This window comes from Bacillus sp. FSL L8-0358 (assembly GCF_038593095.1).
Classification (GTDB): Bacteria; Bacillota; Bacilli; order Bacillales; family Bacillaceae; genus Bacillus; species Bacillus subtilis.
Window position 1 is genome coordinate 3,447,796 of sequence record NZ_CP151962.1, and the last position, 57,671, is coordinate 3,505,466.

The window sequence follows — 57,671 nt, forward strand, 5'->3', positions numbered from 1 at the left end:
GAATGCTTTGCTCCTCCTGCCTTTGTAAATCGGAATAAAACATATAGATGACACCTGTAGCTGTTAATATGACCGCTGTAATGACAGAGGTTAAAAACAGCATGCGTGCATGATCCTTCAGCCTGAATATCATGTTGGAACGCACAATGATATTTGTGCCTTTGTAGAAGCTGTGTTTCTTTCGGTACAGCATGCGGAAAAACGCCACACTGCTTTGGGTAAAAAAGAAATACGTGCCAATTAACACTAAAATCAAAATTGGAAAAACCCGAAACATCATGTCAATTGCATTGGCTGTTGCAGATAGGTAATAACCGCTGCCAAGACATAGCAAAGACAATACAGTGAGCCATTTCGAATAAACCGGCAAACTTTTCGGCTTTTTGGCCGATTTAATCAGTTCAATGATTTCCAGCTTCCGAATCCGTCCCAGTGATAAAATGAGCAGCGTCTGAAACAGGATGAGAAAGCCGGCAATTGTCATCACAAACGCTTTCGGCACAATGGCAAACGAAATCGGCACCTTCACGCTGAGCATCCATGTCATGATCATAAAAAACAGTTTTGAAAATAACAGGCCTGCTCCAATGCCGGCCGCAATCGCCGCAAGAGAAATAAGTGACTGCTCATAATAAATCATCTTGCGAAGCTGCTGCTTTGATGTGCCAAACAGTGTCAGCAGCCCAAACTCTTTCTTTCTTGCCTGCAAAAACGCTGAATTGGAATATGTGATGAAAAATATACAAAACACAATGATGACGACAAGAGCTGCGCTCAAGCATGTTTTGACAAGGCTTCCGCCATATATATTGTCTTCATTGACATCAGGATGAAAAATAAATGATGTGAAGACAAAAAACACCGAAACGGCAAACACACAGCTTAAAAAGTAGGCCACATACCGTTGCAGATTCCCAAGAATGTTTTTACGGGCGATAGTTCTCAAATTCATGAAAATCGCCTCCCAACACACTCAAGGTATCCAATATACTTTGATAAAACACCTGCCTGTTTGTTCCTCTGTGAATCTCTGAAAAGAAACGTCCGTCTTTAATAAAAACAATTCGTTTACAGAAACTTGCTGCTGTGGCATCATGCGTAACCAACAGAATCGTCGCTTCCTTTTCCTCATTCAGCTGAGCCAGTGTGTTCATCACTTGCTTTGCCGATTTTGAGTCGAGGTTTCCTGTCGGTTCATCGGCAAGAATGAGCGCCGGATTGTGAATAATCGCTCTGGCACAAGCTGCCCGCTGCTGCTGTCCGCCCGACACCTCATATGTGCGGTGATCGAGAATATGCTTGATTTGCAGCGTATCTGCCAGTTCATCCAATCGGGCTTCCATTTCTCTCAGCTTAACCTTATCCAATGCAAGCGGCAAGAGAATATTTTCACGAATCGTCAGCGTATCAAGCAGATTAAAATCCTGAAAGACGAAGCCGAGTTCTCTTCTGCGAAACAAAGCCAGCTCTTGGTCCTTTAACGTTTTCGGCTGAATGCCGTTGATCATCATCTCGCCCTGGGTCGGCTTATCAATGGTAGCCAGCAAATTCAAAAGCGTGGTTTTTCCGCTTCCCGACGGCCCCATAATCCCGACAAATTCTCCTTTTGACACACTGAGATCAAAGGCGCTGAGCGCTTGGTATGATATTGTTCCTTTATTTGAATAGTACGTTTTCGATAGGTTCGTTGTTTGCAACACGTTCATGTTCTGCTCCTCCTTTTTCTTTATTATAAAAAGGAAGTCAGCATCCTCCCATCGAACTTTCTTGCAATTCCGCTCCCCAACCTTACAATGCTGTCACATTCACGAGGGTGTCACTTGAAAACACGATGGTCATCACAGTGCCAGCCCCTTCTTTTGATTCCGCATACAGCTTATGGCCGAGACGGATGCACACCTGTTTTGCTAAATAAAGGCCCATTCCAGTTGCCTCTTTCATGGTTCGTCCGTTTTCTCCGGTAAAAAACGCGTCAAAAATCCGCGGCAGATCCTGCGGCGGTATGCCGATTCCTTCGTCGGCAACCGACAATCGCGTCTCATGTCCCTGTGTTTCAATTCGGATTGTAATAGGGTCTCCGACACCTTGCTTTGAATATTTTAAGGCGTTGAAAAGGATTTGCTCGACAACAAAGGAAAGCCACTTTTGATCACTGGAAATCTGAATGGCATTTGGCGGCACATGTAATGTTGGAAAAAGGCGCCGTTTAATAAACTGACGTTTTTCCTGATTGATCAGTGAACGAACCATTTCTGCCAAATCAAAGGTTTGCGGCTTTACATCAAATGCAAATTCCTCCAGCCGGGCCGTTTGCAGCATCATATCAAGACCGTGGCGAAATCTCTCATTCTCATCCTCCAGCTCCTCTAAAAACGTCGGAAAAGAGGATGAAGTTCCGTTTTTTCCTTCCTGAATCATTAAGGATATGACGGATACCGGTGTTTTCATATGGTGGACCCATTGGTTGGTGAAGGTATAATGCTGTTTTTGCTGATTGATATATTGTGAGAGCCTGCTTTCGTATTGCTGCCCGAGTGCGTTGATCATTTTCGTCCAAAGCGCTTGCTCTCCTGTTCTTGGCTTTCGGGCTTTCAAAGACTGTCCGATGTCATTCGAAGAAGAGGCTTGTTCTGCAAGCTTTTTAACATATGTGAGAAAGGAAAATTGCCGAACATAATCAGCAGCAAAACCTGCGGCTAAAAGAGTACCGGGCAAAATCCATATGTACATCATATTTTCTTTGGAAGGTTCTGCGCCGCTCTCTACAATGCTTAAATACGCAATCAGCATGGCGGACCCTATCCCTAATAATGAAAATAGAATAATGGCTAAGCGGTCGATGAGATAAGTCTTTAACACTCCGCTTCATCCTTCCGATTGACTTGAAATTGATAGCCTTGTCCTCTGATTGTGGAAATGCAATCTGTCAGTCCTGCATTCTCCAGTTTTCTCCGCAGCCGGTTGACATTGACCGTTAACGTATTGTCATCGACAAAATCAACGTCATCCCATAACGCCTCCAATAGTTCATCACGAGAGACAATTTTTTTATGCTCCCTCACAAAAATAGAGAGAAGCTGAAATTCTTTTTGTGAAAACAAAATACGGACGCTGTTCCATTCGGCCTCATTCTGATCAGGATAAATCGTCAGCCCGCCAAGCTCCACTATTCTGGATTCCTGCGGCAAAGAGGGCGAGTATTCACCATATGTGCGGCGCAGGACGCTTTTGATTTTGGCCACCACTACCTCTAGATGGAACGGCTTTGTGATATAATCATCGCCGCCATTTTCAATCGCCATTACCTGATTCAGCTCATCGGTCCGTGCCGATATAAAGATAATCGGCGCATTGGAAATGGTACGGATTTGCCTGCACCAATAAAACCCGTCAAAAAAAGGCAAGTTGATATCAAGCAGCACAAGATCAGGCTTCATTTCTGCAAATTCCAATTTTATATCATTCAGCCGTTCAGCAATTTTCACTTCATATCCGTATTTTTGAAGATGACCGCCCAGCAAAGAAGCAATCCGCTCATCATCTTCCACAAGCAAAATCCGATACACGTTGATCCCCCTTATATGTACATCACGATGATTTTTCTAGAAGATTCCAAAATTATTATAGCATGTGCGGAATAGTAAATCGGTCTTTTTCTTTTTGTTATGATAGAATGATAAAGGTAAAATTTTCATAATAGGCAGGTGTCGTGATGAAGAAAATCATGCTGTTTCTGGCAATGACGTCAATTCTTTCAGCATGTCAGCCCAACTATACCGGGAAATACATAGAAATTGGGGATACACTAACTGACTATACCAAAGAGTGCTTTAAAGAGAATGAAATTCCTTATAAATACGAAAAGGGAAAACTGTATATCCCTGAAGACGCATTTGATACAGCAATCTACACTTGTTCATAAGAAAAAGCTTGCAGATAACCTGCAAGCTTTTCACGTTACAAAAAATGAGTATTTAATTTCTCTTCAAATCCTGAAGGGCCGATGTCGCTTTTTTGAATGTTACCGCCGTTTTCATAAATCGTAAAATGGCGCTCTGACATGACCATCCTTCCGCTCGGCGTCAGCTTTGAGGCAAGCAGGGACTTGTTAAAAGGAGACTTTTCATGAGAGTGAATGATGTCCTTCATGTTATCTAAGTCCCCGAGATCACTCTCTTCAAGAGTAAAGGCGTACCCAATTTGCCAGCCTTCTCCTTTGTCCATCAGCAGAACATGGCTGCCCTTTTCTGTCTCTTCTTTTTTGATTCGGAATGACCCGACTGGTGACTGTACCGTTTCTCCGGAAAGCGGTATCGGCTGGAGCGCCAGGTTGATGCCGAAGCCGATATCAACGAGGTAATCGCCGTTTTCCGCAGACAGCCATACAGCAGCATGCGTCCCTTCTAGTGCCCATCCCTCTTGATTGCCTGCATAAACCGTTCCTCGAATGAGCTTCACATGAAACCCGGCCTCACGCAAGACAAAATAAAGGAAACCATTTAGATCGTAGCATAGGCCGCCGTGCTGATCTTTGAGCAGACGTCGCCATAGCTCTTCTTTTGTGATCTTATAATTCTCTTTTGCAAGTACGGCACGGTTTTCGAATGGAAAACGGTATGCCATTGCTTTGAGAAAAAGGGGAAGATCGCCGAAGCTGACATGATCTTTTTCCCAGCCAATTTTCTGAAAGCAGTCTTTTAGAAAGTCACTCATTTTTATCACCTAAACTTCTTCTTGAACGTAAGCAGCCAGCTTCTCCAGCGCCTCTTGTTCATCTTCTCCCTGGGCAATCAAGGTAACCTCAGTGCCTGTGCTTACCGCAAGGCTCATCAGCCCCATGATGCTTTTGGCGTTTACTTTTTTCCCATCCTTCTCTAGAAACACATCTGACGTAAACCGGTTTGCTTCTTGTACAAACAAAGCAGCAGGACGTGCTTGCAGTCCTGTCTTTAATCGAACTTCCACTTTCTGTTGAACCATAAGGATCTCCCCTTTTCTTTACGGTTATTTTAAAGTGACGGATTGCCCTGTCCGCAGCTGTTCTGCGATTTCGTCAAGTTTTCTCAGCCTGTGATTGATCCCTGATTTGCTGATTTTCCCGCTTGCTACCATTTCCCCCAGCTCTTTCAGCGTCACTTCCTGATAATCAATCCGAAGCTGCGCAATTTCCCGAAGTTTTTCAGGCAGCGCCTCCAGGCCGATTCTTTCATCGATGTATTTAATATTTTCCACCTGTCTCAGCGATGCGCCGATCGTTTTGTTTAAGTTGGCTGTTTCACAATTGACGAGGCGGTTGACCGAATTTCTCATGTCTCGGACGATTCTGACATCCTCAAATCGCAGAAGCGAATTGTGAGCGCCAATTACGTTCAGAAACTCTGTAATCTTTTCAGCCTCTTTTAAATAGGTAATGTAGCCTTTTTTCCGTTCAAGCGTTTTGCTGTTTAACTGAAACTCATTTAACAGGTCACATAATGAATCGTTATGCTCCTTATAAAGAGAGAAGATTTCTAAATGATACGAGGAGGTTTCCGGGTTATTGACCGAACCTCCTGCCAAAAATGCTCCTCTCATATAAGAACGCTTGCAGCATCTCTTTTTGACCAGCTCTTTCGAAATACTTCGTTCAAACACAAAATTCTCCCCGAGTATTTTTAAATCCTCTAAGATCGCTTTTGCTTTTTCTGAAAAACGCACAATATAGACGTTATTCTTTTTCAGCCGCATTTTCTTTCTGACCAACAGCTCGACCGACACATCATATTGTTTTTTCAGCAATGTATAGATGCGGCGGGCAATGGCCGCGTTTTCGGTTTGAACATCGAGTACGAGATGGCGGTTTGTAAATGATAAAGCTCCGTTCATCCGAATGAGTGCAGACAGCTCGGCATTAATGCAGCAGTCCTTCACTTCCAGATTCGTTAATTCTTTTTTTGTTTCTGATGCAAATGACATATAGCCACCTCATTTCAAGGCTTCATTCTTTCAGTAAATCAACAAGAAGAGAGGCCACTTTATGTGTATCGTGACGTATTACGTCATTTTTATACGTTACAATTTGATCTCTGATGACTTCAAGCCCCATCGCTTTCAGCTCTTCAATATCAAAATCAACAGGACGCGCAGATTCCTTTTCGTACTTACGTTTTATTTCGTCGGGAATGTCTTCACTGTTCACTAATATCGTATCAATAAAACCGCAGCCCATATGCTGATTGAGCGCTTTCACATGATCAGCAGCGGTGTAATGGAGCGTTTCGCCGGGCTGAGTCATCACGTTGCAAATGTATACTTTTTTCGCCGGCGCCTTTATCACTTCTTCCCCGATTTTTGGGACGAGCAAATTGGGAAGAATGCTTGTATAGAGGCTTCCCGGGCCGATAATAATCAAATCCGCTTCCCTGATCACGTCTATTGTTTCCGGCAGCGGATCAATCTGTTCAGGCGTGAGAAAAACACGCTTAATGCGCTGTCCGTATTCTGGGATCGTTGACTCGCCTGAGACCACGCGGCCATCTTCCATCTCAGCATGCAAAACGACACTGGCATTGGCAGCCGGCAAAACCTTTCCTCTGACATTCAGCACCTTGCTCATTTCAGTGACAGCGTGAAAAAAATCACCGGTTATATTTGTCATCGCTGCCAAAATCAAATTCCCGAGAGAATGGCCTGTTAAGTCATTCCCTTTATTGAAGCGGTGCTGAAAAAGATCTTCAACAAGTGGCTCCACATCGGATAAAGCGGCAAGCACATTTCTGATGTCTCCAGGAGGCGGAATTTTCAGTTCATTCCGCAGACGGCCAGAGCTTCCCCCATCATCGGCAACTGTTACAATGGCCGTGATGTCAACAGGTTTATGCTTTAAGCCCCTAAGCAATACAGAAAGACCTGTACCGCCGCCAAAGATGGCAATTTTCGGCTTTTGTCCCATCTTATTTCCGGCTTCTCTTTTCAATGTCCCGGTGAGTAACATGAGTATAGTAATCCTTTTTGAAATAATCAGCTAAATTCTCGGCTAATGTCACAGAGCGGTGCTGGCCCCCTGTGCAGCCGATCGCAATGACAACCTGGCTTTTTCCTTCTCTTTTATAAGATGGAAGCATAAAGCTCAGCAGATCAATTAATTTCTCATTGAACTTTTGCGTTTCATTCCACTTCATGACGTAAGAGGAAACCTCTTTATCCTTACCAGTCAGCGGCCGCATGCTTTCGATATAGTACGGATTCGGCAAAAATCTGACATCAAAGACGAGATCTGCATCAATTGGAATACCGTATTTAAAACCAAATGACATGACATTCACGGTAAATGTCTCTCCTTGGTTTGTCGCAAAGTGCTTCACGATTTTTTCACGCAAATCACGCGGCTTCATGTCAGACGTATCGTAAATGATTTGAGAGCGGCCTTTTAATTCCTCAAGCAGCTCTCGTTCCAGTGCGATGCCTTCAAGCGGCAGGCCAGTCGCTGCCAGCGGATGCGAGCGTCTCGTTTCTTTATATCTTGTGACGAGAATGGAATCCTTCGCGTCCAGGAATAAAATTCGCGGTGTGATCCACGGATTTTCGGCCATTTCATCCAGCGCTTCAATCAGCCGGTCAAAAAATTCGCGGCCGCGCAGATCCATCACGAGCGCAACTTTGCTCATTTTCGAATTTGATTCCTTCATCAGCTCTAAAAACTTCGGAAGCAATGAAGGCGGAAGATTATCGACGCAGAAATAGCCGAGGTCTTCAAAGCTTTGGATCGCGACAGTTTTCCCCGCTCCCGACATTCCGGTTATAATGACAAGCTGAATATCATGTGATTCACTAACACTCATCTTTCTCCCCCCTGACTTGTCTTTCTATTTGATGTGCTGCGGGTCTAAACGATAACTGAGCAGCTCAAATTCCGGTGTATACGTAAATGTGCCGTGCAGCAGCCCTTGTCCCTTCATCATAAAATCAAGGATATGGCCGTCTCCAGGGGCCATAGGCAGGTTCTGAATGTCGTTGACATCGTGCCACTGCAGTTTGCCTTCCTCTGATTCTGATACATTTTGTCCAGTATAAGAATCCGCGACAAACGTAAACATCATCCACTCGGAGACAATGTGGTCACCGTCTTTAATAATAAAGGTAAAAACGCCTTTTAATTGAGGATTTATGATATAGATACCAGTCTCTTCTCTGTACTCTCTGATGACGGAGTCTCTGACTGATTCTCCGCTCTCCATCTTGCCTCCCGGCGCGACCCACCATCCGCGTCTCGGCTTTTGAAGCAGAAGAACTTTGTCATCCGTCTGAAGCACACAATTTGTCACTCTTTGCAAGTACGTCACCTAACCTTCGTCCTGTCATCGTCTCTTTATTATACCGCTTCAAGATGCCTCCCACAATGAAGAGACATTGACAATCTTTTCTTCTATTTTACAGCATATTCATTCCTTAATTCAGATGATTTTGCTGTAACTGGCATTCATCTTTTATTTATGGACAAAAAAAGGACACGGATAACTGGAGAATCCGTGCCAAAAAAGTGTATTCATTATAAAAAGGGGGTCAATTACTTTATTAATCATAACCGAAAAGCATTACACATGTGTTACAGCGGAATTAAAACCCAGTAACGTAATGTGAAACTCGTATGACAACCCTTTTTATTTTAAGGTTTTCAGCGTTTCTTGAAGCTCTTCGACATAATGCTGTACGCTTTGTGCCGCAATACTTCCGTCTCCTGTAGCCGTTACGATTTGGCGCAGTGATTTTTCGCGAATGTCTCCGGCAGCGAAAATTCCTTCAACCTTTGTCTCCATGCGGTCGTTTGTTTCAATGTAGCCTTCTTCATTCGTAATGCCCAGATTCTCAAACGGTTTAGACAGAGGAAGCATGCCGATGTAAATGAATACGCCGTCTGTTTTGAATTCACTTTCTTCACCGGTTACCGTATCGACAAGCGTTACGTTACCGACTTTGCCGTTTTCCTCATGAATTTCCTTCACGGTTTTGTTCCATAGGAAGTCAACTTTTTCATTATCAAATGCTCTCGCTTGAAGAATACTTTGAGCACGGAGTTTATCACGTCTGTGAACAATCGTTACTTTTGAGGCGAAACGAGTCAGATATACGCCTTCTTCAACCGCGGAATCTCCGCCGCCAACAACGACTAGTTCTTTGCCTTTAAAGAAAGCGCCGTCACATACTGCACAATAAGATACACCGCGTCCGCCCAATTCTTTTTCGCCAGGCACACCGATTTTTTTATATTCCGCACCTGCAGCAATGATGACAGCACGGGCTTTATATTCTTTTGAACCAGCTTTGACTACTTTGTACTCTTTGCCGTCAACGACTTCTTTAATATCGCCATAAGCGTATTCAGCGCCGAATTTTTTCGCGTGTTCAAACATTTTGTTAGAAAGCTCAGGCCCAAGGATACTTTCGAATCCAGGATAGTTTTCTACATCTTCCGTATTGGCCATTTGTCCGCCAGGAATTCCTCTTTCAATCATTAATGTCGATAAATTCGCTCTTGATGTGTATACAGCGGCCGTCATCCCAGCAGGGCCCGCGCCGATTATAATCACGTCATAAATTTTTTCTTCTGACACACTATTCACTCCTTAAACCATCTTTTCGAAGTTTGGGCTCTTTCTTATAAGATAAGAATCCCCATCAAACGTATTCCTTACCCATATCCTATAAAATCTCATGGTGATACGCTATTTTTTTGCTCATTTTTTTCGAAACGCGATTAAATGTATTTCAAAAGGGTATGCATATTAATAAAGAAAGAGCCTTCTGTTTATAGAAGGCCCATGTCTTATTTATTATTGAACAACACGTCTTACATTACCATTGAAGTATTTTTTCCAGTAAGGGTTATTCATAGAATCAATTGAAACACCATGTGAAGAATTGTCGTTAAGGAACGTTCCGTTTCCTAAATAAATCCCAACGTGACCGTTTACTTTGTATGTGTCAAAGAAAACTAAGTCTCCGCGCTTCATTTCTGACGGGCTGACAGCTCTTCCTTTATTAATTAAAGTGTCAGTGCTCGTTCCGCTAACAGGTCCAAGGTTAACACCTGCAGAAGCGTATGCCCAGCGTACGAATGATGAGCAGTCAAAAATACGGTTGTTGATATCAGACTGAGTGCGTCCGCCGCCAAACTTGTACGGAGATTGTCCTACAATGCTTGAACCAACGCTGATCGCGCCTTCAATTCCGCCGGAGTTGTTGATAACAGTGCCGCCTGAATTGCTGTTTGAGCCACTGCTCTTCTTAGAAGATGAGCCGTTAGACGAGCTGTTTGATGAACCGTTAGAAGAATTGTCTGAAGAATCATCAGATGAGCTTGCTTTTGCTGATTCAGTTGTAGCCGTTTGACTGTCATCTGTTTGTGTTTCATCAGATGCTTTTTGTGCTTCTTCCTGCTTTTTGATCAAAGCAGCTGCTGCTTCTTGTTCTTTTTTGATGCGTGCTTGTTCAGCTTCAGTATTTGCTTTTTGATTTGCAAGTTCAGACGCCTCTGATTTTAATTCAGAAATCGCTTTAGCCGTTTTCTTTTGGCTTGCTTTTGCTTCGTCGAAAAGCTTGTCTTTTTCATTAAGCTGTTTATCAAGGTCTTTTTGCATTGTTTCTAATTTAGCCAATGCAGCTTGAACTTCTTTCAGCTTGTCATTCAAATCCGCTTCAGAATCTTCGAGCTTCGCTTTATCCTGCTCTTGCTGTTTGATTAAATCTTTGTCTGCGTCCACAATAGATGAAACCGCAGTCGCACGAGAGATAAAGTCACCAAAGCTTGTTGATCCTAAAAGAACATCTATGTATCCTTGAGATCCGCCGCTTTCCTGTAAAGAACGAACGCGTTTTTTCAGGATTTCATTGCGTTTTTCGATACGTGCTTCTGTTTCTTTAATCTCTTTTTTCAGTTTTTTGATTTCTTCTTTTGTTTTATCATTTTCTTCTTTTTTATCTTCGATCTTGTTGCTTGTATCAAGCGCCTTATCGTTAATGTCTTTCAGTTCTTTTTCAATCTTTGATTGATTTTCCTGAAGCTCAGTTAATTCTTTTTCCTTCGCTTCAATGCTGGAAGCAACCTCAGATTGCTTGCTTTCGATTTTTTGTTTCTTTTCATCTAATGTTTCCGCCGATGCAGTTTTACTTGTAAATGGGATCAAAAAACTGCTTGTCCCGATGACGGAAGCCAAACCAAGTGTAATTAAACTCTTTCTCACTTTTTATATCCTCCCTTTTACTGTGAACCTGTCCTCATTTGGAATCGTATTTTGAACATCAAGTTTCGTTCCTCATACTCTACGAGGAATGATGGTTGTTTATGGTTAATTATTCTGTGCATCTCTTATTCTGGTTGTATAGCGTTTATTTCACATCATATGTAAAAAACACTAATTCCTTATGTACGAGAATCATTATACCATCAAGTTTCGACAAATTAGCGATAAATTTTATTACATTTATGTTTCAAACAGATGTCAAGTCACACATCATTTGTCATTTTTCTTAAGCGTGTAAAAAAACTGTCGATATTATTTTCTTAATATAATCTATCAAACAAAAAAAGAGTCGATTAAATAAATCGACTCTTTAAAATTTACTATTCTAGAATATCATCAATATATTTCATATATTTCGTCAACGTTGCCGGAGAGATGCCGAATCGGGCCGCTGTGTCTTTTTTCGTGTCTTGCTTGCCATGGGCTTCTTTCCAAATATAACAGATGGCTGCTGCCCAGCCTTTCTCATTCTTCAACGGAGCGGCTGCACGAATTTGCTGGATGACATGGAAAACCCAGCAGCTCATGACTTCTGTTTTCATCTCTTCTTTTTCAGCTTGCTCTAATAGTTTGACCGTTTGATAGGCGAAAAGTGCATCCTCTGAAACGTCAGCAGCCGCAGAATCTCCATTTAGAAGCAGCTTTACAAACTGATTTTCAAAAGGAGCGGTGATTCTCTTTGAGCGTATCACCGCTTCAAGATGCTCCGTTTCTCCCTTTGTGCTGCTGATATAATAGGCTGCGAGACGCTGCTCCACAGATGAAGGAAGAGCTTCCCTCCGCTCTATCCAAGGCGCCGGGCGGTCTTCGCCGGGATATTGCGACTCGACTTTTCTCCAGATCGTCTCGGCAAAGTCGGTATGTCCCGTAAAATAAGCAGAGCAGGAAAGCCAGTAAAAGAAGGTGTCGTCACCTTCAAAGCCGGTTTTATATAATGATTTGAGCCATTTATATCCGATCTCGTAGCGGCCGACAAGCGCCAAAGTAGCACCCAATTTATAACGCTGCTCCATTAGCATCGGATAGACATTGGAGAGCTGATCACTCAATTCCGCCACTTTTTCATCTTCTCTTTCATAATAGTAGAAAACGAGAAGATTGCATAAGGCGTGAAGATTTCCTTCATTATGAGAAAGCACTTCATAAGCGGTTTGCTTCGCTTTTACAACGTTTCCTGAATAGAAATAGGCAAGCGCGAGATTGTTGTATGCTGACCAAAGCTCCGGATATTCAGCTGTGATTTCCTCAAGCGCCGCAACCGCTTCAGCAAGCTGGCCGCTTTCCAGCAATGACTTTGCCCGATCCTGTTTCACCAGCAGTTCATCCTGATCATACAAAGAATCCTCAATGCCGTCGTCTCCTAAATCGAGCAAATCAAGCAGACTATCGTTTTCTTCGGCGAATTCACCATCCGGGTCCGCATCAGAATAAGCGGCCGCTTCTTTATAAGCTTCCTGGAAGAGCCCCAGATGGGCAAAGTTATTCGCTTTAAAGTAATGGCACTCCGGCATTTCGGCCTCCAGATTTGCCATGATATAGTCAAGAAGATCGTTCGACTCTTGATATTGGCCCATTTCCGAATAAATGACCGCAAGCTGTGAAAGCATCTCTGAATCCTCCGGCTCCAAATGAACCGCGCGCTGAATCAGTTTGCTTGCCCGTTTTAGATTGCGCTCTTTATACGCTTTCAAGCCTTTATGAAAAAAATATTGTCCATCTTGAAGCAGCTGGACAATTTGTGCGTGATTTTTATGTTCAGAAGTGTGTTTTCCCACAACTACCCTCCGTTTTATACAATATTACCGTCAGTAGTATACCATAAATCGTAAGCCCCTCAATAGTTCAAAAGGAAGGATTGGGAAAATCCCTCCTCTTTTTTATTGGCTGATTCGACCAAAATTTACCCGGCTTTGTTTTCTAAGTCCGCATTCATTTTCAGCTGCTGTTCAGCAAAATCCCTATAAAGACCATGGGAAGCCATTAACTCATGGTGTGTTCCACGACCGGTAATTTCCCCTTTTTCAACAAACAAAAGCTGGTCCGCATCTACAACGGTAGATAATCGGTGAGCGATAACAATCGTTGTGCGGCCCTCCATCAGCACCTCCAGCGCCTGCTGAACTGATTTTTCAGATTGGCTGTCGAGACTCGAGGTCGCTTCATCGAGCATAAGAATGCTTGGGTTACGGAGAAGCGCTCTCGCAATCGCGATTCTTTGCCTTTGTCCGCCTGACAGCATAATGCCGCGTTCGCCTACTTCTGTATCAAACTGATTCGGCAGCTCCTTTATAAAATTGAGCGCATATGCCATCTCCGCGGCTTTTTCGATCTCAGCATCCGTCACATCTCGTTCTAACCCGTAGCAAATATTTTCTCTGATTGTCCCGGACATTAACGGGCTTTCCTGTGATACATACCCGATGTGCTCCCGCCACGATTCAAGCGAATAAGTATCAATCGGCTCGTCCCCCAGCCGAATGGATCCTGCAGTCGGAGAATAAAAGCGTTCAAGCAGCTTAAACAGCGTCGTTTTCCCCCCGCCGCTCGGACCGACAATCGCTGTGACTTTACCTGCTTCAATGACAGCGCTGACCTCTTTTAAGATCAGCTGATCAGGCTTATATCCAAAAGACACGCGATCAAGCTGGATAGGCAGATGCGCATTTTCAATTTGTTTTCCTGTCACTGTATCTTCCTCTTCCTCTGCCAAAATCTCAATCATTCGTTCTGTTGCACCGATTGATTTTTGCAGCTGTGTGAAAAACGTTGTAATCTGGCCCATCGGCATAATAATTTGAAATAAATATAAAATAAAAGCCACGAGCGCTCCGGCTGTGAGCTCGCCTGATGAGACCTGCATGCCGCCATATCCGATCACTGCGACAAGCGCTGCCATTAACACGAGTGAAATAAGCGGGCCGACAAGCGATTGAACCTTGGCTTCACGAACTCCAAGCTTAAATAATGAGGAAATCCCCATCTTCCCGCGCCCATATTCGACATCCTCCGCATTTGAAGCCTTGACGAGTCTGATTTCCGGGAGAATTTGATTCAGCAGGCCTGTAAAACGAGCCGTTTCATCTTGCGTTTCCCGTGAGATAGAAAACATCTTGCGGCCAATTGGCATCAAGATAAGAGCGGCCAGCGGAACGACCACTAACACAAGCAGTGTCAGCTTCCAGTTCATAATAAACAAGATTGTCAATGATCCAATGACAGAAATGATGCCTGTAATAAACCCGCTGATATGGGTTGTAATCAGTTCTTTGACCACCATCGTATCATTCGTTACACGGCTGACTGTTTCCCCGGAAGCATTTGTGTCGAAATAAGAGACAGGGAGCTTAATTAATTTCTTCCATAATAAATCCCGCAGCCCGGAGATGATTTTTTGTCCATTATAGTTAAGCGCATAGGTGGCATAAGCGCTTAAACCGGCCTGAACGAAAAACACAAGCGCGATCAACCCGATTTGCATGCCTGACAGATTTGACATAGAAAAACCATCGACAAGCTGCTTCGTTAATAATGGAATGAGCAGGCTGACCAGCGTGGTTACAACACTGAGAGCAAGCGCAAATGCGAGCTTTCCATAGGAAGGATTGGTCCGTCTTACTAATGCAAAAAAAGGTTTCAATTTACTTTTAGATTTTTGTTTCTGGGTTGGCATATATTTTTCCTCCTGTTTCAGCGTTCAGAAAGGTGAAATGTATAGCAAAAGGATGATTTTTACTCTTTCTCAATCATATCAATGGAGAAAGACTTTTTCAGTATATTTTTGCCGTGATCAAAATAAAAATCTCCCACTCATTGTTTGAATAGGAGATTTTTATGTTAGACATCTTTCACAGGCTTCTTTTTTCTGTAAGTCAATGTTACATCCTGCTGTCGCAGGTCTTCAATTATCATTTTGTACCGATCAACTTTTGCTTTATGTTCTTCTTTTATCATCTCAAGGGCGGCTTTTCGTTTTTCGCTTTTAGACTCAAGCTCTTTTTTTATTTTTTTTACAATCAATCCTTTTTGCCCTTTGATTTCCTCTTTTAATGAAGACTCAAATTTCTTTGTCAGGCTGAGAAAGTCGTTGATCGGTTGATTGAGGGTGCCCGCTTTCCCCTTCATTTCATCTTGGGTAAGAAACATATAGGTCGTTGATACAATTTCTGTTTCACTTTCTGAAAATAAGGAAGTCACTCTTCATATTCCTCCTAAGGCTGAAAATCAAATAACTGAGAAATCATTTCTTCTTTTTCAAACAGCTTTTCAATACTCTCGCGGATATTTTTGATAAAATCTCTTTTTTCTGTTGTCTGTTTTTTTAATTCAGCAACAATCCCATCATTAGCAGGAAGCGCACCTGTGTGGAATGATTCATGAACTGAGATTTTCTCCAATTTATCGAATGTGTGGCTGAAACCAGCTGCAAGCCGGAATTGAAGATCGAAGGCATAATGCGAAGGGTTTTCTTCCATATGATGAATAGCCGTGATGATCGCCTGCTTTTTGTCTATGAAGTCTTCATCGATTTCCTGACTGTAAACCTTCTGGTACTTAGAAATCGCATCTTCCATATCTTCAACGATTTTCATACCGTTTTGATAGATTCTGACAGCGGATGAGAGATTGACTTGAATCGTTTCTCCCGAGCCGCTCTTCCCTGTAAAATAAATATCGGAGCCTTTATAGCTGAAGCCTTTTTCCTTTGACAAGGCGTTGAGCATTTGAACGATGCTGTGGCCGTCGACGATAAGTTTTAGTGCGTCTTTTGTTTCTGTGTCGAGTGTTTTCAATGAGGACAGAATTGATTTTACGTAGTCCACTATTTCACCAACGTCTTTTAAAGCTTGCATAAATTGGCCATGTTTTAGATGGTCTATGAAATGTTCGTACCGTGATTCGATGCCTCGCATACTCGCATTAATATTCGTTAATTCTTTTTTGATGACTTTCTTTTGCGTTTCATCAATATAACCATTTTCAGCTAACTGATCTACGACCGGTCCGCTGTTTCTCAACAAGGTATGAAGAAAACCTAAAAACGACGGCAGTTCCTCTTTTATTCGGCCATACATTTGCTTAACATCATCAAAATGCTCATATAGGACACTTACTTTCTTTAAAGCGCCGTCTGTGTTTTTCACTTTTTCAATCAGGTCTATGTCTATCCCGCTGGCTGCCTTTATAAAACCGTTCAAGCCGTCTTTTTCATAGTCATCCTTATATTTTTGAAGGAATTTTTGAATTGACCTCACATCTTCGTCAGGAATCCCATCCATAATGTTTCGGATGCCTTTTACACTTGTATTTGTATCTGCCATCTTCACATCACCGAATGTAATGAAATCGGCCTTGCCGCTCGCTCCGTACAACGGGTCGTCTTTTGAGATGCGTTGGGTGATGTTTGCTGTTACGCCTTTGTCTTCATAATATTTTTGGATTTCTTTTTTTAGCTTATCTGGTGGGATATCATTTATATCTTTTAAGCGTCTAATATGAAATTTATGCATTAGCCTATCTCTCAAATTCAAATCAGTTGCTAGCAGGTGGTCAACGCTTATTTGAGCTCCGTTAACCCCATAAACCTCATCAAATTCTCCGTCAATTAATTGAACCATCACCTGATTATTATTTGCCAGTGAGTGGCCCATAGCAAAGGTCTTTAAATCATGAGAATTCTCTGTTTCTCTTTTGGCATTTCTTACAAACTCTTTTGTCGCTTGGTACTGGCTGTCATCTATCCCTAAAAAGAGACCAAAGAAATTGTATGACCAGTCTTCGTTATCAGCACTCCCCTCTGAAATAATATGAAGTTGATTAACGTGTTGTTTATCATCCTTAATATAAATAGCTGTACCATCATATCCGGACTCTCTTATTGATGTATCTATTTTCGAATTTTTTTTAATAAGTTCATTAGATGTGTATATTTCCAGATTTTTTGGAAGATCTCGATGTGTTTCTTCTTTGTATATTCGACGCACCTCGACTTCAAAATCTGTTTTAGCTCTCTTTATTTCACTTTCAATATTAGAAGCAAATTTTTCTTTATAATCGTACTCCAAGTCAATTAAACGCAGCTTTACATTTTCATTTTCAAATATATTCTTATTTTCCATTTTCTCTATTTCTCCTTTTTAACTTTTAAAAAGGTAATAGAATCAATTATTTTTCGAACTTTTTTTTCTGCTTCTTCTTTCTTTAATGAACAAACCTCTTTACCCTTATAGCAAGAAAAACGAAAAGAATACTCTATTCCTAAATATTCCTCTTTTTTAGATTTAACATAACCAAAAAATCTATAAGAAAAATTATTCTTTTCATCCACATCATCAAAACTGCTTTTCTTTTGAGCAGAATATACAATTTTATCAGATAGCTCTCTTTCTTCGTATTTTCCTTTATAGCTATTTCTGCCGCTTACAATGTCAAGCATTGTATCCTTGTCATTCGCAAAACTTTTTTCTTGATGATAATCTAATTGCCCGTCATATTGAATGTTAGTTTTTTTATTGAAACTATCAAATACTATTGTTTCCTCATTTTCACCTTTACTTGAAAGATCAGGTACATACTCCCCATCCTCCGGAAACAACATCCTAAACCCTTTCAGCTTAGATTCAAGCAAATAATACCCTGGCTCCTCTTCTTTCGTTGACACCATGTACTCTCTCGTTTTTTCATCTAGAAACGCCGGAACTTGCGGCAGGTCTTTTGGATCCATGTCTTTTGGTTTTACGGCTTCTGTTTTATTGTCATTTGTGGTGTTTTTATCATTGTCTTGCATACTGCATCCTCCTGTCAGGGCAAGTAATAAGCTAAAGCAAATACATATGATCTTTTTCATTACGAACCTCCACGGGTTTTGTGAGAATAGAATTCTATTTTCATACCGAAAATAATCCTATTGACCTGGTTAATACGTGATTATTTTATCCTTTTCTATGTTACATCATGGTGGAATTTGGATAAATAGGAAATCCGACTTGGTTTTGATCTCCTTTCACTAACAAATCAAGCAAAACACCACAAACACATCAAAATACCTATTTCTTTTTTCATAAAATCGTTTATCATACGGCTCTTACTTAACCTCTTCATCTTTATAGTAGGTGAATCGAAACGAATACTCTATTTCCCTTAATTCTCTATAAGAAAAACTATTCTTTCCCTCTATATCATCAAAAGCCTTTTTCTTTGAGCAGATATCTCTCTTTCTTCGTATTTTCCTTTACATATCGCCAAAGGTAGTAGAGTTTATTATTTTTTTAACTTTTTCTTCATTGTCTTTCGGGTTTTGTTCACATGTATTTGCATTGGCGGAGCAGCTAAACATAAAAGAATATTCCATCCCTAAATAATCTTGTTTTTTCGATTTTATATAACCAAGGAAGATATAAGATGGTGTCTCTTCTTTGTCAAAGTTTTCTTGTCTTGAGGCAAAGTAAATATCTTTATCCTTCGTTTCTAATTTCTCAAAATCACCTTTGTATTCATTTTTACCGCTAATAATATCCAACATATTCTCCGGTTCGTTTATAAACGATTCATTTTGATAAAACTTAACTGAAGCATTCATTACTATATTCGTTTTTTTATTAAAACTATCAAAAAATAGTGACTCGTTTGTCTTTGAAGTTTCTGAGTCGGAATACTCCGCATCCTCCGGAAACAACATCCTAAATCCTTTCAGCTTAGACTCAAGCAAATAATACCCTGGCTCCTCTTCTTTCGTTGACACCATGTACTCTCTCGTCTTCTCATCTTGAAACGCCGGAACTTGCGGCAGGTCTTTTGGATCCATTTCTTTTGGTTTTAAGGCTTCTGTTTTATTGTCTTTTGTGTTGTTTTTTTCATTGTTGTTCATACTGCATCCTCCTGTCAGGGCAAGTAATAAGCAGAAGCAAAGCAAGATGATTTTTTTCATGACGAACCTCCACGGGTTTTCGGCTAATTTGCCTAAATCATTTTTGACCTTAATTACAAAGTGATTTTTAGCCTTAATATTTTTGTATTCATTTTATTTCTCCTGTTTGTTGTAAAAAGGTGATCGATTTTACGTGTTTTTTAACCTGGTCTCCTAAATGATCTTTATCTAACGTACAAGACTTTCTATTATTTGGACATCTAAACATAAACGAAAATACGATACCTGCTTGTTTTTTCTCGGGTGAGTTAATATAACCGAAATATCTGTATGAAAAGTTGTATTTGTTTTTATCGTTTTGAAAATGATTTTTCTTATGAGCAATATAAATATCTTTGTCTGCGTGCTCTAGCTTTTCAAAATTGCCATTATAACCATTTTCATTCCTTACTTGCTCTAACATTGTCTCAGGATTATTAATAAAAGATGTTCCTTGGTAATACTCTATTTGTGCATTTAACATTTTATTTTTTGTTTTATCATAACTATCAAATGCGATAATTTCTTCATTTTCATCACGAATAGACAAATATTTCGAATATTTTGCATCCTCCGGAAACAACATCCTAAACCCTTTCAGCCTAGACTCCAGCAAATAATACCCCGGCTCCTCTTCCTTCGTTGACACCATGTACTCTCTCGTCTTCTCATCTTGAAATGCCGGAACTTGCGGCAGGTCTTTTGGATCCATATCTTTTGGTTTTAAGGCTTCTGTGTTATTGTCTTTTGTGTTGTTTTTTTCATTGGTGTTCATACTGCATCCGCCTGTCAGAGTAAGTAATAAGCAGAAGCAAAGCAAGATGATTTTTTTCATGACAAACCTCCACGCGTTTAACTGATAGATTGTTACAACATGATTATTTAGTTCTATCCGTATTACAATATAGAATCATACTGAAAAAAGACCGCCGCGTTCTATCGGCAGTCTTGACCAGACATGATTGTTACTCTTTTTTCGAATAAAATACTCTGGATATAAACAGGCCAATGACTCCTAACAAGATGAATAAGACCGCTCTCCAAACAATATCAATCGAAGCAGAATCTATTAAAATTATTTTGGCAAGTGTAATGAATAAAAAGATCAGCCCAATTCGGTTCCATGTCTTGTCTTTGGTTGCGTAATAAACAGCATACATCACAATGACAAATATAAACCATGACAGGGATACTCCTACGTTTACTGATACGCCGTCAATCCTATTCGACATCCATATGGATAATTTGCTGAAGAATACAAGCAGCAGCAATGAAACAGCGGACGAAACAACAGTTGTGACTTGTTTATAATGTATTTTCTTCGAATACAGATAGCCGCCAAAAAGTGAGCTGATCAGCAGCAGCCAAGAGACAATGCTGAGAACGTGTAATGAACGTGCCGGGTATTGTATGAGGCCGCAGGCTGCCTGTAATAATACAATCACTCCAGCAATGCCGATCAACCAGCTTTTTTTGCGGTATGACACGTAACACATCATGATTCCTTGTAAGGTGAATATGATGTACAGCAAGATCACATTTTCAGATAATGCATCCGCTGCCAATACATTAAAATAAATCATAGAAATGAGAAAAAACGTATGTTTGATTTCGGCAAATTCTTTACTTTTCCATAAGCTTAACAACAGGTAAAACACAAATGCAGCAGTATAAAAGACGTATAAGGCTGTATCGTTTTTCATGTACAGGACAACCCCTGTGATGAAAACGACAAAAGCTCCGATTGTAACAGCTGTAAGATAGACAGCTTTTTTAAATTGGCTGTTCGATCGTAAGGCTGATAGAATCGTAATCGCCTGCTGTAGGATAAATACAGCAAGTGTCCAACCCGTCACCTGCGCATCTGTAAATGATAAGAAAGCAAAAATCGCTAATATGAAAGCATAGTTTGCTATATTCCATGCTACGCTGTACTTTTGTTTAACTGTCTCATATATTAAGCCTGCGAAAACCAATGACTCATATACATAAAAGATGTATTCATTTCCTTGTTTCCCGCCAAATAAAAAAGGATACAAGTAAACACCTGCGACGATAATCGCAATCAGTGTTTGTGATCGGTATTTCCTTGATATGTACACACCGCCCGCAACGCCTGCAGCAAGAAGGATCATTGTAAGCGGCGTCGGTATAATCTGGTACAGCATGTTACCCGCAAACAAAGAAACAATATAGACAATATTACTGCCCGCCAATAATGAACTGCCCAATACACTGGCATTTTTCTTATGTGACCTGCTACCGAGAACATATAGCACAATAGAGACAATAAGTCCTGCCCCTACCCTCATATATGCGTTGATCCAGCCTTTTTCTGCAGCTGCCACAAATGCCCAAATCATACCAAGAAGAAAAACAAAAATAAAGATCTTCGGAAGCCAATTTCCCGCCATGTTTTCTAAAGTACGGTTCTCTTTTCGCGGAGCCGGCGTCTTTTGTGGAACTTCGGTTTCCTTGTTGACTTTTGGGTGCTCATCCGTTTTGACTACTGTTTGTTCTTTCTTGCCAGCAGCGAGATATGCGATCTCCCTTTTGACACTTTCCAGTTCTTGTTCTAAACGTCCAACTCTTTTGTTCAGTTCATCAATTTTTTCGTTCACCATTCTCTCCTCATTTTTCGAATAATAGCAGCCGCTTTTTCATACTATGTCTTTTCCTCACTATCCTGACCGGTTTGTATAAAATAATCCTAAAGACCTGATATCCATTTGAGATTTTCATTCTAAGTCATGTTACATCATGGGAAATTTTTGTTAAATAGGAAATTCGATTGGTTTTTTTATTTCTTCTATTAGGACAAGACAAATGGTTCAGCTGAAACAAATACATAAAAAAGGAGCTGACATATGAGCAGCTCCAATCCTTTTATTTCTCAGAATGGCGTTTTTTCAATACGTCAAGCACATCATCCAGCGGCAAGGCTTGTTCTCTGAGCAGGACAAGCAGGTGATACAGCAGGTCTGCCGCTTCCCATTTGAGTTCCTCGCGGTCCCGATTTTTCGCGGCGATGATGACTTCGGATGCTTCTTCTCCGACTTTTTTCAAAATCTTATCGACGCCTTCACGGAAAAGGTAAGTGGTGTAAGCTCCTTCAGGCATCTCCGCTTGGCGTTCCGCGATCACGCGTTCCAGTTCGTTCATGATGCCGAATCGGCCTGCGGTCTGTTCTTCTGTTTGTTCCTTCATAAAACAGCTGTAGCTGCCAGTGTGGCATGCCGGGCCGGACGGCTCTACAAGTAAAATCAATGCGTCCTGGTCGCAGTCATACCGGATACCTTTGACGGCTTGCGTGTTCCCTGAGGTTTCTCCTTTATGCCATAACGCTTGGCGTGAGCGGCTGTAAAACCATGTTTCCTTCGTTTCCAGCGTTTTTTCGTACGATTCCTTGTTCATATACGCAAGTGTCAGCACTTCTTTGCTTGCCGCATCCTGCACGATGGCAGGAATTAATCCCTCCTCGTTAAAACGCAGTTCATCTGCCTGTTTCATCTCACATTCACCCCGTATTCTTTCAAGTATGATTTCACTTCTTTAATCGATGTTTCTTTATAATGAAAAATTGAGGCGGCCAGCGCGGCGTCGGCTTCTCCTTTTGTAAAAGCCTCAAGCATATGCTGTGCGTTTCCCGCGCCTCCCGAAGCGATAACAGGGACGGGGACAGCTTCGGAAACAAGCTTTGTCAGCCTGTGGTCGAAGCCTTTTTTCTCACCATCAGAGTCCATGCTTGTCAGCAATATTTCTCCTGCACCGCGTTTGACGCCTTCTTTTGCCCACGCGGTGACCTCCCAATCTGTTTTCTTTCTGCCGCCGTGCGTATAGACCTTATATGTGTCAGATTCTTTGTCATACTTGGCATCAATGGCAAGGACGATGCATTGAGAACCGAAAAACTCGGCTCCTTCTGCAATCAGCTCAGGGCGAAGAACAGCTGCCGTGTTCACCGACACTTTGTCAGCTCCGGCACGCAGTATCGTTTTCATATCGCTGAGCTGATTGATGCCGCCGCCGACTGTAAACGGAATCGCAAGCTTCGCGGCAACCTGCTCCACAACGTCAACCATCGTCTTTCGTCCTTCATGCGAGGCGGAGATATCAAGAAAAACAAGTTCATCCGCACCTTCTCGGTCGTACACTTCGGCGAGTTCAACTGGGTCACCGGCATCCTTCAATTCGAGAAATTGAATTCCTTTGACAACGCGTCCTTCTTTGACATCAAGGCATGGAATAATCCGTTTTGTGATCATTTGCGCTTCACCCTTTCAAGCGCCTCACACAGCGTAAACTGATTGGTATACAGCGCTTTTCCGATGATCGCTCCAGAGACGCCGTCCGTCTCATAGCGGGCGAGGGCTTCGAGATCCGTGACGGAGCTGACTCCGCCTGAAGCGATCACTGATTTCCCCGTTTCCTTCGCAAGCTCGACCGTGCTTTTAACATTGGGGCCTGACAGCATTCCGTCTGTCGCGATGTCAGTAAAAATAAAGACTTCCGCACCTTCATTGGCTAGCTCTTTGCCCAGTTCAGTTGCCTTAAGGGTTGATGTTTCCAGCCATCCCTCTGTTGAAACAAAACCGTTTCTCGCATCCAGTCCGATTGCAATTTTCTCGCCATATTGTTTCAGCATTTTTTTGACAAACGGAGGGTTAGAAACTGCTGAGCTTCCCAGGATCACCCGATCGACTCCTGCTGATAAATATTCATAGACGTCTTTTTCGGAACGGATCCCGCCGCCGATTTCGACTTTCAGGTTCAGCTTTTGCGCAATCTCAATCACATGGCGGTCATTCACTCTTTTCCCTTCTTTGGCTCCGTCGAGATCAACGAGATGGATCCATTCGGCACCCTCTTTCGCAAATAACGCAGCCATGTCGTACGGTGAATCGCCATATATCGTTTCCTTATTATAATCCCCTTGAACAAGGCGGACACATTTGCCGTTTCTCATATCAATTGCCGGATATAATGTAAAAGCACTCATTTTTTCACCTTCTGTTCTGCTGCCATTTTCGTAAATTGGGTTAAAATAGACATTCCGACCGTGCTGCTTTTTTCCGGATGAAATTGGGCGCCGAAGACGTTTCTTTTTCCGACTACAGCAGGCACTCGCACACCATAATCGGCGCTTGCCAGAAGCGCATTCTCCTCCATCCCATCAATGTAATAAGAATGAACGAAGTAAGCGTAGCCTTGTTCTGTTTCAGACAGCAGCGGAGATTCATTATGAAAGGAAAGACGATTCCAGCCCATATGCGGAACCTTCAGCTTGTTTCCTTTTTCATCTTCTGCTTTTAGCCTGACTGCTTTACCTTTTAGCAGCCCGAGCCCTGAAGCGGTGCCGTTTTCTTCGCTTTCTTCAAATAAAAGCTGCATGCCAAGGCAGATCCCGAGAAGCAGCCTTCCCTCTGAGACCATATCGTGAATCAATTGATCAAGCTTCGTGTGGCGCAAATTGTCCATCGCGTCTCCAAATGAACCGACTCCCGGCAAAATGAAGGCATCAGCTTCTTTCAGCTCCTCCGGCTTTTCAGAAACAAAATACGGTACGCCGACACGCTCAAGCGCCTTTGAGACACTGTATAAATTGCCCATTCCGTAATCTATCACGCCGATCATTTACAGCATCCCTTTCGTTGACGGTATTCCTTTAACACGCGGATCGATCGTTGCCGCTTCATCAAGCGCGCGTCCCAGCGCTTTAAAAACGGCTTCAATCATGTGGTGGGTATTTGTGCCATAATGAACGATGACGTGCAGGTTCATTCGAGCTTCTAGCGCCAGCTTCCACAAAAATTCATGTACAAGCTCCGTATCAAAAGTTCCGACTTTAGCAGCCGGGAAATCAGCGCGCATTTCTAAGTGCGGCCGGTTGCTTAAATCAATCACAACTTGAGCAAGTGCCTCATCCATCGGTACAAACGCCGATCCGTAGCGTTTGATTCCCTTTTTATCACCCAAGGCTTCGAGCAGCGCCTGCCCTAAGCAGATGCCGATGTCTTCGGTCGTGTGGTGATCATCTATATCAACATCGCCCTTTGCGTTAATCGAAAGATCGAATTGCCCGTGTTTCGTGAATAAATCCAACATATGTGTCATAAACGGCACATCTGTTTTGATATCCGCTTGTCCCCCGCCGTCTATTGTAAATGCCAGCTCAATATCTGTTTCGTTTGTTTTCCTGACGCGTTCCGCTTTTCTCATTTAGAAATCCTCCGTTCTCTCGCTTCAATTGATCTGGCATGGGCTTCTAACCCTTCCAGTCTGGCAAAAGCCGCGATGCTTTCGGCATGTTCTTCAAAGGCTGATTGACTGTAAGAAATAATGCTCGATTTCTTTTGAAAATCTGTTACGTTTAATGGACTTGAAAATCTGGCTGTTCCGTTTGTCGGAAGCACATGGTTCGGTCCGGCAAAATAATCACCGACAGGCTCGGGACTGTATCTGCCTAAGAAAATGGCACCCGCATGTTTGATACTCCCAAGCAAAGCTTCCGGAGACTGTGTGATGATTTCTAAATGCTCTGGCGCGAGTGTATTGACAGTATTAATCGCTTCCACCATTGTTTCCGCCACATATATACAACCGTAATCTCTCACTGAAGCTTCCGCTATTTCTCTACGCGGCAAGGTTTTCAGCTGCTTACTTACCTCGGCTGAAACCGCCTCGGCCAGCGCCATGGAATCTGTGACAAACACACATGAGCTGAGCTTATCGTGTTCCGCCTGTGACAGCAGATCGGCTGCAATTTCGCTCGGAATCGCTGTTTCATCAGCCAGCACGACGATTTCACTAGGTCCGGCAATCATATCGATATCGACATCGCCGAACACTTCTCGTTTGGCAAGCGCGACATAAATGTTGCCCGGACCCGTGATTTTATCGACCGGCTCAATGGTTTCTGTTCCGTATGCTAACGCTGCAATCGCCTGAGCGCCGCCCATTTTGTAAATGTCTTTTATGCCCAGCTCGGCTGCAGCAACCAAAACTCCAGGAGACAGCAGACCGTCTTTTCCCGGAGGCGTGACGAGAACGATTCTTTCAACGCCCGCTACAAGCGCCGGAATCACATTCATCAAAACAGATGAAGGATATGCGGCCGTTCCCCCCGGCACATATACACCGGCGGAATCCAGCGCCGTCACTTTCTGCCCCAGCATTGTGCCGTCCTTTCTGTGATAAAACCAGGAGGATTGCAGCTGTCTTTCGTGATATTCCCTAATATTTTCGATTGCCTGCCTAATCACCTGAAGAAGACGTGAATCCAGTGAGGTGTATGCCTCCTCAAATTCTTCTTTTGTGACCAGCGGGCTGTCTATTTCGATGCCGTCAAATTTCGCCGTGTAGCTGCGAACCGCCTGATCACCGTTTGCTTTAACATCTTCAATAATGGACCGGACCGTCTTTCTTTGCTCTTCCGTTCCGGCATCGATGGAACGCTTGAGAGAAAGCCGTTCCGTTCCGCTGATGGTTTTGATCTTCATTTTGCCGTCTCTCCTTCCACAACGAGAGATAGGCGGGATGCCATTTCGTCAATCACATCGTCTTTCATGCGATAGCTAACCGGGTTGACAATAAAGCGAGAGGTAATGTCACAAATGTGCTCCGTTTCAACAAGCCCATTTTCTTTCAGCGTCTGTCCTGTGGAAACAATGTCCACTATCCGATCTGCAAGCCCAATGAGCGGAGCCAGTTCAATTGAACCGTTGAGCTTAATGATCTCGACTTGTTCTCCCTGCTCTCTGAAATAACTGGAAGCCACATTTGGATACTTTGTCGCGATTCTTGGCGCTACGCCGCTCCAGTCTGTATTCGGAAGTCCGGCGACAGCTAAGTGGCATTTGCTGATTTTTAAATCCAGTACCTCATACACATCGCGTTCCTCCTCCAGCATGACATCCTTGCCCGCAATTCCGACGTCTGCCACGCCATGCTCCACATACGTGGTTACGTCCATCGGCTTCGCTAATATGAAACGGAGATTTTCCTCCGGCACATCGATGATCAGTTTTCTCGAATCTTCAAACTCCTCAGGCAGCCTGTAGCCTGCCTGCCTCAGCAGCCCTGCCGCTTCTTCAAATATCCGGCCCTTTGGCATCGCCATTGTGAGTAACTTACCCATTTTGCTCTTCCTTTCTGGCACCGATAAAATAAGTGACGTTTGCAAAAGATTTTGTCATCTGGTCGATATTTTCTATTCCCGATAAATCTTGAAGAACCACTTTGTTCCCTTTCATGCGTTCTTCATTCGCATAAGCGATGGCTTGCGCCCGCTGCTCTTTGCTGAAAATAACAGCGTCTATATCACATGGTTCTTCTTTCATATGAAGGGCTTCAATCAGCCGGTCGATCCGAAGCCCGAAGCCTGTTGCCGGTGCAGGTGAATCAAAATGGCCCAGCAGCTTGTTGTAACGGCCGCCGCTTCCAATGACAAAACCGACATTCTCGGCGTACACTTCAAATAAAATCCCTGTGTAATAGCTCATGTGGCTGACCATATTCAGATCCAGGCGGACATTTTCCGTACATCCGTAATCCTCAAGAATGTCCCACAGCGCCTTCAGCTCATCAACCACGCTTTTTCCTTGCGCAGAATCGACGATTTCTTCGGCACGTCCGCATACTTCTATACCGCCCCGCAGTTCAAGGAGCTCAAGCAGCCTGCTTTTATCAATGGAGGAAAGCGGGAGAGACTTGACATGCTCTCTGTAACCGACGTAGTTCTTTTCATATAAGAACCTCCGCAGCACATCAGCTCGTTCAACGTTCCCGAGCACCTCAACAAACAAAGCATCCGCAATGCCGGCATGGCCGATGGCAATTTTAAAGGATGCCAGCCCAGCGTTTTTCAATGCCCCGACGACTAAAGCAATGACCTCCGCATCCGCGCTCGTCGTGCCGTCACCGATTAACTCCACTCCGACCTGCTCGAACTCAGCCGGACGTCCGCCTTCACGCTCCTGAGCCCTGAATACATTTGCCGCATAGCCGACTCTTAGCGGATGACCGTGTTTCAGAAGCTTCGATGCCGCCACCCTTGCAATCGGCCCCGTCATATCCGGGCGAAGCACCAATGTCTTGCCGTCCTGATCAAGTAGCTTAAACAGCTGCTGCTCTTCAATTGCTGACTGGACGCCAACGGTATCGTAAAACTCCAGTGTCGGCGTTTCCATAAATTGATATCCCCATTTATCAATCAAATCGGTTAACGATCGTCTCACCTTTTTTTTCGTTTCGTATAAACCGGGCAGTGTATCTCTCATGCCGTGCGGTTTTTCAAACATAAACATCAACCCGAGCACCTCCGCTGTTATCTTATGAAGGAAAATTCCGAATCCTTTAGTTCGCTAATATGATAATATGTTAGCAGATGAAAGAATGAAAATCAACGCTTAACTTCAGTTAGGATTTTTTTAGTTCAAATATCCTTCTCCTCATTATGAAAAATTCATGAATAATGTATTAAAGGTACGTAATATCTCAAATTCTTTATGTTTGGCATGCTATAATACAAATCAAATAGAGAACAAGGAGATAAAGATGAAAACACTGCGAACTCTATGTGTCCTGATGATTCTTTCAGGCGTTATTTTTTTCGGACTTAAAATAGATGCAAAAGATATAGATATTCCTTTTTTGAACAGCCTTAAAAAAGTGGTTTCTGATAGCGATACAGACTCAGCTGCGAACAGCAAAAAGGAGCTGAAGGGAAGCGCAAAACCGCTGGATGTCATCCTTTACAATCAAATGGACGCACCCCGGCTCTATAACGGTTGTGAAGTAACAAGCCTTGCGATGGTGCTGAATTACGCGGGATACGACGTGACAAAAAACACCCTGGCAAATCAGGTTGCCACAGTGCCTTTGACATACAGCAGCGGATTAAAGGGTGATCCGAATGACGGATTTGTCGGGGATATGGCGAATGGCCCTGGTCTCGGTGTCTACCATCGACCGATCTATCAGCTGGCGAAAACCTATGCGGGAGACAAAGTGTCTGATCTGACTGGAAAAAGCATTTCTGCTGTTTATGAACAGCTTGAAAAAGGCAATCCAGTTTGGGTTATTACGACAGCCAACTTTACGCCAGTTGACAACATGCAGACATGGAAAACGCCAAACGGAACGATAGAAATTACGTACAGCGAACACAGCGTCGCCGTTACGGGATATGATGATAAATATGTGTATCTCAATGATCCGTATGGCTATAAAAACAGAAAAACCGATAGAACAAGCTTTGAAAAAGCGTGGAAACAAATGGGCAGCCAGGCCGTGGTTATTCAAAAGTAAACACCTGAAAGCCTCACTATGCTCTATCCTGAGCAAATACGACAATATTCATGCTTTTGGTTTCAATCGGTAAGATCGATTCATTTTCCATTTATCACCCAAAATTGTCTTTACTTTCAGGCTGTCTGTTTTTATGATTAAAGCAGATTCAGCCTTGCCCCGATCTATGTGAGAGAAGCCGGTGCAAGTCGCTGACGCTTCTCTTGCAAAAAATGAAAGATATCCGAGGAGGATTTATCATTGAAAAAATTCGTGTCTATCCTATTTATGTTCGGTTTGGTTATGGGGTTCAGCCAGTTTCAGCCATCAACCGTTTTTGCAGCAGACAAAGTGGTGCACGAAACAATTATCGTACCAAAAAATACAACATATGACGGGAAAGGACAGCGGTTTGTGGCAGGGAAAGAATTAGGCGACGGAAGCCAGTCAGAAAACCAAGACCCTGTTTTTCGTGTGGAGGATGGAGCAACCCTGAAAAATGTGGTGCTTGGTGCACCTGCCGCTGATGGCGTACACACTTATGGAAACGTTAACATTCAGAATGTGAAATGGGAAGATGTTGGTGAGGATGCGTTAACGGTGAAGAAGGAAGGAAAAGTGACGATCGACGGCGGTTCTGCTCAAAAAGCGTCAGATAAGATATTCCAAATCAATAAAGCCAGTACATTCACAGTGAAAAACTTCACGGCGGACAATGGCGGGAAGTTCATTAGACAGCTTGGCGGTTCAACCTTCCACGTTGATGTGATCATCGACAAGTGCACCATCACAAACATGAAGGAAGCGATATTCCGGACGGACAGCAAAACAAGCACGGTCAGAATGACAAATACACGCTACTCTAATGTCGGTCAAAAATGGATTGGTGTTCAGCATATTTACGAAAACAACAACACTCAATTTTAACCAAAAAAGTCCGCTGATATTATTCAGCGGACTTTTTCAATCTTTCTTGCATTTCTTCCTTCGTATAGATGATCCTCATCGGATTTCCGCCGACAAATGCCCCGTCAGGCACATCCTTATGGACAAGCGTTCCGGCGGACACAACTGCGCCATCTCCTATTTTCACCCCGGGCAGAATGGTCGTGTTGGCACCAATCATCACTTCGTCTCCGATCAGAACTTTGCCGATCCGGTATTCGTGAATCAAATACTCATGGGCCAGAATGGTCGTATTGTACCCGATGATTGTATTTGTTCCGACTGAGATCTTTTCCGGAAACATGATATCTGGCATCACCATGAGGGCAAAGGATGTCTGTTTTCCAACCTTCATCCGCAGAAATGTACGGTACAGCCAGTTTTTCATCCCTATAAACGGCGTATATCTCGCAATTTGAATGACAATGAAATTTTTGACGACCTTTAAAAAAGGTACCGTTTGATAGACATGCCACAGTGAGTTGGCCCCCGAGACCGGATGACGATCTGTTTTTCTCACAGATTACTTCACTCCAACAATTTGTAATAGATCACTCATTTTCTCAAGCATAAAATCCGGCTCATGCTTCGCCAGCATTTCCGGCCCTTTAATCGTCCATGCGACTCCTGCGGTTTTTGTTCCGGCGTTTTTGCCTGCCAGCACATCGTGGTAATTATCTCCGACCATAATGGCTTCCTCGGGCTTGCTTCCTAACTGTTTCAGCGCTAACAGCACAGGCTCGGGATCAGGCTTTGCATTCGTCACATCATCAAGGGTGACAACTGTTTCAAAGAATTCGCCGATTCCCGTGAGCTTGAGGCCCATATTGACAGTATCTCTTAATTTTGTTGTCACAATTCCTAATGTAAAGCCGGCTTTTTTTAATGCATCCAGGGTCTCATATACCGTTTCATATTCAGTCACGAGTGAATCATGCATGTCATGATTGTACGCTCTGTACATGGCGATCATATCATCGCATTTTTCAGGATCCATCGAGGAGAAAGTTTCAAAAAGAGACGGCCCGATAAATGCAAGGACATCTTCTCGTTTATACTTGCTCGGATAATAATGCTCCAGTGTATGCAAAAAGGACGCGATAATTAATTCATTCGTATTAATAAGCGTTCCGTCTAAATCAAACAGAATCGTCGTTACTTGTTTATCACTCATATTGCTTCCTTTCCAACCGCTGAGGGTTTCCATTTTTTCCACGTGTGCGCAATAGCCATTGTCAGCAGAACTGCTGTGGTGACACGAATCAAAAGAAGCGGCCAGACCGGTATGCCGAGCGGAATAAAGACAAGTGTATCTTCTACGACCGCGTGGCAGGCAACGAGAAATATAAATGCCAATGTCATATCCCGCCTGCTCACGCCGTCATCCTCAACAGCTTTGATCATAACACCCGCTCCGTAGGCCAGACCAATCGTCAGTCCCGCCACCATCGTCATAGACGTATTTTTATTCATGCCAAGCAGCTGCGTAAACGGAGACAGCCACCTGGAGAACCGAAGCAGCCAGCCTAAATCTCTTAAAAACTGGATGATGATCATCAGCGGTATGACAATTGCCGCCAGCTGCAAAACACCAAGTCCGGCTTTCGTTAAGGCTTCTGCCAGCATTGCCAGCCAGCTGTCTGGCGCCGCGCTCTTCGCAGTGATAAAACCGTACTGCGCCGTTTCCTGTCCACCATGCCAAATGAGGTTGATGACGATGGCTGACACAGCGGCCAAACCGATGCGCACCGCCAATATAACGCCAATTCTGATACCAACCTTTGCGGCAACTGTCGATTCGATAATCAAGTTATGACAGAATGAAAGCATAACAGCTAAAATAAAGACTTCTTTTACAGACAAATCCAATGTCAAAATCGCGGCAATTCCCGCATACAGATTCAGCATATTTCCCAGTACAAGCGGAATGGCCGCTTCACCAGAAAGCCCGAAGAGACCCATTACCGGTGTGATCAGCCGTACAAGCCAATCCATGACAGGGGTATGCTGAAGCAAAGTGACCAATAGCGTTACCGGGAAAATCACTTTACCGAGCGTCCATGTTGTTTGAAGACCTGCTGCAAGACCGGCCAGAAAGATCTTCTTCATCCCTCATCCCCCTTTGTTGACGTCTACTCCGCGTACCGCTCCTTCGAGTATCCCTTGACGCGTCTGAAGATGATGGCTGCCACAGCCAAAACAATCAATACGATTGAAATCACCTGAGCGATGCGAAGTGAATCAGTCAGCATTAAGCTGTCAGTCCGCATTCCTTCAATAAAGTATCTTCCGATTGAATACCAAATGATATAGATCAAGAACATCTCGCCTCTACGCAAATTCGCTCTGCGCAGCAGCAGTAAAACAATGACGCCGACAAAACTCCATAGTGATTCATATAAAAAAGTAGGATGATAATATTGCCCATTGATGTACATTTGATTGATGATAAATTCAGGCAGGTGCAGGTTTTCTAAAAAGGCTCTGCTGACAGCCTCGCCGTGCGCTTCCTGATTCATGAAGTTCCCCCAGCGGCCGATCGCCTGGCCGAGCAAAATGCTGGGCGCGGCAATATCCGCAAGCTTCCAGAACGAAAGGTTTTTCACTCTCGAAAACACATAACCCGTTAAAATGGCGCCGATTAATCCGCCATGAATGGCAATGCCGCCCTTCCAAATCTTAATGATTTCTCCCGGATGTGCCGCATAATAATCCCATTCAAAGGCAACGTAATAAATTCGTGCGCAAATAATCGCAATTGGAATGGCAAACAGGACAAGATCAATAAACGTATCTTTCTGCAGCCCCCGCTTTTCACTTTCCCTCATCGCAATCCACAGCCCGAGCAAAGCGCCGAGACCGATAATGATTCCGTACCAATGGACGGCTAACGGCCCCAGCTGAAATGCTATCGGATTGAGTGGTTCTATCGCTTCATTCATTTAACGCCAACTCCTATTCTCCTTGTTCACCGTCTTCAATGACATCCGCCAGCTTGTTGGTAAATTGTTCAGCGGCATTCAGCCCCATCCGCTTCAATCTGAAGTTCATTGCTGCCACTTCGATGATGACTGCAAGATTTCGGCCTGGACGGACGGGAATCGTCAGTTTTGTAATTTCTGTATCAATGATTTTCATGGTCTCTTCCTCAAGTCCGAGCCGGTCGTATTGCTTGCCCTGCTCCCAGAGTTCAAGATTCATGACAATCGTGATTCGTTTATTGCTTCTGACCGCGCCAGCGCCAAATAGCGTCATCACATTGATAATGCCAAGGCCCCTGATCTCAAGAAGGTGCTCAATTAATTCCGGAGCGTTTCCCACAAGAGTATCCTGATCCTCCTGCCGTATTTCAACGCAATCATCGGCAACAAGGCGATGCCCTCTTTTCACAAGCTCCAGCGCTGTTTCGCTTTTTCCGACGCCGCTTTTTCCTGTGATCAGCACGCCGACACCATATATATCGACAAGAACGCCATGAATTGCTGTGGTAGGCGCCAGCCTGCTCTCAAGGAAGTTGGTTAAACGGCTTGACAGTCTTGTCGTTTTTAGCGGCGATCTGAGGACAGGCACCCCATTTTTCTCGGAGGCGTCAATCAGCTCCTGCGGGATGGGCATATCTCTAGAAAGAATAATAGCTGGTGTTACATCAGTGCACAGAGAATCCATTCGCTGTTTTTTCTCCTCTTGAGGAAGCTGTTCAAAGAAAGAAAGCTCTGTTTTTCCGAGAAGCTGCACGCGCTCTCTCGGGTAATATGTAAAATATCCGGCAATTTCAATGCCTGGTCTTGATAGGTCACTCATTGTAATCGGGCGGTTAATTCCTTCTTCTCCGCTGATTAATTCCAAATTGAACTGTTCCATTACGTCTTTTGTGCGAACCTTTGCCACGATATGTTCCTCCTGTTCCGGGCTGCCCCGAGCTTGCTCACAATACTTTCATTTTATCACTTTCGGGCTTGAACCTAAAACAGATTTTATAAAAGGGAGGAAAACACCTCAACTGGTCTAGATCACTAGTCTGAAAAAGAGTAAAATAAAGGTATTCAAATTCCAGAAAGGCGGATCATCTATGGCAGAGAGTCTTCTTATCAAAGACATTGCGATCGTGACAGAAAATGAAGTAATTAAAAACGGCTATGTCGGAATCAATGACGGAAAAATCAGCACAGTTTCAGCAGAACGGCCCAAGGAGCCATATTCAAAAGAGATTCAAGCACCTGCGGATTCCGTTTTGCTTCCCGGCATGATTGACATTCATATCCACGGCGGCTATGGCGCAGATACGATGGATGCAAGCTTTTCCACGCTCGACATCATGTCGTCAAGACTTCCCGAAGAAGGCACGACGAGCTTTTTAGCCACAACGATTACCCAGGAACATGGGAACATTTCTCAAGCTTTGGTGAACGCAAGAGAGTGGAAAGCGGCTGAAGAGTCCTCTTTATTAGGTGCAGAACTGCTCGGCATTCATTTAGAGGGCCCCTTTGTTTCGCCTAAAAGAGCCGGAGCACAGCCAAAGGAGTGGATTAGGCCTTCGGATGTTGCGCTTTTCAAAAAGTGGCAGCAGGAGGCGGGCGGACTGATCAAAATTGTTACACTTGCGCCGGAGGAGGATCAGCATTTTGAACTGATCCGCCATTTGAAAGACGAATCGATTATCGCGTCCATGGGGCACACGGATGCCGATTCCGCATTGCTGTCGGATGCCGCAAAAGCAGGGGCGAGCCATATGACTCATCTGTACAACGCGATGAGCCCGTTTCATCACCGAGAGCCCGGAGTGATCGGAACGGCGCTGGCCCATGATGGGTTTGTGACAGAGCTTATCGCCGATGGCATTCACTCCCATCCTTTAGCTGCAAAGCTTGCTTTTTTGGCGAAAGGCAGCAGCAAGCTCATTTTAATTACCGATTCCATGAGGGCAAAAGGCCTGAAAGACGGCGTATATGAGTTCGGCGGCCAAAGTGTGACGGTAAGAGGACGAACAGCTCTTCTTTCAGACGGAACCCTTGCCGGTTCGATCCTCAAAATGAACGAAGGCGCACGGCATATGCGTGAGTTTACAAATTGCTCTTGGACGGATATAGCTAATATAACTTCTGCAAACGCGGCCAAACAGCTGGGCATCTTTGACCGAAAAGGCAGTGTGACTGTGGGAAAAGATGCAGATTTGGTGATTGTCAGCAGTGATTGCGAGGTGATTCTCACCATTTGCCGCGGAAACATTGCATTTATATCCAAGGAGGCTGACCAGATATGAAAGTAATGGAATGTCAAACATATGAAGAGCTAAGCCAAAAAGCAGCCAGAATAACGGCAGATACAATCAAAGAAAAACCTGATGCCGTTCTCGGGTTAGCGACGGGCGGCACACCGGAAGGCACGTATCGCGAGCTGATCCGCCTGCACCAAACTGAGAATCTCTCATTTCAAAACGTCACTACAGTTAATTTGGATGAGTACGCCGGACTTTCAAGCGATGACCCGAACAGCTATCACTTCTATATGAATGACCGTTTATTTCAGCATATCGATAGCAAGCCTAGCCGGCATTTTATTCCGAATGGAAATGCAGACGATTTGGAAGCCGAATGCAGACGGTATGAACAGCTAGTCGAGTCCCTCGGCGGCACTGACATTCAGGTTCTCGGCATCGGCCGAAACGGACACATCGGCTTTAACGAACCGGGAACGTCTTTCAAGTCGCGAACTCATGTTGTGACATTAAATGAGCAAACCCGCCAAGCGAATGCCAGATATTTTCCTTCCATAGACAGCGTGCCGAAAAAAGCGCTCACAATGGGAATTCAAACGATACTCTCAAGCAAGCGCATTCTGCTGCTTATTTCTGGAAAAAGCAAAGCGGAAGCTGTTCGTAAGCTGTTAGAAGGAAACATAAGCGAAGATTTTCCCGCATCTGCTTTGCACCTGCATTCCGATGTTACGGTTTTGATTGATCGTGAAGCCGCGTCATTAAGACCTTGAAAGGAACATGCTGACTTATGAATATCAATAAACAATCGCCTATTCCAATTTATTATCAGATTATGGAGCAATTAAAAAAACAAATTAAGAGCGGAGAGCTGCAGCCGGATATGCCTCTTCCTTCGGAGCGCGAATATGCCGAACAATTCGGGATCAGCCGGATGACAGTTCGCCAGGCGCTTTCTAATTTAGTTAATGAAGGCTTGCTCTATCGCCTGAAAGGGCGGGGCACCTTTGTCAGCAAGCCAAAAATGGAACAAGCACTTCAAGGGCTGACAAGCTTTACCGAGGATATGAAAAGCCGCGGGATGACACCGGGCAGCAGGCTCATTGATTATCAGCTTATTGATTCAACTGAGGAGCTCGCGGCTATATTAGGCTGCGGGCACCCCTCCTCTATCCATAAAATCACTCGGGTGCGGCTGGCAAATGATATTCCAATGGCGATTGAGTCCTCACATATTCCGTTTGAGCTTGCGGGTGAATTAAACGAATCGCATTTTCAGTCGTCGATCTATGATCATATTGAAAGGTACAACAGCATACCGATTTCCCGTGCAAAACAGGAGCTTGAGCCAAGCGCTGCCACCACGGAAGAAGCGAACATTCTTGGTATTCAAAAGGGAGCGCCGGTCCTATTAATCAAACGAACAACATATCTGCAGAACGGAACTGCTTTTGAGCATGCAAAATCCGTATACAGAGGCGACCGTTATACATTTGTCCACTATATGGATCGTCTTTCATAAAAAAAGCCTCCAACCCTTTTTAAGGATTGGAGACATGGCGAAAATCAAACTGGTCTGGTGCCGGACGATATGTTTCTTTTTTCGTCTTGAACTTCCAGATCGGTGATTTCGTTTTGCCGTTAAAACTGTCTTCCACTATAATGTACCAATAATAAACAGACTGCGGTTCAAGATGATCCCAGCGGAATTCAGCTGTATCCCCGCTCTTCACTTGCTCCCGTTTTCCGAGCTCTTCATTGGTATATACGTTACATTCAAAATAATCCGTTTCCACCTTTTTGATTCTTGGCTTCAAATCAAGCGAAAGGGAAAATTCATCCTTGTTGCCATAGGTATCCGTATCATAGTAATTCTTATCCTTTACATACGGAGAATACGTCGATACGTGCACCATGTCATTGGCCTGGTCAAATTGAAGCAAACGCAAATACCCTTGACCGCCTTCTGGCCCGCCCTGATAATCGGCCAGCATTTGATGCACAAGACGATCCGGTTTCCCATCACCATCATCATCCAGCTCATCTGTTTTTCTCATCGCACTATGATAATGCCCGCTCAACACCATCACGACATTCGGGTTCGGCTTTACGATTTCTTTGAATATTTTCTCTCCGATTGGGCTTCTGTTTCCGCTGACCAGCAAATACTCATGAAAAGCTAAAATTGCCATCCGGTCAGGGTGTTTCTTCAACACCTGATTCATCCACGTGATGTCTTCATCCGTAATGCCCCATCCCATGTACAGCATGATATAATCATTGCCGTTGCTAGAAATCAGGTCATAATGTCCGCGGTTGTTTTTATAGGAACCGCCATAATGCAATTTTTTATCAAAACGATCGCTGCCAAAATATTTGCCAAACGCCCTGTAGGAGCCGTCCTTATGCCCGACATCGTGGTTGCCGGCCAGCACGCCGTAAGGAATTCCGCTCTTATCCAGAACGGACATTGACCGATCAGCGTTTTTCCACTGTCTGATATCAGCGGAATCATCTACAATATCACCCGTGTGGAACACATATTTGATATTGAGCTGCTTTTGATTATCTTTTATCCATTCGGTCTGTTTATCAAAAATATGCGGATAGCTTTCGGCGTAATACTGTGTATCAGACATCCAGACAAATGTGTACATATCCTTCGCAGGGGGAATTTCATCCTGTACAATCACATTCATTTTCGACTCCCGTACAAAATCGGCGGCAATCACAGACGCTTTCAGCGTAAACGGTTTGTCATCCTTCGCGACGAAGCTGTCAACTGGCTGCCATTCGTTTGTCCGATAATTCCAAGCATACATCGTCACCTTTCTCCCCGGCAAAGAACTGCCCTTCCAGACTGCTTCAGCCAGATCATTCTCATCAATTGATGGATCAACCGTCACTTCAAAGCGATGATAAGGGAAAAGCTCTTTGTTTTCTGTCGATACTGTTTTTCCATCAACAGCTGATACCCGCTCCAATTCTTTATTCGTAAATGGGGTCTCCCTTTCCGGCACAAAGCTTTTCGGCGGTTCAGTCAGTGACGCGTGCTTAAATATTTTCACATGATTGCGCGCTGTATATTGAAATCCCCTATAAAAACCAACATCCATGGCATCATTCGTCGGATCTTTCACCCGTACAGAAAGCTTGGCCTTATGCGTGTCGGCTTCGCTGTCTATAACCTCCGGCTGGTCCGGATGCTCTCGTTCGGTTTTAAATATCCTCTCAATCACTGTTTTATTGCCCGCGAGATCCGTTGCTGTCACTTTTAGAGAATGTTTTCCCGGCAAAAGGTCAGAAGATGACGTATGATATGGGAGTGTAATACTTTCTCCATCTAAAGACGCTTCCGCTTCCTCAATTTTGCTCCATTTATCATACATATCCGCCTGCAGGATAAGGTTTCCTTTATACGTTTGCCCCTCGGTGATATTCGGCTCAATGTGAGGTCCTGAATTATCTACCCGTACAACCAGGCTGACATTTTCCTTGCCGTCGCTTGCTTGAATATGGTGAGCGCCTTCAGAAAGCTTTGATGTATCCCACTCCAGCAGCTGTGATGTAAACAGTCCGTCAGGCAGATTGAACTGGAATTGCCAGCTTTTATTCGAGCGCTGATTATCGCCAATAAAAAGTTCCTTCTCAGGGGACACCCTCTGATCCCTGATCACCGTTCCATCCGATAACACCAATCGGGCGTTTTTGACTAAGAAGTCATCACGGTTTTCAGCCGTATCAAACGGAGACACCTTCGAACCCGATCGTATTGTAATACGCTGCAGCTGCTTCCCTTTCCGAAGCAGTGTCTCTGGCAATGGAACAGAATAGGTGCGGTATTTATTTGTTGTATCATCGAACACCTTCAGCACTTTGCCTTCCATCGTTACCGCGTTTTTAAAATAAAGGTTCGTTTTCCTCGTATCGAATGCAAAATATACTTCTTTTTCCATCGCGGGCTCTGTCACTTGTTTTTTCCCGTCAATCCATAGCTTAATGCGGTCAGCTCGCCCTTCTGTCGTGGCTTTGAGAAATTGAGTTCCCGACAGCGTGTCTCTGTTTTCAATATTCATCCGCAGACCGTGCGACTTGCTTGTTTGTTTAATATCAATCATTTTGACCGGCGTTCTCGCTTCATTGATCCCGTCCCCGGCCGCCACATAATACTCTAGCTGATCCTTCCCGATCAATTCAGGCGAATACACAATATAATGGTAGAGATTATCGTTGCGGTCTTTTTCAGCAAGAATTCGCTTAAACGGTTTGTTCTCATCCGTCCGGTAGTAAAAGGCCGCTGTTTTCACTAGACTTCGGTCCCGTATGTCAGCCCGCAGCTCAATGCTTTCAGCAGGGCGGACAGGCTTGCGGTCAGTCAAATCCTCAATGACCGGCTTTTCTTTATCGAGCTTGATTTTCCGTTTCTGCTCGGGCACCTGTGCCTGTAATACGGTTCCAGGAGACGGATTCTTTTCCCCGATTGAAATGTTCAGAAGTTCTGCGGTTCCGTTCAGCGGATACTTATAAAGCACTGATGACAGCCGGCGCAGCGCATGTTTCCGATAATGCGCAACCGAAATGTCCTTTCCTGTATTCGTTGATATCACAACGGCCCGCGGCCTCGTATTGGCCATACCCTCTGTCTCGTCTATCACCGCGAGATTTTTTCCTTCTTTTAGTTGTGTCTGATAATAACGATTGAAATCCTCTGACGTCAATTCTGGATGCCCGGCAGGCTTCAGCCAGACGACAAACGTTTCGCCGGATGGTATCAAGATCCTTTCATCAGGCCTCCAAATCAGATCGGAGTCAGGCCCTTCTTTTGGGTAGCGGTAACGGATATGGTAGTCTTTAAAATCAATCGTTCTGTCAGTCGTATTAAAAATCTCAATAAATTCATAACCGTCTGCGCGTCCTATGTTCTTCGTATCAACCGCCAGCTCTGTGATCAGAAGCTCCGGAATATGGGCAAGGTCAGCCTGGTATCCTTCAAGCTTCAGTTTCTTCGTCTCCGACTTCACCCGCTGCTTCCCATTCGACATCACAATGTAATACTCAAGCTCGCTGTTCCAAATCAAACGTTTCGGAATTTGTGCCAAAAACTTGCGGACCGCTCCGGGGGTCGGGTCCATCGGCACCATTTTGTAGCCCAGCTCATTACTTTGTTTATAAAAAAGAAAGGCGGAAAATGCTTGATACGAATTATCGCGAACTTGAGCCTCAATCATTAGATTGTTTCTCATTTCAGCTTTCACATCAATTTGAGGAGGATTTTCAAGCAAGGGTATGTAATGAGGCGTTTGAAATAGTTCCTGCTGTACAACAGGAAAAGCTTTCGAATCATGATGGCCGCCAGACAAAACGGAAAGAAAAGACAGTAATATAGAAGCAATAACCGTGTATTTCCTCATCAAAGCACCTCCCTTTTCATGTATTTTGCGTCTGAACAGGGAAGCTTATGAGTTCATTTTTAAACAATATCCAATCTGACAAAGCAGATGGTATACGACATATACGCGGGACTGCTGACAAAAAGCGAACACTTCACTTCACAATTTTTTAAGGAGGCTCCAGAACATGTAAAAAAGCTGCCTTTGCGGGCAGCTTTTTTTATTTTTTTCTAAGCGGCTCTAAAATGCCTTTTTGAATCAGCAAATGGAAGACCGACAGGATAACGGATGCCCATATCGCTGTGCCGAAGCCGTCGATTTGAAAACTGTCACCCATAATGGACGCGGTCATCATAAGCGTGATGGCGTTAATCACAAACAAGAAGAGTCCAAGCGTCACCATGGTGACCGGCAGTGTAAAGATAATTAAAAGCGGTTTAATCAGCACGTTTAAGATCGATAAAATGAGGCTGGCGATAATCGCTGCCCCAATGCTGCTGATATGGATGGAGTCAATATATCCATCAATGACGATTAATAACAATGCATTGACTAAAATGCTGACTGCCCATTTTACCATGTCATTTCATATCCCTTTCTGACGGGACGATAAAAATCCAAATGATATAAATGAGCAAAACCGGGAAGACACTTGTCATAATGGCTAAGATGACAGTTATGACTCTGAGGAGTGATGCGTCCCAATTGAAATATTCCGCGAGACCTCCGATAACACCGGCGATTTTCTTATTTTTTTCTGAGCGATAAAGCTTATTCATTCGATCACCTCTGTGAGTACTTTAGTTTGATGGCGCCTGTTAGTGATTCTGAGAAGACGGTGATGTTTTGATCATGTGCCTGATTTGAAGTGAACATCATTTCTTTTTGAATGGTATCATTTTTTTCCTTCAGCATCTCAACATCCATTAATTCATGGGACAGCGAACCAAGATTGCTTTTCAGCTCTGCCTTCACTGCGAGATCGTCCGGAATCGCAAGCTCCACACTTCCAGTCGTTGTTTTTGCATAAATGGAGCGGCAGTCTGATTCTGTTACGTTAATCGCAATATTTCCGTTAAAGCTCTGAACGTCAATGGATTCGCTTTTCCCTCGGAGATCGATCAATCCGTTAATGGTTTCCGCTTCTATCGTTCCGCAGCTGTGGCTGGCGAGCTTAATTTGCCCGTTGGCCGTTTCAGCTATGGCTTTTTCGGCTGTTAAGTGCGAGAACGACAACACGCCGTTTGTCGTTTTCGCTGAGAACTCTTTTACATGTAAATGTTCCCCTCTGACCGGACCGTTAAACAGCTTCACTCGAATCTTATCATACTCCTTCTGAGGAATATACAAAGTGACATTCGTTTTCATCGTCTTTTTCTCAGTACGGATAAAAAATTTATTACCTTTGATTTCACATTCAATATGCTGAAGAAATGCGTGTCTCGCCGCATCCTGGCTGTCAGCGCGATATACCTTCGCCTGGCATTCCGCCCTGATATCGTCATCTTCCCAAGGGACGATATTCACGCTGCCATTGGCAATTTGCAGCTCAACACTGGAAAAGTCAGTATCTTTAAATTGAAAAATGTGCTGAACATCATACGCATGGCCAAAGTTTAAATCAAGGTCAACTTCCTTGACCTTTTTCACAGCAGAATCAATCCAGTCAAACAGCTTGGCTCCTAAAGACGGCTTGCCGCTTTCTTTTTTTGCCGTTGTAAATGGCTCTTCCTCGTCATGAACGTGAACTGAGAGCGCTGTGATTTTCTCTTCTTTTTCCTTGTAGTCACTGTCAAGCTTTTCAATCAGTGTCAAAGCTTCTTGTGCTGTAAGCTTTCCTTCCTCAACAAGCTTAAGGATTCGTTCCTTTTCTTGCTTCATTACGATCTCCTCCCCATTGTCTACTTATGCTGCACGCAGGACCTTAATGCCCTGAATCACATTCCAAATGATAATGCCAATGACAACTAAGAAATAAATAACCGCTCCCCCGATGATTACAAATACAGGAAGCAAGCTGTCTCCATCAATCGCAACGGCTCCGCCAAGTAAAGCAATAAAAAGGAACAGCCAGCCGACAAACGGAACAATGTGAGAAATAAGAGAGCGTATCGCATGGCGTTTTGTTTCTTTCTCATTTACAACAAAATAAGCGACAATCGGCACAATGATTGGCGCAATGAACACACTGAAATAACAAAGTGATGCAATAATAGCTTGATTACGGTTCAATTCATTCCACACTCCTATTGTAGATTGTCCATGACAAAAGATCAGGGACGTTTTACTTATTTATACGTTTAAAATCTCTTCAGGTTTCAAATTCATTCTTTAGACATGCTCCGATTTACGGAAATTGGATTTTAAAAAGTTTTAGAAGTAGAATCTTCCGGCTATACCGATTACAATATGTAAAAAGCTTACGGCAACCAAGGAGGCTGGACAAGCAATGGAGAAAGATCCCAGTGACTATACAGTAACACAAGAATCAGTGTTAAAGCTGATTCATGAACAAAAAAGAATGAATCGTGAAATGATCGCCGAGCTTGAGCAGATTCACGGACCCTTCCCGATCTCTCACGATATCCAATATATAAAAGTGCTGCTCGACAGCAGCAACACGCATATTGTTCAAGATTTAATGAGTGTAAGTAAGCAGCTGTATAAGAAGACTTTGTAATTGCGGAAAACATATCATTCATTATAACTGAAACAAAGTTAAAGGTTAGATGACAATATCTTGCCTTTTTTGTTTTGAAAAAACAAGTGATTCCCTGGCTGTCACAAAATGATTGTAACAAAAAAAGCCTGCCGGCACATCCAGTTAATGGACTCTGTCGGCAAGCTGTAACTAACAGAAAGAGATAGCCGTTCAAAATTAACGTAACAATTGAAGCACGTTTTGCGGCTGTTGGTTTGCTTGAGCAAGCATCGCTTGAGAAGCTTGAGAAAGAATGTTGTTCTTTGTGAAATCGCTCATTTCTTTCGCCATGTCAACGTCACGAATACGAGACTCAGCAGCAGTCAGGTTTTCACCAGAAGCGCTTAAGTTATTGATTGTGTGCTCTAGACGGTTTTGTACCGCACCAAGTTTAGCACGTTGGTTTGAAACACTTGTAATTGCACTATCGATTTTAACAATCTCAGTGTCAAAACTAAAATCATCTGCTGAAACATCGATACCTTTTACTCCTAAAGTTGTTGCATCCATGTTACCAATTGTAACATTAATATTTTGGCCAGCATTTGCACCAATTTGGAATGTAAATCCTGCTGTTTCACTACCGTCTAAAAGTTTTTTTCCGTTAAATTCAGTACGTTGAGAAATTCCATCGATCTCTTCAGTTAAAGCATCCATTTCATCTTTAATTGCAGTTAAATCTTCAGTTTGCTGTGTCCCTGTGTTTCCTGCTTGAACAGTAAGTTCACGCATACGTTGAAGGATTGCATGGGTTTCAGTCAATGCACCCTCAGCTGTTTGAATAAGAGAAATTCCGTCTTGAGAGTTTTTAGAAGCCATTTCAAGACCTCTGATTTGTCCTCTCATTTTTTCAGAAATCGCAAGACCCGCTGCGTCATCTCCCGCACGGTTGATGCGAAGACCAGAAGAAAGTTTCTCCATGTTTTTTGAGCTCGCACTGTTGTTTGAAGACAAACGGTTTAGTGTGTTAAGCGCTGCAATATTGTGGTTGATTCTCATGTGAAAAATACCTCCATGTGTATATGTTTTTGAAATCAAAGACTTCCTTTTCTTGATTTCTGGCGTATCAGACTCCAATAAAGCTTCTAACCTATGTAGATTCAGTTATTGCTTAAGGATGCCTTTAAGCCCCTTAATAGGGTTTGTCTGCTTAATTTGGAAATCTTCATCCGCCTTTCAATTCATATATCGACAGCAATTTGTAAATGTTTAGGCGTTTTCCCAAAGAAATTTTACCCAAAGACGATTCTAAACCTATTATGCCGTAAAGAAAAAGCTTGCCTGCTAAGTCCAAGGATGGACTTGCTGACAAGCTGTCCCCTCTTAACAGAGGGTTTTAAGATGTAGCTGTTTCTTTCGCTTTCAAGAGCGATTTCATGCGTGTTTTGTCACGTTCGATAACAGGCTTCAAATAACGGCCTGTATATGATTCTTCCACTTCAGTGATTTCCTCAGGCGTTCCTGACGCGACAATGGTTCCGCCCCCGGCTCCGCCTTCCGGGCCCAAATCCACAATGTAATCGGCCGTCTTAATGATATCAAGGTTATGCTCAATAACCAGTACAGTGTCTCCGTTGTCTACCAACCGTTGCAGCACGACAAGAAGCCTGGCGATATCGTCGACATGCAAACCTGTCGTCGGCTCATCTAAAATGTAGAGCGTGCGTCCGGTCGAGCGTTTGTGCAGCTCTGATGCGAGCTTCACGCGCTGCGCTTCTCCGCCTGACAAGGTCGTCGCCGGCTGGCCGAGCGTAATATAACCTAAACCAACATCATAAAGGGTTTGGAGCTTACGTTTGATTTTCGGGATATTTTCAAAGAAAGAAAGAGCATCTTCAACCGTCATATCAAGCACATCAGAGATGCTTTTTCCTTTGTACGTCACTTCAAGCGTTTCACGGTTATAACGTTTGCCGTGACACACCTCGCATGGAACGTATACGTCAGGAAGGAAGTGCATTTCTATTTTAATAATCCCGTCTCCGCGGCAGGCTTCACATCGTCCGCCCTTCACGTTGAAGCTGAAACGGCCTTTTTTATAGCCGCGGACCTTCGCTTCATTTGTCTGCGCGAATACATCACGAATGTCATCAAATACACCGGTGTATGTCGCAGGGTTGGATCTCGGCGTTCTTCCGATTGGCGCCTGGTCAATGTCAATGACTTTGTCTAAATGATCCAAACCTTTAATCTCTTTATGGCTGCCGGGCTTCGCTTTCGCTTTATGAAGCTTTTGCGCCAGCGCCTTATGCAAAATTTCATTAACGAGTGTACTCTTTCCTGAACCGGAAACACCTGTAACTGCTGTAAACGTCCCAAGCGGGAACTTGGCATTCACTTTTTTCAGGTTGTTTTCTGAAGCACCTTTAATTTCAATGTAACGTCCGTCCGGCTTTCTTCTTTCAGGAGGCAATGGGATAAACTTTTTCCCTGATAAATAGCTGCCCGTTAATGAGTTTGGATCTTCCATCACTTCTTCCGGCGTACCCGCAGATGTCACCTGTCCGCCATGAATGCCGGCTCCCGGTCCAATGTCTATTAAATAATCTGCTGCCATCATCGTGTCCTCATCATGTTCGACAACAATCAGCGTGTTCCCGAGGTCTCTCATATTTTTCAGAGCGCTGATCAAGCGGTCGTTATCACGCTGATGCAGACCGATAGACGGCTCATCTAAAATATAAAGCACACCGGATAAACGCGAGCCAATTTGAGTCGCCAGCCTGATGCGCTGCGCCTCTCCCCCGGACAATGTACCCGCTGCCCTGCTCAATGTCAGGTAATCGAGGCCGACTTTGTCCAGAAAGCTTAAGCGCTCCACAATTTCGCGCAAAATCAAATTGGCGATCTGCATATCCTTCTCAGAAAGGGTGAGATCTTTAAAGAAGGCAAGTGCGTCGGCGACAGACAGCTCGGTAATTTTTCCAATGTGGCGGCCGTCAATCAGTACGGCAAGCGCCTCTTTCTTTAACCGATAGCCTTTGCACGTCGGACAAGATTTCTGAGACATATACTGCTCCATTTGCTCACGGATGAAATCGGAGCCTGTCTCCTTATAGCGTCTTTCAATGTTGCGCAATACGCCTTCAAATTGAATTTCACCTTCGCGGATTTGTCCAAAATCATTTTCATATCGGAAATAAATCAGGTCATCTCCGCTGCCGTACAGCACTTTATCCAGTTGATGCTTCGGCAAATCTTTGACCGGCACATCCATATCAATCCCGTAGTGGGTGCAGACTGCCTCAAGCAGCTGAGGATAATATTGTGAGCTGATCGGTGTCCAAGGGGCAACCGCATTCTCCTTCAATGACAAATCTTGATTGGGGATGACAAGATCGGCATCCACTTCAAGCTTCATTCCGAGACCGTCACACGTCGGACACGCCCCGAACGGACTGTTAAACGAAAACAGACGCGGCTCAAGCTCACCAATTGAAAATCCGCAGTGCGGACAGGCATGATGCTCGCTGAACATCAGCTCTTCCTCACCGATGACATCGATCATAACCCGTCCTTCCCCTAAACGGAGCGCCGTTTCCAATGAATCTGACAGCCGGGCTGCCACGCCTTCTTTCACGACAATCCGGTCAATGACTACCTCAATAGAATGCTTCTTGTTCTTTTCTAATTCGATATCGTCGGAAAGCTCAGCCATCTCGCCGTCAATTCTGACTCTGACATAGCCTTGTTTTCTAATCTGTTCAAGCACTTTGACATGAGCGCCTTTTCGGCCTGAGACAATCGGCGCCAGCACCTGAAGCTTCGTCCGTTCCGGGTATTCCAGAATTCTGTCCACCATTTGCTCGATGGTCTGGGATGTAATCTCAATTCCGTGCTCCGGACAATGAGGCTTCCCTACTCTCGCATATAAAAGACGCAGATAATCATAAATCTCAGTTACCGTACCGACAGTAGACCTCGGATTGCGGCTCGTTGTTTTCTGATCAATGCTGATGGCGGGAGAGAGCCCCTCAATTGCATCCACATCAGGCTTATCCATTTGCCCTAAAAACTGGCGGGCATAAGCAGACAGCGACTCGACATACCGTCTCTGTCCTTCAGCATATATCGTGTCAAAGGCAAGGGAGGATTTACCTGATCCGGACAAACCCGTGACAACGACAAGCTGATCTCTCGGAATCGTTACATCTATATTTTTCAGGTTATGCGCCCTGGCTCCCTTCACCTCTATCCGATCCATAGCCATTTGTTCATCATCCTTCCGCTTTTAGCTCTAAAAGTAAATCGCGAAGCTCCGCGGCTCTTTCAAAGTCAAGCGCCTTGGCGGCTTCCTTCATTTCATGCTCCATCTGTTCAACGACTTTCTGGCGTTCTTTCTTCGTCATTTTCGACAGCTTCGGCGCGGCTTTTGTTTTGTATTCCGCTTTATCCTCAGCTGCTACTGTGGCACGAATGACATCGCGAATTTCTTTATTTATTGTTTTCGGCGTAATGCCGTGCTCTTCGTTAAACCGCTCCTGCTGCTCGCGGCGGCGTTTTGTTTCATTAATCGCAATTTCCATAGACTTTGTTATTTTATCGGCGTACATAATGACGCGGCCTTCCGCATTTCTCGCTGCCCGTCCAATGGTCTGGATCAGCGAACGCTCCGAACGAAGGAAACCTTCCTTATCCGCATCCAAAATCGCAACAAGGGATACTTCGGGAATGTCCAAACCTTCCCTCAGCAGGTTGATGCCGACAAGCACATCGTACTTGCCAAGGCGAAGGTCGCGGATAATTTCAATCCGTTCAAGCGTTTTGATCTCAGAATGCAGATAGTTTACTTTAATGCCGATTTCCTTTAAATAATCGGTCAGATCCTCTGACATCTTCTTCGTCAAAGTTGTCACAAGCACCCGTTCATTCCGCTCGATTCTTGTTTGAATTTCGCCGATCAAGTCGTCAATCTGGCCTTCGATTGGACGTACGTCAATAAGCGGGTCAAGAAGCCCCGTCGGACGAATGATCTGTTCGACCATTTCATCTGTATGTTCAATCTCGTACGGCCCTGGTGTTGCTGATACATACACGATATTGTGCATATGCTTTTCAAATTCCTCAAAACGAAGCGGACGGTTATCAAGCGCTGATGGAAGCCGAAAGCCGTGATCCACGAGCACCTGTTTCCGCGCCTGGTCTCCGTTAAACATGCCGCGCACCTGAGGAATTGTCACATGCGACTCATCCACCACGATCATAAAATCGTCTGGGAAATAATCAAGAAGCGTATACGGCGTTGAACCTGGAGGCCGCAGAGTCAAATGTCTTGAATAGTTCTCGATGCCGGAGCAGAACCCCATTTCACGCATCATTTCAAGATCATATCTTGTCCGCTGCTCTAAACGCTGCGCTTCAAGCAGCTTGCCGTTTTCGTGCATGACCTTCAGCTGCTCCTCAAGCTCTTTCTCGATATTTTGAATCGCCTTCTCCATTTTCTCGGCCCGCGTTACGAAGTGGGATGCCGGGAAAATCGCAACATGATCTCGGTCGCCGAGAATTTCTCCTGTCAGCGCATCCACTTCCCGAATCCGTTCAATTTCGTCACCGAAAAATTCAACTCTGACACAATGCTCATCACGGGATGCCGGAAAAATTTCCACTACATCCCCGCGCACACGAAATGTACCGCGCTGAAAGTCGATATCGTTGCGGGCATATTGGATGTCTACAAGTTTTCTGAGCAGCTCGTTGCGCTCAATTTCCATTTCAGTCCGCAGTGACACAACCATTTCCCGGTATTCCTCAGGCGAACCGAGGCCGTATATACAAGACACACTCGCAATAATAATGACATCTCTGCGCTCAAACAAAGCTGATGTGGCGGAGTGTCTCAGTTTATCAATTTCATCATTAATACTAGCGTCTTTCTCTATAAATGTATCCGTTTGAGGCACATACGCCTCCGGCTGATAATAATCATAGTAGCTGACAAAATACTCGACAGCATTGTTCGGAAAAAATTCCTTGAACTCACTGTAAAGCTGTCCAGCAAGGGTTTTGTTATGGGCAATCACGAGAGTCGGCTTATTGACTTCTTTAATCAAATTAGACACCGTAAATGTTTTCCCAGTTCCTGTCGCACCCAGCAGAGTCTGATGCTTCTTGCCCTCCTGAATTCCTTTCACAAGCTTTTCAATGGCTTTCGGCTGATCTCCCTGGGGCTGATATTTCGAGACTAACTCAAAGCGATCTTTCACAAAAATAAGCCTCCGTTTCTTTAACGAAATCTTCCTATAGATATAGTAACACAATGGAAAGCAAAATCACTAAAAATACGAACTAAAGTTCGGTGGTTTTTTATTTCCAGCTGTTTTTGTGTATAAAAAACCTGCTTTTAAAACGTAAAAGCAGGTATTCAGTCTTTATATTCATTATGTCCGATTTATTCTTCTTTTTTCTCTGCAGCTTTTTTGGCCATATACAGTCCGCCAGCCACAAGAGACACAACATCCAATCCTACAATAAAATACGTTTCTGTATAGCCTTTTAAATAAGAGGCAAACAGCAATGCAGCTGTTAAAGCGATCGCCACATAATGATTAAAGGTGACTCTAGTAAATAGAACAACAAGCATAAAAGGGAAAAACAATGCAAAAACGGCTTTTGTAATCAACAAAAACCCTCCTCAGGGATTCTTCATCTGATCTGATTATAGTAAAAAATGAAGAATCGGACAATCGTGCATTCGCTCCCTCTACTACACCATACCCCTTTTCAGCCAAAATCAATCACCATATTTGCATTTTGGTACCGGTCAAAACTTATTCCATGGTGCCGCTGTTCTAATCAGCGGCACTTTTTTTATTACATCATCAAGTCCGCCGCCAGATTCCGAGAATAAAAGAAAATAGGCATACAGTACCAGTACGGCCGCATTTTTCATGATAATCTAACTAACTTAACTATTCATTTTATTTAGGACTTTCTGCGTTTGACAGCATTTTCCTGAAAACCTACAATTGAACGATAGTGTTCACTATCATTTTTGAACACTGGCTCCGTCATAAAAACTAGAGAGAAAAACAAAATGAAGGAAAGAGGGGTTTCAAATATGTATTCTGTTTTATTTCGCCAGGCAGAAGAGTCCAGCCAGCTGGCTGGAGCAAAAGGAATGAATTTGATTAAATTGACCAAACACGGTCTTCCTGTTCCGGACGGGTTTATTATTCAAACGAATGCGCTCGCACGTTTTATGGAGGACAACCAGCTTCAAGAGACTAGTGAAAACGTCGAAAGCGGGATCATTTCCGGAACATTTTCGGATGAGCTGAAAAATGAGCTGACTAGTTCCTTTTATAAGCTTAGAGAATCATATCGATCCGTAGCCGTGCGTTCTTCGTCTGCCTCGGAAGATTTAGAAGGCGCCTCATTCGCGGGTCAATATGAAACCTACTTAAATATCAAAACAGAGGAAGAGTTTCTGGCTAAAGTGAAAGAATGCTGGGCCTCATTTTTTTCTGGGCGGGTCAGCAGCTATAAGAAAAAAATGAACAATCAAATCGCAGAGCCGTTAATGGGAATAGTCGTTCAGGGGCTGATCGATTCAGAAATGTCAGGTGTTATCTTCAGCCGCAACCCTGTTACCCATGATGATAGAGAGCTTTTAATCAGCGCCAGCTACGGGTTGGGTGAAGCTGTTGTTTCAGGAAGTGTTACCCCAGACACGTTCATTGTTAATAAATCTTCGTTTGAGATTCAGAAAGAAATAGGTGCAAAGGAAATCTACATGGAGTCTGCGGCAGAAGGAATTGCTGAAAAAGAAACGAGTGAAGACATGCGCAGCCGTTTTTGCCTTACAGATGAACAAGTGATTGAATTGGCTGAAATCACAAAAAAAACCGAAGACCTGTACGGATATCCTGTCGATATAGAATTTGGAATTGCTGATCATCAAATATACCTTCTGCAAGCTCGTCCGATTACAACCATTGATCAGGACAAAAAGGCGGCAGAAGAAAAACGCAGCTTCATGATTACCGACGCTGATATGAATGATTTCTGGCTTAACATGGAGTCTAATATTGAAGGTCCGGTGAGTCCGTTATTTTCATCCTTCATCGTGCCGGCATTGGAATATGGCTTGAAGAAGAGCATGCAAAAGTTTCCGATTGGTGTAGTTGTTGATGAAGTAAAACTTTATCGCGGACATATTTATTCCAAAAACCAAGGCGGACAGCAGCCTCCTTCTGAAGACTGCGGCAAAGAGCTTTTCCCGATTTTATCGGAGCATATGTATGACATCATCAATCACACATACCTCCCTTTTTACCGGACACTGGACCAGCTCGCACAAACTGAGCATACCGCAGAAAGCGCACTGGATGCTTTTCAAAAACTAAAGGCCTTTTATCTCACAGCTTATGAAGAGCACTTCAATATCGTTTTCCCGCAAATCCTTTTAACAAACAAACTGCAAGCGATGTATCAGGACATTCAAGGAGAGTCCGAAAACGCTCATTTTTACGAGATGCTGACAGGAAAAATGAACAAATCACTGGAAACGGACCGTTGCTTATGGTTATTTTCTGTGGAAGTTCAGGAGAACCCGAACCTTTTGGCCATTTTTGAAAACAACAAGCCTGAACAGCTCCAGGAGAAATTGGAACAAACAGGTGAGGGAAGACACTTCCTGAAGAACGTCCATGAATTCTTGCAAGAATACGGATGGAGATCTGTTAAAAGTCATGATCTGATTGAACAAATCTGGGTGGAAAATCCGTATTTCGCTCTGGCCAATATTCAAAATTATGTCCGTAATGGCTATCATTTTGACAATGAATTTCAGAAAACGAAAGAAAAACGAGAGAAATTATACAATGAATTCTTGGAAAACATAGAAGATCCCGGTTTACGCACCGAATTTGACCGCTATTATCAATGGACACTGAACTCTGCAAATATAAAAGATGATCACCACTTTTATATTGACGCCATGCTGGATGCCAAGGCGAGAATCTTTTTGCTGAAGATAGGTGAATTGCTGGCGGAAAACGGTGTCATTCAAGATCGTGAGGACCTTTGGTTCTTATATGACGACGAAGTGGAACAAGCGCTTCTTCACCCTGTATCCCTGCAAGAAAAGGCTGAAAAACGCAGACAGATTTTTCATGAGTATGAGCTAGCCCAAGCCCCGGCCTATCTCGGCACCCCGACAAAAGAACAGCTCAAAGCTGCTGAAGAAATTGTCGGCGCTGTGATAGAGGATGAAAAAAACACAGAGAATCATATTTTTGGCATTGCGGCATCAAGCGGCATTGCGACAGGTCCGGTGAAAATCATTCGGGACGCCAATGAATTTTCTCAATTCGCGCCTGGGGCCGTACTCGTTTGCAAGATGACCACACCGCTATGGACCAGCCTGTTTCAAGACGCCAAAGCAATAATTACAGACACAGGCGGCATTTTGTCTCACGCTGCGATTATTGCCCGTGAATACGGCATTCCAGCCGTTCTCGGCACACGCACGGCAACCGAAAGACTGCGAGACGGTGACATCATCACTGTTGACGGAAGCAGCGGCAAAATCACAGTTGTCAGCCGATCCTGATGCGTCCCCCTCTTTCTTATACAAGCGGGGCGGGTGTATACTTGTCCTGCCAGTATATTCGTGAGGTGAAACGTATTGAGACCGACAAACAAGAGAATCCTTGACGCTGCCATGCAGCTGCTCGTCAAAAAAGGATATCGCGCAACGACTACAAAAGAAATTGCAGAAAAAGCAAATGTAAGTGAAGCGACGATTTTCAGGAACTTTAAAAACAAACAAGGACTAGTTGAGGCTTTGCTTTCTCAGCATTCTTCAAACAGAGGCAGCATTTTGGAACAAACAGAAGGGGATTTGTACAAAGACCTGCTTCATATCGGAACCTGTCTCTTGGAGGAGCTCGAACATAGAAAAGATATCATTAAAATCAGCTTTCGTGAACCGGCCATGTTTCAGGATGTCATTAACCACGTCACTGAATATCCCCAATTTATGAAACAGCTATTGGTTGATTATCTCAAAACGATGGGTGAGAAAGGGGTTATTCAGACAGGAAATGAAGCGGAGCATGCCGACGTGTTCATGTCGATTATTTTCGGTTATTTCATTCACCGTCTCCACTTAGGAGACCGGGTCATATCAATGCCCCAGGAAAAAATGCTGGAGCACAGCACAGCTCTATTTGTCAAAGGAATTTCTGCTGATTAACTCCTTGGCATAATAAAAAGGAGGATCCCAATGAGCTCAAGAAAAGAATGGGCGCTGATCGTCTCGCTATTATTGGGGGCCATTCTGGTTCCCATTAATTCAACGATGATCGCGGTCGCGCTCTCATCTATCTCCCATACGTATAACGAGTCCATCGCAAGCATCACTTGGGTGGTTACCGTTTATTTAATCGTGATGGCAGTCACACAGCCGATTGCAGGAAAGCTCGGTGACATGTACGGCAATAAAACAATGTACTTATGGGGAGTCGGCCTTTTTCTAATCGCATCTCTAGGCTGCGCCCTTTCACCGAGTCTGCTCCTGTTAATTGTTTTTCGGGCATTGCAGGCTGTCGGCGGGGCATTGCTTACGCCAAACAGCATTGCCATTATCCGGCATGTTGTTTCTGAAAAACGCCTGCCGAAAGTGTTTGGATTTTTCGGACTGGGTGCGGGACTTGGTGCAGCACTCGGGCCTTTTATCGGCTCTATACTGATTGACAGCTTCAGCTGGCATTCGATTTTTTGGGTCAACATCCCGTTCCTCGCCATTGCTTTATTTACGGCATTAACGATGTTTCCTCAATATAAAGAAAATAAATCTGACGCGCCGCTGGATATCATCGGCTCTCTCTTGCTTGCAGGCAGCATCGTTTCAATTATCCTGCTGACGAAAAATGAGGCTCCATGGGGATATGCGGTATACAGTGTATTGATACTTCTTTTTGTTCCGCTTTTTTTCAGAAGAGAAAAACGTACCCAGCACCCCATCATTGACTTTGAACTGTTTAAAAGCTCAACCTTTACAAATGCGAATCTATCAGTCTTGTTAAGCAATTTGATGATGTATGCCGTCTTATTGATTATGCCGTTATTTATGACGAGCCAATTTGGGCTTAATACGTCTAACAGCGGGATGGCGCTTTCTGTATTTTCGATCTTCATGTCAGCCAGCAACTGGGTGGGCGCGCAGCTCCATCACAAATGGGGAGCAAAAAAAATCATTTTTCTTTCATTTGCCATGATGGCTGGTGCGAATCTATTATTTTTTCTGTTAAGCAGCTCGCATTCTGTCTTGTTCCTCATGCTCTCTCTTATCCTTGGCGGGCTCGCTTCCGGAGTCGGTCTGACCAGCATGCAGGTTTCATCCCTTGCCACAGTAGACCCCGGTATGTCAGGAGTGGCATCCGGGATTTTCTCGACCTTCCGTTATTTCGGAAGCATCATTTCATCAGCCTTAATTGGCCTGATTTCGGGATATCACATCCTATTTATGATTCTCTTTGCTGTATCCATCATCGGCGTTTTTGTTTCATTGGGCATCAAATCTGATGAAACGGCACGGATAGAAAAAAACTCAGCGTAACACAAAACAGCCCGGCATCGCATCTTCCTGCGGTGCCGGGCTGCCTTTTATGATCCGGAAGCGGCTGCTTCGTCTTCACGGTCATCCTTTACGAAGAGGATGCCCAATTCATGATGTTCTCCTTCATAAGAAGCTCGCTGGTCAAAACGAATTTCTCCATTCAAACCGATAATTTCAAGCTTCACATATGCACGGTTATGCTGAAGCGCTTCATAGAAATCAGAAACGTTCTTGACCGGTATGCCATTGACTTTCGTTATGATTTCCCCGATTTTCAATTCCAGATCCTCAGCCGGCGTATTGGGGATAATCCCAAGCACCATTAAGCCCTGATCCCTTTTCGAGAAATAAAACGGAGCCGCGTTATCATTCACTCTTTGCTTTATGGACAGAAAAATACGCCCTAACAAAGCAGTACAGACCGCTGCACCCGCAAGCGGCGTCCACAGTAAGCTCGCTGCACCGAGAACTGCGACAGCAAGACCGAGAATACAAACGCGTTTCGCTGTGATCCTTATACTCGTTTCAGGCAGCGATCCCTGTACCCTTTGTCCAAATCCGACAAAGTAAGGAATCCATAGAAAATGGAATGAGCCGGGAACAGTAAACACGGGCCACCAGCTAAGGTGCGATTCTAAACCATTACCGGGCACGAGAAGGAACAGCGGCAAAAGCCAAACCCGGTTTGCCAGCTGCTGTCCGATCGGCAAACCGCGGCTGCTTACGACAAGTGCCGGTGATGTTCTCACATGCGCAGAACGATAAGCAACCGCTCCTTCAGTGATAATCAGCAAACCTAGAAACACAGCCACAGCCGGCCAAACAACTGCAAATCCTTGCGGAAATCTCTCTAGAAAGGGCTCCGCCTGATATATTTGCAGTCCAAAACCTATCAGCATACTCACACTGACGATATATGCAGCAGACATCCAGTTTGCGCGAAGAGTGAACGCTGCCGCTGCAGTGATAACGGCAATAATCGCAAGTAAACCGAGAGGAATCGATATTCCGAGTCCACCTAAAATAACTGACAAAAGAAGACCTGGAATCAGTCCCTTTGTATATGTAAATTTCAGATCATCATAAATATCTGCTATTCTTGTATGAAAGGTTTTTCGTTCCCGTTTGATTCTTACATAGCCGAAAGCCAGGGTTATGATGATAAAAAACCAGAAAAGCGGGTGTAAGAAGAACAAGCCCGCGCTTTTTAACAGTTCAATTCCCCATTGAACAGACACTATCTCTCACCGCCTCAAGCCAAACATGTTACTCATATTCTATCAAATATTAAATGGCTTGGATATCCTCAGGAGAGTTTATCTCTCTTGCGTCATCCACAGCGTGACATTCGATAGTGAAAAATCCTTTAAATAGTGGTTGACATCCACATCCAATAACCCGCTGATTAGATGCATCGACCTTTTTATATCTGTCAGATTAATTCCTAATCGCTTATGGTTTTTCATTAAGTAGTTAAAATAATGTTTGGCGCATTCCTCATTAATGTCATTTACTGATTCGACATTGGTGTAATTGACCAAATATCTGCTGAACAGCATAAGAAGACTTAGTGCTTTTGTAGCTGAAAATGTTACGTCTTGTGTTCTGTCTTTTAATTGTTCCACTAATTCATAATATTTTTTTTCACGCACAATACTTGCCCTCTTCAATTGTGAACCCCCATTTTCTTTATACAGATAAGCACGGGCCAGTATAAGCAGCAGTACTGGAGTGCTAACAAGCATTCTCGCTAACGTTACTCTTTAAATACCTGTCGTTCAGCTGCCATTAACCTGATTACTGTTCTTTTTAGAACCTTCTTATATTGTATGAAGTAAACAAAGACTAGGCAACTTGCAAAAGTTTCATTTTAAATGCATATTAACTCGTTAGAAAGTCTCTCTCATATATTGATATCGGGTAATAACAGTCCTTTATAAATGTTTATTTGTGAAAATTTTTTTAATTTCTTGTCAAAAACTCATTTTTTATGTGACTTATGATCCATAATCTCTTTAAGCACAAAGAAACAGGAGATGGGATACCATCTCCTTTAATTGACAAATAATGATTTCAATGCTGTTTGAAGCTGCAAATCATTTTTTTCATCTGACTTTTTCTTTTCTATCTGCTGATTTAATGTCTCTGCAGTGCGAGTGTCGATCACACCGGTTTTATTCAGCTTGTTTTGATCCTGAAAAGCCATAACCGCTTTTTTCATGTCTTTGCTGAAATAGCCATCCTCACGTCCCGGATCAAAGCTGAGACCTTTTAACAATACCTGCGCATGCTTGACGTCTTCATTGTTCATGTCCACTTTAAGCGGCTCTTTCAGCTGTAAGGGCCCGGCGGAAAAATAATCGGGCTGCTTAATCGCAATGGTCGGTTCAA

Annotated in this window: 55 protein-coding genes (2 of these 55 only partly in view); 10 read left to right on the forward strand and 45 right to left on the reverse strand. The window is 43.8% G+C overall.

Going from position 1 to position 57,671, the window contains the following annotated elements; genetic code table 11:
* From psdB to psdR, 4 genes are all read right to left on the reverse strand, one after another.
* Positions 1-952 carry the beginning of a lantibiotic ABC transporter permease PsdB gene (psdB, locus tag NYE49_RS17765; protein ID WP_047183244.1) on the reverse strand. The gene continues 989 nt to the left of window position 1, outside the view, so only the first 952 of its 1,941 coding nucleotides appear in the window; its start codon is at positions 950-952; the stop codon falls past the left edge of the window.
* The gene (psdA, locus tag NYE49_RS17770; RefSeq protein WP_003228167.1) at positions 927-1,706 is read right to left on the reverse strand and encodes a lantibiotic ABC transporter ATP-binding protein PsdA; all 780 of its coding nucleotides are present in this window, start codon (positions 1,704-1,706) and stop codon (positions 927-929) included. The genes psdB and psdA overlap by 26 nt, the downstream gene beginning before the upstream one ends.
* 82 nt (positions 1,707-1,788) lie before the next feature.
* Positions 1,789-2,859, reverse strand: coding sequence for a two-component sensor histidine kinase PsdS (psdS, locus tag NYE49_RS17775; RefSeq protein ID WP_047183245.1), 1,071 nt, complete (start codon positions 2,857-2,859; stop codon positions 1,789-1,791).
* Positions 2,853-3,566 carry a two-component system response regulator PsdR gene (psdR, locus tag NYE49_RS17780; protein ID WP_174616669.1) on the reverse strand — a complete coding sequence of 238 codons (714 nt, stop codon included), beginning with the start codon at positions 3,564-3,566 and terminating at the stop codon, positions 2,853-2,855. Before psdR ends, psdS begins: the two co-directional genes overlap by 7 nt.
* Positions 3,567-3,712: 146 nt before the next feature.
* On the opposite strand from psdR, the gene NYE49_RS17785 reads away from it, so the two are divergent.
* Positions 3,713-3,922 (forward strand): lipoprotein, encoded by a 210-nt coding sequence (locus NYE49_RS17785; protein WP_003243327.1) that lies wholly within the window; start codon positions 3,713-3,715, stop codon positions 3,920-3,922.
* Positions 3,923-3,957: 35 nt separating this feature from the next.
* Here NYE49_RS17785 and NYE49_RS17790 read toward each other — a convergent pair whose 3' ends face one another.
* The 24 genes from NYE49_RS17790 to NYE49_RS17905 all read right to left on the reverse strand — a co-directional run bounded on the left by NYE49_RS17790 (position 3,958) and on the right by NYE49_RS17905 (position 28,487).
* A complete protein-coding gene (locus NYE49_RS17790; protein WP_080344232.1) occupies positions 3,958-4,722 on the reverse strand; it encodes an arylamine N-acetyltransferase in 765 nt (254 codons plus the stop codon).
* Positions 4,723-4,980, reverse strand: a complete 258-nt coding sequence (locus tag NYE49_RS17795) for an HPr family phosphocarrier protein (protein WP_003219835.1) — start codon at positions 4,978-4,980, stop codon at positions 4,723-4,725.
* A 24-nt stretch (positions 4,981-5,004) separates the two neighbouring features.
* A complete protein-coding gene (gene whiA / locus NYE49_RS17800; protein ID WP_047183247.1) occupies positions 5,005-5,955 on the reverse strand; it encodes a DNA-binding protein WhiA in 951 nt (316 codons plus the stop codon).
* A 22-nt stretch (positions 5,956-5,977) separates the two neighbouring features.
* Positions 5,978-6,931, reverse strand: coding sequence for a gluconeogenesis morphogenetic factor (gene mgfK / locus NYE49_RS17805; protein WP_047183589.1), 954 nt, complete (start codon positions 6,929-6,931; stop codon positions 5,978-5,980).
* A 1-nt stretch (position 6,932) separates the two neighbouring features.
* Positions 6,933-7,820, reverse strand: a complete 888-nt coding sequence (gene rapZ / locus NYE49_RS17810; RefSeq protein ID WP_003243903.1) for an RNase adapter RapZ — start codon at positions 7,818-7,820, stop codon at positions 6,933-6,935.
* A gap of 24 nt (positions 7,821-7,844) precedes the next feature.
* Positions 7,845-8,321 (reverse strand): 8-oxo-dGTP diphosphatase, encoded by a 477-nt coding sequence (locus tag NYE49_RS17815; RefSeq protein ID WP_010886622.1) that lies wholly within the window; start codon positions 8,319-8,321, stop codon positions 7,845-7,847.
* Between the two features lie 318 nt (positions 8,322-8,639).
* Complete coding sequence (gene trxB, locus NYE49_RS17820) at positions 8,640-9,590, reverse strand: thioredoxin-disulfide reductase (RefSeq protein ID WP_003228139.1); 951 nt, start codon at positions 9,588-9,590, stop codon at positions 8,640-8,642.
* Positions 9,591-9,809: 219 nt separating this feature from the next.
* Entirely contained in the window at positions 9,810-11,219 is a 1,410-nt protein-coding gene (cwlO, locus tag NYE49_RS17825) for a peptidoglycan DL-endopeptidase CwlO (RefSeq protein ID WP_047183248.1), read from the reverse strand.
* A gap of 380 nt (positions 11,220-11,599) precedes the next feature.
* Positions 11,600-13,054 (reverse strand): tetratricopeptide repeat protein, encoded by a 1,455-nt coding sequence (locus NYE49_RS17830; RefSeq protein ID WP_042975267.1) that lies wholly within the window; start codon positions 13,052-13,054, stop codon positions 11,600-11,602.
* 125 nt (positions 13,055-13,179) lie between these two features.
* Positions 13,180-14,949 carry a multidrug resistance ABC transporter ATP-binding protein/permease BmrA gene (gene bmrA, locus NYE49_RS17835; RefSeq protein WP_047183249.1) on the reverse strand — a complete coding sequence of 590 codons (1,770 nt, stop codon included), beginning with the start codon at positions 14,947-14,949 and terminating at the stop codon, positions 13,180-13,182.
* A gap of 164 nt (positions 14,950-15,113) precedes the next feature.
* Positions 15,114-15,473: a hypothetical protein gene (locus NYE49_RS17840; RefSeq protein WP_047183250.1), complete on the reverse strand. Its 360-nt coding sequence runs from the start codon at positions 15,471-15,473 to the stop codon at positions 15,114-15,116.
* Positions 15,474-15,487: 14 nt separating this feature from the next.
* The gene (locus NYE49_RS17845) at positions 15,488-17,395 is read right to left on the reverse strand and encodes a DUF6792 domain-containing protein (protein ID WP_047183251.1); all 1,908 of its coding nucleotides are present in this window, start codon (positions 17,393-17,395) and stop codon (positions 15,488-15,490) included.
* Between the two features lie 5 nt (positions 17,396-17,400).
* Positions 17,401-18,123: a hypothetical protein gene (locus tag NYE49_RS17850; RefSeq protein WP_047183252.1), complete on the reverse strand. Its 723-nt coding sequence runs from the start codon at positions 18,121-18,123 to the stop codon at positions 17,401-17,403.
* Positions 18,124-18,507: 384 nt separating this feature from the next.
* Entirely contained in the window at positions 18,508-19,203 is a 696-nt protein-coding gene (locus NYE49_RS17855) for a hypothetical protein (RefSeq protein WP_047183253.1), read from the reverse strand.
* Positions 19,204-19,291: 88 nt separating this feature from the next.
* On the reverse strand, positions 19,292-20,017 hold the full coding sequence (locus tag NYE49_RS17860; RefSeq protein WP_047183254.1) for a hypothetical protein: 726 nt from the start codon (positions 20,015-20,017) through the stop codon (positions 19,292-19,294).
* A gap of 130 nt (positions 20,018-20,147) precedes the next feature.
* A complete protein-coding gene (locus NYE49_RS17865) occupies positions 20,148-21,806 on the reverse strand; it encodes a DUF2339 domain-containing protein (protein ID WP_047183255.1) in 1,659 nt (552 codons plus the stop codon).
* 262 nt (positions 21,807-22,068) lie between these two features.
* Positions 22,069-22,692, reverse strand: coding sequence for a bifunctional phosphoribosyl-AMP cyclohydrolase/phosphoribosyl-ATP diphosphatase HisIE (gene hisIE, locus NYE49_RS17870; RefSeq protein WP_047183256.1), 624 nt, complete (start codon positions 22,690-22,692; stop codon positions 22,069-22,071).
* Positions 22,689-23,447 carry an imidazole glycerol phosphate synthase subunit HisF gene (gene hisF, locus NYE49_RS17875; protein ID WP_047183257.1) on the reverse strand — a complete coding sequence of 253 codons (759 nt, stop codon included), beginning with the start codon at positions 23,445-23,447 and terminating at the stop codon, positions 22,689-22,691. The genes hisIE and hisF overlap by 4 nt, the downstream gene beginning before the upstream one ends.
* Positions 23,444-24,181, reverse strand: a complete 738-nt coding sequence (gene hisA / locus NYE49_RS17880; protein WP_047183258.1) for a 1-(5-phosphoribosyl)-5-[(5-phosphoribosylamino)methylideneamino]imidazole-4-carboxamide isomerase — start codon at positions 24,179-24,181, stop codon at positions 23,444-23,446. The genes hisF and hisA overlap by 4 nt, the downstream gene beginning before the upstream one ends.
* The gene (hisH, locus tag NYE49_RS17885) at positions 24,178-24,816 is read right to left on the reverse strand and encodes an imidazole glycerol phosphate synthase subunit HisH (RefSeq protein ID WP_047183259.1); all 639 of its coding nucleotides are present in this window, start codon (positions 24,814-24,816) and stop codon (positions 24,178-24,180) included. Before hisH ends, hisA begins: the two co-directional genes overlap by 4 nt.
* The gene (gene hisB / locus NYE49_RS17890; RefSeq protein ID WP_015483749.1) at positions 24,817-25,401 is read right to left on the reverse strand and encodes an imidazoleglycerol-phosphate dehydratase HisB; all 585 of its coding nucleotides are present in this window, start codon (positions 25,399-25,401) and stop codon (positions 24,817-24,819) included.
* Complete coding sequence (gene hisD / locus NYE49_RS17895; RefSeq protein ID WP_047183260.1) at positions 25,398-26,681, reverse strand: histidinol dehydrogenase; 1,284 nt, start codon at positions 26,679-26,681, stop codon at positions 25,398-25,400. The genes hisB and hisD overlap by 4 nt, the downstream gene beginning before the upstream one ends.
* Positions 26,678-27,319, reverse strand: a complete 642-nt coding sequence (gene hisG, locus NYE49_RS17900) for an ATP phosphoribosyltransferase (protein WP_015251138.1) — start codon at positions 27,317-27,319, stop codon at positions 26,678-26,680. Before hisG ends, hisD begins: the two co-directional genes overlap by 4 nt.
* A complete protein-coding gene (locus NYE49_RS17905) occupies positions 27,312-28,487 on the reverse strand; it encodes an ATP phosphoribosyltransferase regulatory subunit (RefSeq protein ID WP_014481016.1) in 1,176 nt (391 codons plus the stop codon). Before NYE49_RS17905 ends, hisG begins: the two co-directional genes overlap by 8 nt.
* A gap of 250 nt (positions 28,488-28,737) precedes the next feature.
* On the opposite strand from NYE49_RS17905, the gene NYE49_RS17910 reads away from it, so the two are divergent.
* Entirely contained in the window at positions 28,738-29,490 is a 753-nt protein-coding gene (locus NYE49_RS17910; protein WP_015483750.1) for a C39 family peptidase, read from the forward strand.
* A 240-nt stretch (positions 29,491-29,730) separates the two neighbouring features.
* Positions 29,731-30,396 (forward strand): pectate/pectin lyase PelC, encoded by a 666-nt coding sequence (pelC, locus tag NYE49_RS17915; RefSeq protein ID WP_041518072.1) that lies wholly within the window; start codon positions 29,731-29,733, stop codon positions 30,394-30,396.
* A 19-nt stretch (positions 30,397-30,415) separates the two neighbouring features.
* On the opposite strand, the gene hprF is transcribed toward pelC, so the two are convergent.
* Genes hprF through hprK form a run of 5 tightly spaced genes read right to left on the reverse strand, consistent with a single transcriptional unit; the run spans position 30,416 to position 34,302 of the window.
* Positions 30,416-30,934 carry a heptaprenylglyceryl phosphate O-acetyltransferase gene (hprF, locus tag NYE49_RS17920; RefSeq protein ID WP_003244270.1) on the reverse strand — a complete coding sequence of 173 codons (519 nt, stop codon included), beginning with the start codon at positions 30,932-30,934 and terminating at the stop codon, positions 30,416-30,418.
* A gap of 3 nt (positions 30,935-30,937) precedes the next feature.
* Entirely contained in the window at positions 30,938-31,588 is a 651-nt protein-coding gene (ppaX, locus tag NYE49_RS17925) for a pyrophosphatase PpaX (RefSeq protein ID WP_015483752.1), read from the reverse strand.
* Complete coding sequence (locus NYE49_RS17930) at positions 31,585-32,523, reverse strand: nucleoside recognition domain-containing protein (RefSeq protein WP_047183261.1); 939 nt, start codon at positions 32,521-32,523, stop codon at positions 31,585-31,587. Before NYE49_RS17930 ends, ppaX begins: the two co-directional genes overlap by 4 nt.
* Positions 32,524-32,546: 23 nt before the next feature.
* A complete protein-coding gene (lgt, locus tag NYE49_RS17935; RefSeq protein ID WP_003242661.1) occupies positions 32,547-33,356 on the reverse strand; it encodes a prolipoprotein diacylglyceryl transferase in 810 nt (269 codons plus the stop codon).
* Positions 33,357-33,369: 13 nt separating this feature from the next.
* The gene (gene hprK / locus NYE49_RS17940) at positions 33,370-34,302 is read right to left on the reverse strand and encodes an HPr(Ser) kinase/phosphatase (protein WP_047183262.1); all 933 of its coding nucleotides are present in this window, start codon (positions 34,300-34,302) and stop codon (positions 33,370-33,372) included.
* A 181-nt stretch (positions 34,303-34,483) separates the two neighbouring features.
* Here hprK and nagA point away from each other — a divergent pair, with 181 nt between their 5' ends.
* From nagA to nagR, 3 genes are read left to right on the forward strand one after another with little or no spacing between them, the layout of a single operon-like run.
* Positions 34,484-35,674, forward strand: coding sequence for an N-acetylglucosamine-6-phosphate deacetylase (gene nagA / locus NYE49_RS17945; RefSeq protein ID WP_047183263.1), 1,191 nt, complete (start codon positions 34,484-34,486; stop codon positions 35,672-35,674).
* The gene (gene nagB / locus NYE49_RS17950) at positions 35,671-36,399 is read left to right on the forward strand and encodes a glucosamine-6-phosphate deaminase (RefSeq protein WP_015483755.1); all 729 of its coding nucleotides are present in this window, start codon (positions 35,671-35,673) and stop codon (positions 36,397-36,399) included. The genes nagA and nagB overlap by 4 nt, the downstream gene beginning before the upstream one ends.
* Positions 36,400-36,416: 17 nt before the next feature.
* Entirely contained in the window at positions 36,417-37,148 is a 732-nt protein-coding gene (nagR, locus tag NYE49_RS17955; protein WP_015384761.1) for an N-acetylglucosamine utilization transcriptional regulator NagR, read from the forward strand.
* Positions 37,149-37,167: 19 nt separating this feature from the next.
* Here nagR and NYE49_RS17960 read toward each other — a convergent pair whose 3' ends face one another.
* The 5 genes from NYE49_RS17960 to yvlA form a co-directional block, all read right to left on the reverse strand.
* Positions 37,168-41,037 carry a metallophosphoesterase gene (locus NYE49_RS17960; RefSeq protein WP_047183264.1) on the reverse strand — a complete coding sequence of 1,290 codons (3,870 nt, stop codon included), beginning with the start codon at positions 41,035-41,037 and terminating at the stop codon, positions 37,168-37,170.
* Between the two features lie 199 nt (positions 41,038-41,236).
* The gene (locus NYE49_RS17965) at positions 41,237-41,596 is read right to left on the reverse strand and encodes a phage holin family protein (RefSeq protein WP_003228066.1); all 360 of its coding nucleotides are present in this window, start codon (positions 41,594-41,596) and stop codon (positions 41,237-41,239) included.
* A gap of 1 nt (position 41,597) precedes the next feature.
* Positions 41,598-41,795: a PspC domain-containing protein gene (locus NYE49_RS17970; protein WP_015384763.1), complete on the reverse strand. Its 198-nt coding sequence runs from the start codon at positions 41,793-41,795 to the stop codon at positions 41,598-41,600.
* A 4-nt stretch (positions 41,796-41,799) separates the two neighbouring features.
* Entirely contained in the window at positions 41,800-42,897 is a 1,098-nt protein-coding gene (locus NYE49_RS17975; RefSeq protein WP_014478112.1) for a DUF4097 domain-containing protein, read from the reverse strand.
* A gap of 24 nt (positions 42,898-42,921) precedes the next feature.
* On the reverse strand, positions 42,922-43,248 hold the full coding sequence (gene yvlA, locus NYE49_RS17980) for a protein YvlA (RefSeq protein ID WP_003244375.1): 327 nt from the start codon (positions 43,246-43,248) through the stop codon (positions 42,922-42,924).
* Between the two features lie 217 nt (positions 43,249-43,465).
* Here yvlA and NYE49_RS17985 point away from each other — a divergent pair, with 217 nt between their 5' ends.
* Positions 43,466-43,696 (forward strand): hypothetical protein, encoded by a 231-nt coding sequence (locus tag NYE49_RS17985; RefSeq protein ID WP_003235419.1) that lies wholly within the window; start codon positions 43,466-43,468, stop codon positions 43,694-43,696.
* Between the two features lie 198 nt (positions 43,697-43,894).
* On the opposite strand, the gene hag is transcribed toward NYE49_RS17985, so the two are convergent.
* The 4 genes from hag to NYE49_RS18005 all read right to left on the reverse strand — a co-directional run bounded on the left by hag (position 43,895) and on the right by NYE49_RS18005 (position 50,336).
* Complete coding sequence (gene hag, locus NYE49_RS17990; RefSeq protein ID WP_046340271.1) at positions 43,895-44,716, reverse strand: flagellin Hag; 822 nt, start codon at positions 44,714-44,716, stop codon at positions 43,895-43,897.
* Between the two features lie 337 nt (positions 44,717-45,053).
* Positions 45,054-47,927: an excinuclease ABC subunit UvrA gene (gene uvrA / locus NYE49_RS17995; protein WP_014478114.1), complete on the reverse strand. Its 2,874-nt coding sequence runs from the start codon at positions 47,925-47,927 to the stop codon at positions 45,054-45,056.
* 7 nt (positions 47,928-47,934) lie between these two features.
* Positions 47,935-49,920: an excinuclease ABC subunit UvrB gene (gene uvrB, locus NYE49_RS18000; RefSeq protein WP_047183265.1), complete on the reverse strand. Its 1,986-nt coding sequence runs from the start codon at positions 49,918-49,920 to the stop codon at positions 47,935-47,937.
* Positions 49,921-50,105: 185 nt separating this feature from the next.
* Positions 50,106-50,336: a CsbA family protein gene (locus NYE49_RS18005; RefSeq protein ID WP_003228053.1), complete on the reverse strand. Its 231-nt coding sequence runs from the start codon at positions 50,334-50,336 to the stop codon at positions 50,106-50,108.
* A gap of 438 nt (positions 50,337-50,774) precedes the next feature.
* Between NYE49_RS18005 and NYE49_RS18010 the strand changes: the two genes are divergently transcribed.
* From NYE49_RS18010 to NYE49_RS18020, 3 genes are all read left to right on the forward strand, one after another.
* Positions 50,775-53,270: a PEP/pyruvate-binding domain-containing protein gene (locus NYE49_RS18010; RefSeq protein ID WP_015483760.1), complete on the forward strand. Its 2,496-nt coding sequence runs from the start codon at positions 50,775-50,777 to the stop codon at positions 53,268-53,270.
* A gap of 75 nt (positions 53,271-53,345) precedes the next feature.
* On the forward strand, positions 53,346-53,915 hold the full coding sequence (locus NYE49_RS18015; protein ID WP_047183266.1) for a TetR/AcrR family transcriptional regulator: 570 nt from the start codon (positions 53,346-53,348) through the stop codon (positions 53,913-53,915).
* A 30-nt stretch (positions 53,916-53,945) separates the two neighbouring features.
* Positions 53,946-55,280, forward strand: a complete 1,335-nt coding sequence (locus NYE49_RS18020; protein ID WP_015384772.1) for an MFS transporter — start codon at positions 53,946-53,948, stop codon at positions 55,278-55,280.
* Positions 55,281-55,327: 47 nt separating this feature from the next.
* On the opposite strand, the gene minJ is transcribed toward NYE49_RS18020, so the two are convergent.
* From minJ to ctpB, 3 genes are all read right to left on the reverse strand, one after another.
* A complete protein-coding gene (gene minJ / locus NYE49_RS18025) occupies positions 55,328-56,518 on the reverse strand; it encodes a cell division topological determinant MinJ (RefSeq protein ID WP_047183267.1) in 1,191 nt (396 codons plus the stop codon).
* 78 nt (positions 56,519-56,596) lie between these two features.
* A complete protein-coding gene (gene swrA / locus NYE49_RS18030) occupies positions 56,597-56,950 on the reverse strand; it encodes a swarming motility protein SwrAA (RefSeq protein ID WP_015251121.1) in 354 nt (117 codons plus the stop codon).
* Positions 56,951-57,333: 383 nt separating this feature from the next.
* A protein-coding gene (gene ctpB / locus NYE49_RS18035; protein ID WP_003228041.1) for a carboxy-terminal processing protease CtpB crosses the window boundary here: on the reverse strand, positions 57,334-57,671 show its 3' end. 1,105 nt of this gene lie beyond the right edge of the window; the window shows 338 of its 1,443 coding nt (coding positions 1,106-1,443); its start codon lies beyond the right edge, outside the window; its stop codon occupies positions 57,334-57,336.

Excerpts from the sequence above, each read along its gene's own strand:
- hisB (WP_015483749.1), bottom strand. The coding sequence starts at position 25,401 with ATGAGAAAAGCGGAACGCGTCAGGAAAACAAACGAAACAGATATTGAG.
- NYE49_RS17785 (WP_003243327.1), top strand. The coding sequence starts at position 3,713 with ATGAAGAAAATCATGCTGTTTCTGGCAATGACGTCAATTCTTTCAGCA.
- hisD (WP_047183260.1), bottom strand. The coding sequence starts at position 26,681 with ATGAAGATCAAAACCATCAGCGGAACGGAACGGCTTTCTCTCAAGCGT.
- hisA (WP_047183258.1), bottom strand. The coding sequence starts at position 24,181 with ATGAGTGCTTTTACATTATATCCGGCAATTGATATGAGAAACGGCAAA.
- hisG (WP_015251138.1), bottom strand. The coding sequence starts at position 27,319 with ATGGGTAAGTTACTCACAATGGCGATGCCAAAGGGCCGGATATTTGAA.
- lgt (WP_003242661.1), bottom strand. The coding sequence starts at position 33,356 with ATGAATGAAGCGATAGAACCACTCAATCCGATAGCATTTCAGCTGGGG.
- NYE49_RS17860 (WP_047183254.1), bottom strand. The coding sequence starts at position 20,017 with ATGAAAAAAATCATCTTGCTTTGCTTCTGCTTATTACTTACTCTGACA.
- whiA (WP_047183247.1), bottom strand. The coding sequence starts at position 5,955 with ATGTCATTTGCATCAGAAACAAAAAAAGAATTAACGAATCTGGAAGTG.
- NYE49_RS17865 (WP_047183255.1), bottom strand. The coding sequence starts at position 21,806 with ATGGTGAACGAAAAAATTGATGAACTGAACAAAAGAGTTGGACGTTTA.
- hisF (WP_047183257.1), bottom strand. The coding sequence starts at position 23,447 with ATGATCACAAAACGGATTATTCCATGCCTTGATGTCAAAGAAGGACGC.
- NYE49_RS17905 (WP_014481016.1), bottom strand. The coding sequence starts at position 28,487 with ATGTTTATGTTTGAAAAACCGCACGGCATGAGAGATACACTGCCCGGT.
- NYE49_RS17965 (WP_003228066.1), bottom strand. The coding sequence starts at position 41,596 with ATGGTAAAATGGGCAGTCAGCATTTTAGTCAATGCATTGTTATTAATC.
- hisIE (WP_047183256.1), bottom strand. The coding sequence starts at position 22,692 with ATGAAACAGGCAGATGAACTGCGTTTTAACGAGGAGGGATTAATTCCT.
- NYE49_RS17985 (WP_003235419.1), top strand. The coding sequence starts at position 43,466 with ATGGAGAAAGATCCCAGTGACTATACAGTAACACAAGAATCAGTGTTA.
- nagA (WP_047183263.1), top strand. The coding sequence starts at position 34,484 with ATGGCAGAGAGTCTTCTTATCAAAGACATTGCGATCGTGACAGAAAAT.
- NYE49_RS18020 (WP_015384772.1), top strand. The coding sequence starts at position 53,946 with ATGAGCTCAAGAAAAGAATGGGCGCTGATCGTCTCGCTATTATTGGGG.
- nagB (WP_015483755.1), top strand. The coding sequence starts at position 35,671 with ATGAAAGTAATGGAATGTCAAACATATGAAGAGCTAAGCCAAAAAGCA.
- NYE49_RS17845 (WP_047183251.1), bottom strand. The coding sequence starts at position 17,395 with ATGGAAAATAAGAATATATTTGAAAATGAAAATGTAAAGCTGCGTTTA.
- nagR (WP_015384761.1), top strand. The coding sequence starts at position 36,417 with ATGAATATCAATAAACAATCGCCTATTCCAATTTATTATCAGATTATG.
- NYE49_RS17930 (WP_047183261.1), bottom strand. The coding sequence starts at position 32,523 with ATGAAGAAGATCTTTCTGGCCGGTCTTGCAGCAGGTCTTCAAACAACA.
- NYE49_RS17855 (WP_047183253.1), bottom strand. The coding sequence starts at position 19,203 with ATGAAAAAAATCATCTTGCTTTGCTTCTGCTTATTACTTGCCCTGACA.
- psdA (WP_003228167.1), bottom strand. The coding sequence starts at position 1,706 with ATGAACGTGTTGCAAACAACGAACCTATCGAAAACGTACTATTCAAAT.
- NYE49_RS17795 (WP_003219835.1), bottom strand. The coding sequence starts at position 4,980 with ATGGTTCAACAGAAAGTGGAAGTTCGATTAAAGACAGGACTGCAAGCA.
- NYE49_RS17910 (WP_015483750.1), top strand. The coding sequence starts at position 28,738 with ATGAAAACACTGCGAACTCTATGTGTCCTGATGATTCTTTCAGGCGTT.
- NYE49_RS17970 (WP_015384763.1), bottom strand. The coding sequence starts at position 41,795 with ATGAATAAGCTTTATCGCTCAGAAAAAAATAAGAAAATCGCCGGTGTT.
- NYE49_RS17975 (WP_014478112.1), bottom strand. The coding sequence starts at position 42,897 with ATGAAGCAAGAAAAGGAACGAATCCTTAAGCTTGTTGAGGAAGGAAAG.
- hisH (WP_047183259.1), bottom strand. The coding sequence starts at position 24,816 with ATGATCGGCGTGATAGATTACGGAATGGGCAATTTATACAGTGTCTCA.
- rapZ (WP_003243903.1), bottom strand. The coding sequence starts at position 7,820 with ATGAGTGTTAGTGAATCACATGATATTCAGCTTGTCATTATAACCGGA.
- ppaX (WP_015483752.1), bottom strand. The coding sequence starts at position 31,588 with ATGAGTGATAAACAAGTAACGACGATTCTGTTTGATTTAGACGGAACG.
- hag (WP_046340271.1), bottom strand. The coding sequence starts at position 44,716 with ATGAGAATCAACCACAATATTGCAGCGCTTAACACACTAAACCGTTTG.
- NYE49_RS18010 (WP_015483760.1), top strand. The coding sequence starts at position 50,775 with ATGTATTCTGTTTTATTTCGCCAGGCAGAAGAGTCCAGCCAGCTGGCT.
- bmrA (WP_047183249.1), bottom strand. The coding sequence starts at position 14,949 with ATGCCAACCCAGAAACAAAAATCTAAAAGTAAATTGAAACCTTTTTTT.
- NYE49_RS17960 (WP_047183264.1), bottom strand. The coding sequence starts at position 41,037 with ATGAGGAAATACACGGTTATTGCTTCTATATTACTGTCTTTTCTTTCC.
- mgfK (WP_047183589.1), bottom strand. The coding sequence starts at position 6,931 with ATGGGACAAAAGCCGAAAATTGCCATCTTTGGCGGCGGTACAGGTCTT.
- NYE49_RS17850 (WP_047183252.1), bottom strand. The coding sequence starts at position 18,123 with ATGAAAAAGATCATATGTATTTGCTTTAGCTTATTACTTGCCCTGACA.
- uvrA (WP_014478114.1), bottom strand. The coding sequence starts at position 47,927 with ATGGCTATGGATCGGATAGAGGTGAAGGGAGCCAGGGCGCATAACCTG.